Source organism: Metabacillus halosaccharovorans (genome assembly GCF_002019635.1).
In the GTDB taxonomy this organism is placed as follows: domain Bacteria; phylum Bacillota; class Bacilli; order Bacillales; family Bacillaceae; genus Metabacillus; species Metabacillus halosaccharovorans.
Genome location: NZ_KV917371.1, coordinates 1,931,107 through 1,988,777 on the forward strand (window position 1 = coordinate 1,931,107; position 57,671 = coordinate 1,988,777).

Genomic DNA, 57,671 nt, shown 5'->3' on the forward strand with positions numbered 1-57,671 from the left:
AAAAGATGAAGAAGTATCGCGATATGGAATTGTAGATGCAATGGAGATTGGGGAAAGATTTTATAATGTTAGCAATCTAGTGGAAAAACCAAAACAAGAGAAAGCACCTTCAAACTTAGCCATTATGGGCCGCTATATCCTTACTCCTAAAATATTTGAAATGTTAGAAAAACAACAGCCGGGTTCTGGTGGAGAAATTCAATTAACAGATGCAATCGCAACACTAAACCAGTTCGAAGCAATTTATGCATATAACTTTGAAGGCAAACGTTATGATGTTGGAGAAAAAATGGGCTTCATCCAAACAACAATTGAACTTGCTCTACAGCGTGAAGATCTCAAACATGATTTATTAGACTTTTTATGCAATGTCATAGAAAAAGAAGTAACAGAAATTTAACACCTTTACCATTGGGTGTTTTTTTTATGTTCAAAAAGGGTGAAAACAATGGTAAATAAAGTGTTATTCTGTGCTACTGTTGATTATCATTTTAAAGCCTTCCATCTCCCAATCTTAAAATGGTTCAAAGAAAAGGGCTGGGAGGTACACATTGCAGCAAGTGGAGAGATGGAACTACCGTATGTAGATCAAAAATATAATATTCCGATTCAGCGCTCGCCATTTCAAACTAAGAATATTGCTGCCTTTCAGGAACTAAAAGAAGTTATTAACAAGAATGATTATAAAATCATCCACTGTCATACCCCCATGGGTGGTGTTCTTACAAGACTAGCAGCAAAACAAGCAAGAAAAAATGGCACGAAAGTATTTTATACAGCACACGGTTTTCATTTTTGTAAGGGAAGCCCGGTTATGAATTGGCTGCTATACTATCCGATTGAGAAAGGCCTTGCTAGATTCACAGATTGCTTGATTACGATTAACGAGGAAGATTACAATCTAGCGATTTCGCACCGATTTCGTGCTAATGATATTGAGCATGTTCATGGTGTAGGAGTAGATACTTCACGATTTAAGCCTATTGATAAAGAGGATAGGCGTGAGAGAAGAGAAAGATTTGGGTATAAAGACGATGACTTTTTAATGTTTTACGCAGCTGAGTTTAACAAGAATAAAAATCAGCAATTTTTAATAAGGGCGTTGGCTAAAATAAAGGACTCAATTCCAAATGCTAAACTCTTGTTGGCAGGTGAAGGACTACTACATGATTCTTGTAAGAAATTAGCTGCTGAACTAGGTGTGAATCATATGGTGGATTTTTTAGGATATCGAAATGATATTGTAAACATCCTTCCGATGTGTGATGTTGCTGTAGCTTCGAGCTTACGGGAAGGGTTGCCTGTTAATATTATGGAAGCGATGGCTTGTGGGTTGCCAGTGGTTGCGACAGAGAATCGAGGACATAATGAACTGATTGTGAATCAATATAATGGTTGGACTATTGGACTAGAAAATACTCATGATTTGGCAGAGAAAATTGTACTTCTTGCAACTGAAAAACATCTTACTACAACATTAGGAAAGAATGGTCGAGACAAAATCGAAAAGACGTATAGCGTAAACACAATTGTAAATGAAATGAGTCATCTATATGAAAAATTCATGGAAGAAATGGAGGGGATAAGATGGGTAGCCCAATAAGAGTATTACATGTCGTTGTCAATATGAATCGTGGCGGAGCAGAAACACTTATTATGAATTTATATCGTAACATCGATCGCTCAAAGGTACAATTTGACTTTTTGACATGTAAAGAAGGAGTATTTGATCAAGAAATATTAGACCGGGGTGGAAAAATCCATCGTATCCCTTACATTACGGATGGTGGACATTTTCATTACATAAGGAATTTAAAGCAATTTTTTAAAGCGAATAATCATTATAAAATTGTTCACTCCCACATGGATAAAATGAGTGGTTTTGTTTTAAAGGCTGCTAAGAAAGCTGGAATTCCGGTTAGGATAGCTCATAGTCATAATACACAGAGTGAAGGTGGTTTTATTGCTAGGCTTTATAAAGAATATGCAGGTAGCAATATTGTGAAATCTGCGACCCACTATTTAGCATGTTCAAATTTAGCTGCAAAATGGCTATTTAAAAACAAAGCTGATTCATCGAAGTTGTTAAAAAACGGGATAGATACACAGAAATTTTCATTTTCGAAGAAAATTAGAGATAAAGTGCGAATGGAGCTTGGAGTAGAGGAAGACAGTTTAGTTCTAGGGCATGTAGGACGCTTTAATCACCAAAAAAATCATGAATTTTTAATTGAGGTTTTTAATGAGCTAAAAAAGGTTGATTCTAAAGCTTATTTAGTGTTAGTTGGTGATGGTACTCTACGATATGACATTGAAGAAAAAGTGAAAAGATTGGGATTAGAAGAAAAGGTAAAGTTTCTGGGGGTTCGAAGTGATATTAATAGCTTGTTACAAGCATTTGATTTATTTGTTTTTCCATCTCTTCATGAGGGCTTACCTGTAACTTTAATTGAAGCGCAGGGATCAGGATTACCGTGTTTAATTTCGGAATATATTACAGATGAAGTTGATATGAAGGTAGATCTCATAAAATTTTTACCGATAAATAGTGGAAATATATGGGTTGAAGAAATAAGGAAAATCTCAACTAAGGATCAAAACCGAAATTGTTCATATCAGGCTCTATATCAACAAGGATATGATGTGAAAAATACTGCTCATTGTATGAATGATTTCTACTTGGAAATGGTGAGGTGAATGTATTGAAGAAATTAACCGTATTCACTCCAACCTATAATCGAGCGTATTGTCTTCATTACTGCTATGAAAGTTTAAAGGCACAAACAAACAAAGAGTTTGTATGGCTAATTATAGATGATGGATCTTCTGATAACACAGAGGATTTAGTTAATCAGTGGAAACAAGAATGCGCTATTGAAATAAGGTATATAAAGCAAGAAAATCAGGGAATGCATGGTGCTCATAATACAGCATATGAACATATTGATACAGAATTAAATGTTTGTATTGATTCAGATGACTATATGCCAGTTGATGCAGTAGAAAAGATTCTCTCATTCTGGGGGAAGTATGGTAATGATCAAGTGAGCGGGATAATTGGTCTTGATGCATATAAGAATGGAGAAATTATAGGTACAAAAATGCCAGAAAATATTAGTCAATCAACTCTTTTTGATCTTTACAATAAATTTAGTATAACTGGAGACAAAAAACTAGTTTATAGGTCTGAGTTAACGAAAAAATACCCATACCCTATCTTTGAAAATGAGAAATATGTGGGGTTAGCATACAAATACCATAAGTTAGATGAAGAATATCCAATGCTATTAATAAATGAAGTCCTTTGTATTGTTGAATATTTACCTGATGGTTCATCGTTAAATATGCTAAAACAGTATCGAGTTAATCCAAAAGGTTTCGCATTCTATCGTAGAGAGTTAATGAAGTTACAATTTGGCAGTATGAAATTCAAATTTAGGCAGGCTATTCATTATGTGTCTAGTAGTTTGATTTCTAAGAATAAAAGTTTTATTAAAGAATCTCCTTTGAAGATTATAACGTTATTCGCAACTCCATTAGGGTTACTTTTATATTTATTAATAATGTCTAAAACGAAAGCTTACTTGAAGTAGTTAAATTAGAAAGGATTAAAAATGACGGTACTATGGGCTACGCTTCTAATTGTGTTTATTTTTACTTTTTTAGCCAGATATATTCCAGCTAACAGTGCTGGACTTGATTACACAAATTTAAGACCAAATAAGTTTATGATATTTATTGTTCTAACATGCTTGGTACTAGTATCTGGTTTAAGAAACACAATTGGAGATACATACTTTTATATGCATGCATATGAAACAATTGATTTTACATGGAAATACACACTAGAAAATAAAGATCCGGGTTTTAGTGTTTTGCAGATGTATTTAAAGAATATATCAAACGATCCACAAATTCTCTTATTTATAACAGCTTTGGTTACAAATTTATTAATTGTTATCACACTATATAAATATACAAAAATGGTTGAAATTGGGTTTTACGTATTCATTACATCTGGGTTATTTACAGTATCAATGAATGGTGTTCGTCAATTTCTTGCAGCTTCTTTCATCTTTTGGGCAACTAAATATTTGTTAACAGGTCAATTTAAACAGTATTTTTTTATTGTTCTTTTTGCTTCTACGTTTCACGGTAGTGCACTAATTCTATTGCCTATTTACTTTATTGTTAGAAGAGAAGCGTGGACAAGAGTTACATTTATATTATTAACGTTCGCAATCTTGGTTGTTTTGGGGTTTGAACAATTTTCTAAAATATTGTTTACTGTACTCGAAGATTCTCAATATGGAGATTATAGTAATTTCGAAGAGGGCGGAGCAAACATATTAAGGGTATTTGTAGATGCTGTCCCAATTGTAATAGCTTATTTTGGAAGAGATAAACTAAGAGAACTTTGGCTCAAAAGTGACATAATTGTAAATATGTCACTTATAGGGTTGCTATTTTCAATCATAGCTACTCAAAATTGGATATTTGCGAGATTCAATATTTATTTTAGTTTATACAACTTGATATTAATATCGTGGATCATTTATTTGTTTAAAGATAATAGCAGAAGGTTTGTTTACTTTGGTTTATTAGTTTGCTACTTATTATATTTTTATTATGAGCAAGTCATATCATTAAACATGTATTATCAAAGTGATTATATTAATTTATAAGAGGGAAGAGAATGAAATCTGAAGAGAAGTTAACCGAGCAACATTTACAAGAAATTTTAGTGAATGTATATAAAAAAGGGCAAGAATTAGAAAACATCAGTGTTTTGGAATTAATAGAAGACATTAAACAGCAATTTTTGTCATATATCACTAAGTGAAAAGGGGAGAAAAATGAAACGAATTTTTGATTTGTGTGCCTCTATTATTATTCTTATTTTGCTTTCCCCAATAATTCTTACAGTAGCGATATTAGTACGAATAAAACTAGGCTCACCAATCTTTTTCAAACAGGAAAGACCTGGCTTACATGGTAAGCCTTTTTATTTTTATAAATTTCGAACCATGACAAATGAAAAAGATGGAAATGGTGAGTTACTGATTGATGAATATAGATTAACTTCTTTCGGGGAATTTTTAAGAAAGACCAGTTTAGATGAGTTTCCACAATTAATTAATGTGATCAAGGGAGATATTAGTTTAGTTGGCCCTAGACCTTTGTTAATGGACTATTTAGCACTATATACAAAAGAGCAAGCAAGGCGCCATCTAGTAAGACCCGGCATAACTGGCTGGGCACAAATAAATGGACGTAATAGTCTATCCTGGGAAGAAAAATTTGAATTAGATTTGTGGTACGTAAAGAATCGGACTTTTTTATTAGATCTAAAAATCCTTTTTTATACTGTATATAAAGTTATAAGAGCAAAAGATATTAATCAACAAGGGAATGCGACAGTCGAGAGATTTAAAGGTTCAGACATAAGAGAGGGCCAAGGATGAATATTGTCATAATTGGGAATGGTGGTCATAGCAAAGTAGTAAAAGATATTATTCTTTCAAATGAGAAATTACATATTGTTGGTTATTTAGATGAAAAATTTGAAGGTTTTTTAAATGAAGAAGAAATATTTTACGGTCCAATATCAGCATATCAGTTTCTAATAGATATGTTTGATGAAATCAAATTTATCATTGCAATTGGACATAATCAAACAAGGAAGCAGATAGTTAATAAAATGGATCTTGAGGAGAATCTGTACATGACTCCTGTCCATCCTTCAGCAATTATAAGTCCTAGTGCTAAAATTGGAAAAGGTACAGTTGTTATGGCAAATGCTGTAATAAATGCAGATGCCTTTATTGGAGATCACGTTATCGTTAATACAGGTTCAATTATTGAACATGACAGTAGAGTAAATGATTTTGCTCATATATCCCCAAATGCAACGTTAACAGGCTGTGTTCAGTTAGGAGAAGGTGTACATATAGGAGCAGGTGCAACTCTTATTCCAAATGTAGAAGTCGGTGATTGGTCAACTATAGGAGCAGGCGCGACTGTCATTAATGCAGTTCCATCGAATGTAACTGCTGTTGGTATTCCAGCCAAATTAAAAATATAGGAGGAGGTGTATTCATGCTGACAGATAAACAACAAGAAAGAATTTTTCTTTCTGCCCCACATATGAGTGGAAATGAAATGAAATATATTAATGATGCATTTGAAACGAATTGGATCGCACCATTAGGACCCAATGTTGATGCCTTTGAAAAAGAAATAGCAAATTACGTAGGAGTCAGTGAAGCTGTTGCCGTTAGTTCCGGTACTGCAGCCATTCATCTGGCTCTTTCTATATTAGATGTAAAAAAGGGAGACAAAGTATTTTGTTCCACCTTGACTTTTGTCGCGAGTGCTAATCCAATTCTTTACCAGGGAGCAGAACCAGTTTTCATCGATTCAGAGCCAGAAACTTGGAATATGTCTCCGCAAGCTCTAGAGAAAGCATTAAAAGAGGCATCTTCAGATGGAAAACTACCTAAAGCTGTAATTGTTGTTAATTTATATGGACAGAGTGCCAAAATGGATGAAATTGTTTCGTTATGTAATCAGTACGATGTACCGATTATTGAGGATGCAGCAGAATCTCTCGGCTCTACTTATAAAGGTAAAGCGAGTGGAACTTTTGGCAAATTTGGTGTTTTTTCTTTTAATGGCAATAAAATAATCACAACCTCTAGCGGAGGAATGCTTGTTTCGAATGATGTTGAAGCTATAAAGAAAGCAAGGTTTTTGGCGACTCAGGCAAAGGACCCAGCTCCCCACTACCAACATAGTACAATGGGCTTTAATTATCGAATGAGCAATATACTTGCAGGCATTGGTAGAGCTCAATTGGAGGTATTGGAGCAAAGGGTGCAAGCTAGGAGGCAACTATTCAATCGGTATAACCAAGAGCTAAGTTCTATACCAGGGATTCACTTTATGCCGGAATTAAAACATACAAAATCAAATCGTTGGCTCACAGCATTAACAATTAGTGAGGAAGTTACAGGAATTTCAGTACGCTCTATTTTAAATGCATTAGAGGAAAAGAATATTGAAGCACGTCCTGTTTGGAAACCACTGCATATGCAACCGTTATTTGAAAGAGCAAACTACTATTCTCACAGTGAAAATATGAATGTATCAGAGAGTTTGTTCAATTCAGGTCTGTGTCTTCCTTCAGGATCAATTATAACGATAGAAGATCAAATAAGAGTCATAAAATGTATAGAAGAATTGCTGAAATTAAAGGTTTAATTTAGATGTTTATATAGTGATATATCCCATGCGAAGGGAGGTTATATATAAGATGAATGAAAATACAAATAAGATCCCTAAAATTATCCATTATTGTTGGTTCGGAGGAAAAGAAAAGCCTGATATTGTGAAAAAATGTATAGAGAGCTGGGAAAGTCATTTATCAGGTTACGAAATTAGAGAATGGAATGAATATAATTTTGATATAGAAAGCAATATATATGTAAAAGAGGCTTATGAAGCTGGTAAATTTGCCTTTGTAAGTGATTATGCGAGAGTATATGCTCTCTTTAACTTTGGTGGTATATATTTAGATACAGATGTAGAGGTATTTAAACCATTTGATGATCTATTACATAATGATTCGTTTTGGGGGTTTGAACAGGAAAACTATATTGCTACAAGTACGATAGGTACAAGGAAGGGAAATAAATTAATTCAGTTATTTTTAGATTCGTATAAAGAAAAGAATTTTATCAACGAAGATGGTAGTTACGATGATTTAACGAATGTAGCAATTGTTTCTGAGATATTAAAAAACAAGGGCCTAAAAATGAATGGTCAATATCAAGAAATAGAAGAGATAGGGACATTTTATCCCCAAACATACTTCTCTCCATATGATTATATAAACTGCAGAAAGTTTATTACTGATAATACGTATGCGATGCATCATTTCTATAAAAGTTGGTTATCACCAAAAACTAGGTTTAAAAGTAATGTAAAAACAATAGTAGCTAGGGTAATAGGTGGAGATAATATTGCTAAAATCAGAAAAATAGTTTCAAAAGTTTAGGAGAAAATATGAAAAAAATATTAATATCTTCTTTTGATATGGAAGTTGGCGGAGTAGAAAGAAGTCTAATTAGCATGCTTAACAATTTCGATTACGGAAACTACGCAGTTGATTTAATGTTATACAGACATCAAGGTGATTTTCTAGATTTAGTGTCTAATAAAGTGAATTTATTAGACGAAATTCCACAATACACAACGTATAGAAAATCAATAGGTGAAATTTTAAAAGAGAAACAGTATTGTATAGGAGTTTCACGAATATTTTCTAAGATACACGCTGATCTTTTAGGAAAAATAAAAAAAATTGAAGAGTCAGGCTATTATCAAATGCAGCTAATATGGAAGTATGCTTTACCTTTACTTCCTAAGGTCGAGAAACAATACGATGTTGCGATTAGTTATTTATGGCCACATTATTTTATTGCTGAAAAGGTTAATGCCAAGAAAAAAATTGCGTGGATTCATACAGATTTTTCAACTGTTGAGACAGACATTCAAATGGATTTAAAAATGTGGAGGAAGTTTGACTATATAGTTGCTGTGTCTGAGGCTTGCAAAATGGCATTCTTGAATAAATACGGTGAATTAGAAAATAAGGTAATTGTAATAGAAAATATTACATCTCCAGAATTCATTAGAGAGATGGCTAATGAAAAAATTGATAATCCAATGATCGAGGATAATAGGTTTAAAATTGTTACAGTTGCCAGACTTTCACACGCTAAAGGAATAGATCATGCAGTATGTGCTCTAAAAAAATTAAAAGAAAAAGGCTATCAGGATATTGCTTGGTATGTAGTGGGATATGGTGGAGATGAAGCTTTAATACAAGATTTAATAAAAAAATCAAATCTAGAAGATAGCTTTATTTTATTAGGAAAAAAAACAAATCCATATCCATATATGAAGGAAGCTGATATCTATGTGCAGCCATCTAGATATGAGGGAAAAGCGGTAACTGTAGGGGAAGCTCAGATACTATCGAAACCAGTTATGATTACAAATTATAGGACTGCAAAAAGCCAGGTAAAAGATGGAGTAGATGGATATATTACTGAGTTATCAATCGACGGAATAGTTAGCGGTATCGAAAAGTTATATAATACCCCGGTTATGAGACAAGAGTTAATTAGCAATTGTATAAAAACGAATTATAGTAACAGTGTAGAGCTTAATAAATTATACAAAATATTATAGTGAAAGAATAAGAGCTGCATCAGGTAAGGATGGATATTAAATGAGTACAAAAATAAGTGTCATTATCCCCGTTTATAATGCAGAGAAATACATTACTCAGTGCATCGAGTCACTTCTTAACCAGACACTTCAAGAATGCGAATTCATCTTTATAGACGATGGTTCCACAGATAAAAGTAAACAAATCGTTGAAAATTATCAAAAGCTAGACGATCGTATAAAACTCTTAAGCCAGGAAAACCAAGGTGTGAGTATTGCTAGAAATGAAGGCTTACGTGTTGCTGACGGTGAATATATCGGATTTGTTGATGCTGATGATTTTATTGAAAAGACAATGTATAAAACGCTTTATACTACAGCCAAAAGAAGTAATTATGATGTAATAATTTCAAATTACGAAAGTGAAATAGATGGACATAAGATTATTACGAAATATCCATTTCCTATTGATACTACATTAACCAGGGGTTATATTCATCAAGAAATCTTACCATATTTTCTTAAAGAAGAAAATTTAAACACAGGGTGCAACAAGATTTATAGAAATAAAATTATAAGAGAAAACAACCTAAATTTTCCAGAAAAAGTTCCTCTAGGAGAAGATGGCCTGTTTAATATCCTCTTTTTTAGTTACGCAAATACTTTGAAGTACATAGATTATACTGGATATTTCTATAGAGAAGTAGAGGGTAGCGCAACAAGAAACATAGCTGAAAGAGATTATTTTAAGAGGGCAATAGAAGTATACAAAATGGAGTTGCCAACCATTTATGAAGAGTTACTTGAGAAGGAGATGATTTATAAGTTAAGGTCAACAAAGCTAATAAAAAGTGTAATGGCTTATATACATATTTATTTTACACCTTCTAAAGAGCTTAGTTTTAGAACAAGATTTAGATATATAGGACGTATGATAAGTAATAAAGATGTTAGAAAAGCTTTGATAATCTGTTATGGAGAATTGAATAATACTACAGGAAGATATGACAAATGCATTTTAAATCTTATTAAACTAAAATCTACGATTGGTCTATATTGTGTTACTTCATATAGTAGGTTTAGAAATACATAATATTGGAGGATTAGCATGAAGGTCATGATGTTTGCACATGAAGGTAGTCTCAATAGAGGTTGTGAAGCAATCGTTCGTTCATCAACGGACATAATTAAAGAAAAAGTAAGTGGGGCAAAGGTATATTTAGCATCAGGAAGACCGGAAACTGATGAGATTATAACCAAATTAGATGGAATATTGGATGGTTCCAAAAGTGCGATGAAGAAGTATTCATATGATTGGTGGATATCTTCATTTAAAGTAAAGTTATTTAAAGATGAATCTTATTCGTTAGGAAAAATTCATCATAATATAATAAAGCACATAGATGATATGGATGTTTATTTATCCATTGGTGGAGATAACTATTGCTATGGAGAGCAACCGGGATGGTATGAAATTGATAGAAGAGTAAAGTCAAAAGGAAAGAAATTAGTTCTTTGGGGATGTTCTATTGGAAAAGAAGATATATCCGAAAGAAAGTTGGAAGACCTCAAATTATTTGATTTAATTTTAGCCCGAGAAACCCTTACATATCAAATGTTGATAAGCAAAGGGCTTACTAATGTTAAATTATGTGCAGATCCTGCATTTACGATGGAAAAGGAAGAGTTAGACCTACCAGAAGGCTGGCAAGAAGGGAATACAGTTGGTTTAAATTTTAGTCCTCTTGTATGGAAGAGAAACAAAAATTCTCAAACTGCAGTAAGCGACCTAATAAATCATATACTAGATACCACTACCATGACGATAGCTCTTACACCTCATGTAATTGATGAAGGAAATAATGATTATGAAATTCTTTATAAATATTATGAAGAATTTAAAAAAACGGGAAGAGTAGTCATATTACCAGATCATTTAAATGCAATGCAATATAAAGGCTATATAGCAAGGATGAGATTTTTTATCGGTGCTAGAACTCATGCAACCATTGCAGCTTATTCAAATTATATTCCAACGATGGTGTTAGGATATAGTGTGAAATCAAAAGGAATAGCAAAAGATCTTTTAGGAGAAGAAAAATTAGTGTTGGGTATTGAAGAAATTTCGAATAGTAATAAGCTAAAAAAATCATTTGATGAAATGATAGGAGAAGAAGAAGAAATAAAACAAAAGTTACAACAAACCATTCCTGCTATTAAAAAGATGTCATACAAGTCAGTTGAATATCTTAATGAGTTAGTGAAGTAGACTGAGAAATATGATGAAGAAAAAAAATATCTTATTTGTTATGCCTAGTCTATCCGCAGGCGGTGGAGAGAAAAGTTTAATAAATTTATTATCACAAATTAATTTTGATTTATATAATGTAGATTTGTTTCTATTTAGTAAAAGCGGAGAATTTTTCACTTTGCTGCCAAAAGAAGTAAATGTAATAGATCCTAAAGTAAATCATCTTATTTTTACTACAACCCTAATAAAATCTGTGAAGAGCTTTTTGAAAAATAAAAAATATCAACTAGCATATTCCAGGATTATGTTCACATTCAAAAATCGAACAATAAAGAATTCTGCTATTTCAGAACAATACTCTTGGAAGTATCTAAGTGCATCCTTTGATATTCTAGAGAAAGAGTATGATGTAGCAATAGGGTATCTTGAAAAGTCATCTATTTATTTTGTTGTAGATAGAGTAAAATCCAAAAAGAAGATTGGGTGGATCCATACTAACTATGCAAATTCTGGAATGGATAATAGATATGATACCCCCTACTTTAAACAGCTGGACAATATTGTTACAGTATCTCAAGAATGTGCCAATGCATTAAAAGATAATTTTCCAACCTTAACGAATAAAATTAAAGTGATATTTAATATTATATCACCCAAAGTAATAAAAACATTGTCAAAAGAAGATATACAAGATTCCTATTTATTTGAAGAAGGATATATTAATATTGTTACTGTTGCAAGATTAAGTGAAGAAAAAGGAATAGATCAAGCAATCAAATCGTGCAAAATACTAGTTAACAAAGGCTACAAAATAAAATGGTATGTAATAGGTGAAGGGAACCAGAGAGAAAAATTAGAACAACTAATCACTATAAATGACTTAAATAATCATTTTATATTATTAGGTATAAGAGAAAATCCCTATCCTTATATAAAAAGAGCTGATATATATGTCCAACCCTCAAAATATGAAGGGAAATCTATTGCGATTGATGAAGCCAAGATTCTTAAAAAGCCTATAATTGTTACAAATTTTAAGACAGCGAAGGACCAAATTGTTTGTGGGGTAAATGGCTTAATTGTGGAAATGAGTGAGGAATGTATATCACTAGGTATTGAAAAATTAATAAAGGAAGTAGAAATTAAAGAAAAACTAAAAAATAATTTAGCAAATGAAAATTTAGGAACTGAGGAAGAAATTGATAAGATATATACAATGTTATAGGAGGTGATAGGTAATGAAGAAAAATATATTATTTGTAATAAACAATTTAAATTGTGGCGGTGCAGAAAAAGCTCTTATTTCTTTGTTAGAAACTTTTGATTATTCTATGTATAATGTTGATTTGTTCTTATTTAAGCATGAAGGTTTATTTTTTAACAAAATACCTAAACAAGTAAACTTACTTGCAGAACCGTATGAGTATCAGTATTTTGATATGTCAATAAAAACAGCTATCAAAGACAGTATAAAAAAGGGAAGAACTGATATTGCTATTTCAAGAGTATGTGCTGGATATATATTTAATGTAGAAAAAAATAGAGCAAGATGTGAACAACGGGTATGGAAATATATATCTAGATCTTTAAAAACTATTAATAAGCGATACGACGTGGCAATTGGATATCTTGAAAAGAATCCAGTTTATTTTTGTATAGACAAAGTTAACGCTAATAAAAAGATAGGATTTATTCATAATGATTATGATAAATTGGGAATGGATCCTGAAGTTGATCTTCAATATTTTGAAAAACTAGATACAATTGTAACTGTTTCTGAAGAATGTTCTAAGGTTCTAAAACAAAGATTTCCGATATATAAGCAAAAGGTACATGTAATGCATAACATTGTATCTCCTAATGTAATCCATAAAATGTCTTTAGAACCATTTAATTTTAAAGAAAAAGGAATTAAGTTAGTTTCTGTTGGAAGATTGAATCATCAGAAAGGATTTGAAATGGCCATAGAAGCGTGTAAATACTTAATTGAAAGTGGATATGATGTAAAGTGGTATGTCATTGGAGAAGGACAAGATAGATTGAAATTAGAACAGAAGATAGAAGAAAATGATCTCCAAGAAATTTTTATCCTTCTAGGAATGAAAGAAAATCCATATCCATATATAAGAGAAGCAGATATTTATGTTCAGCCTTCAAGATTTGAAGGGAAATCCATAGCAATAGATGAGGCGAGAATACTTCATAAGCCAATCGTTGTAACAAACTTTAGCACAGCTACTGATCAAATTCAAAATGAAGAGAATGGATTAATTGTAGATATGGATGCTCAATCTATTTTTAAAGGTATTAAAAGATTAATCGATGATAAAGAACTAAGGAAAAACATGATAGAAAGTTTAACAAATGAAAGCCAAGGAACTGAGACAGAAATACAAAAATTATACGAATTAATGAGAGTAGTATAGATAAGAGGTGCAAATATTTGTATATTCAGATTGTTGGATTAATAGTAATCATATTATTCATTTTAATCATTTTGATTGATGTCGTACCTCTTTTGAAAGATTGGGTGAATCGGATTCATATTGGAAGGTATAATGATAAGCAATTGTGGAATCAATCAATCACCAATAAAGGTATAGAATGGTTAAACAAAACACCAAAGATTAAGGTTACCGATAATACAAGGCTAGTTATTATAGATATGTTAAAAGGGAATTATACGAAAAGTGCCATACAGCACTGGCAAGAAGCTGGATTATTACTAGGATTAACAGCGTATTTGAAAAATGACGATGACGAAAATGTGCAAAAAGAGATTATGAAATTTTTAAAATCAAAATTTGATCATAATGGACAATGGTTAAATAAGCCTCAACATGTAGATGGTGCTATATTAGCCTATGCAGTTATGAAGCTGGATTTCATAGAGAAAGATACATATAGAAAAGCACTTGATTATACATGGGAATTAATTAAAGAGCATATAGGTGAAGATGGAACAGTAGGATATAGAAAGTCTATGCAAAGCTACAGATATGTAGATACCATAGGTTTTATATGTCCTTTTTTAATTGCTTATGGAGTTAGATACAAAAATGATGAATGTATTGATTTAGCAGTTAAGCAAATAAAAATGTATGAACAATATGGTATGTTGGAAAATAAATTTATACCGAGCCATGCTTATAAAATAGAAAACAAGTTACCACTTGGTCTATATGGTTGGGGTAGAGGTCTTGGTTGGTACGCAATTGGTCTGATAGATTCATGGCGAGAACTTCCAAATAATCACAATTATAAAGCTGTTCTGGAAGAAAGCGTTAAGAACTTTGCTAAAGTTGCTAGAAGTTTTCAACAGGAGAATGGAAGTTGGAATTGGACTGTAACGAGAAAGGAATCACGACCCGACTCTTCTACAACAGCTACATTAGGTTGGTTTATGTTAAATTCTGCGAATATAGAAGAGATTTCGAAAGAGTGTTTAACTAGCGCAGAAAAAGCAATAAGTTACTTAATGAAAGTAACACGAAGAACTGGAACTGTAGATTTCTCTCAAGGTGATACAAAAGACATCGGGGTATATTCTATGTTGTTTAATATTTTGCCATTTACTCAGGGATTTTCAATAAGATTAATTAATTATGTAGCTCTTCTTGGAAAAGTAAACAAAAAGGTAGTGGAATAAGTGAGTAAATTAATATGTAAGGTACATATTTCAAGCAAAAAAGACTAAAAATTAAGATTTAAGATATCAACTGAAGGAATGCTATTTTACTATGATGAAAAAAGATTATAGGTGATTAAACATGATGAGAAGGATAATTACATCAATAAAGGCAAGAGTTAATAATAAATTAAATCCAAAATCAGAGTTGGATTTATTAAGAGAAAGAGGATTAATTCACGGGAGTAATTTCAATTTCTTCAACAGTCATATAGATTATGGTCATTGTTGGCTAGTTGAGATTGGAAATGATGTAACTATTACTAATAGTACTATTTTAGCACATGATGCAAGCACAAAATTGCATTTTGGTAAATCAAAAATAGGAAAAGTAAAGATTGGGGATAGAGTATTTATTGGGTACAATAGTATTATTTTATGCAATGTTAGAATTGGCAATGATGTCATAGTGGCCGCTGGTTCAATTGTCACTAAAGATATACCCGATGATAGTATAGTTGCAGGGAATCCCGCCAAGATAATTAGAAAGACATCAGATTACTTAAAAAAACACGAAGAATTTATGAAAGTTAAGCCTATATATGATACATACTGGCCTAATAAAACCCAAGGACAAATAGAAAAAATCAAAAAGGAACTAGAATATGATTTTGGATATGATGAATAAATAATAGTAAACAGTCATAGAAAATTCATTTTAAGATGATAATAGGTTAGAGTATCCCAAACTCTCACACTATGTAGTTCTAGCCTACAGACTTGGGAAAATGTATAAGAGGGGATTAGAGTGAGAGTAAAAAATTCTATTCTTAATATATCTGCTGGGATTGGAAGTCAAATCATTATTACAGCATTAAGTTTTGTTTCAAGAACAGTATTTATTAATAGTTTAGGTATTGAGTATCTAGGAATAAATGGACTGTTGACAAATATTCTTGCAATGTTGACATTGGCAGAAGCTGGTATAGGGACTAGTATCATGTACAGCCTTTATAAGCCAGTAGCAGAAAATAATCAACTAAAAATTAATGTACTTATTAAGTTCTATCGAAAAGCATATATGATTATAGCTCTAATCGTATTATTACTTGGATTAGCGCTTATGCCTTTTCTTGGATATTTTATTAAGGATTCAAGCGTTGAACATATTTATTTAATTTATAGCATCTTTTTATTTAATACAGTATTACCCTATTTATATGTACATAAAAACTCGTTTTTAAACGTTTGCCAAAAAGGCTACATTGTTACAGGTATATATTCTGTATCAGCAATTGTAACTACTATTCTTAAAATAGGAATCTTAAAGTATACAGGTAACTACATTTTATACCTAATAATAGATAGCACAATAACAATTATTACAACCATTATACTAACCACTATAGTTAATAAAATGTATCCATTTTTAAGAAATAAAGTGACAGAAAAATTAGATAGTGAAACAAAAAGTAATATTACTAAAAATGTAAAAGCTATTGTTTTGCAAAATATAGGAAATTACTTAGTGTTTGGTACTGATAATATTTTAATTTCTTCCTTTGTTAGTGTTGCTGCTGTAGGACTATATTCAAATTACAATATGTTAATTGAAATATGTAGAACGTTTATAAATCAAATATTTAATAATATCTACCATAGTGTAGGTAATTTAGTGGCAAATGAAAATGTTGATAAAGTTTATAGTGTTTATAAAGTATATATGTTACTTAACTTTTGGTTATATTCCATTTTTACAATTGTTTTATTAAATACGGTTGAACCATTTATTAAGTTATGGATTGGTTCAGAGTTTATTATGAGTAACGGTGTAACGATTGTGTTAATGATTATTTTTTATGAAAGAGGAATGAGAAATTCAATAAGTACAGTCAAAACTACATCTGGTATCTTCTATGAAGATCGATATGCACCTTTAATTCAGGCGGCTATAAATCTAATTATTTCAATTGTATTAGTTCAATATATTGGAATAGTGGGTGTTTTTATTGGAACCCTTATAAGTGCGTTGGCTGTTCCATTCTGGACGACTCCTTATTTAGTATATAAAAAAGTTTTCCATAAGTCTGTTTTAAATTATTTTATAAAATATGCGTATTACGTTGTTATTGGGGTAGCAACTTACTTACTTACAAGTATGGCTAGTAGCTTTATTGTAGCAGATAATTTTTTGAAATTAATATTAATTGGTTTTATTAGTTTTATTGTTCCAAATTTAATCTATGTAGGTATCTTCTTGAAAACAGATGAGTATAAATACATGTTTGGAATTGTAAGGATATTAATGGGGAAATTCACGAATAAATCTAAGCTAAATCAAACAAGTGCATGAAGGTTTGATAAAATGTATTTGAAATATGTTGCCAGTTAGAAATTCTGTTTTAATAAAATATTTAGATATTAATATTATTACAAAGAACTGGAGGGAGTAATGTCCGTGGAAATTTCAAATTATGATACGAAAATTCTAAAAGGGAGAGGTTATTATGAGTAAAGTTAGCGTCGTAGTACCTATATATAATGCAGAAAAAAAACTTAATAAATGCATAAAATCTATTCTTAATCAAACATTTAAAGATTTTGAATTGATCTTAGTAAATGATGGTTCAAGTGATAATAGTTTAAATGTTTGTAAAAAATATGAGAGCATAGATAAAAGAATAAAGATAATTGACAAGAAAAATGAAGGAAGTGGTGTAAGCCGAAGAAAAGGTGTGGAAGTAGCAAGTTCTACATATATTATGTTCGTAGATGCTGATGACTGGATTAATAGAAAGACTATTGAAGTATTATACAATGAAACAATCCAAAGTTGTGTCGATATAACGGTATGTAATATGTATAAAGTAATTGGAAAAAGCATGTTAATTAAAAAGAAAAATAAAAGCGCCTATTTTAATGAGGATAAACTTTATAATAAAGAGGAAATAAGAAGGGATTTAGTAGTAGCATACTTTTATGGACACCCGTTTCCTTCCTCATTATGTGCAAAGTTATATAAAAAAGAGCTACTAATCAATAGTGGGAAATACATAGAAAGAATACATTTCTTAGGAGATGACCTTTTTTATAATTTAGAGATATTTATAAAAGCAAACCATGTAAAAGTTATTGACAGAACTTTGTATTATTACAATAGGGGAGGTTTTACAAGTAAATATATGCCATATTTATTTGATGATATGATAAATGGTTATCTAATACAGAAAGAGGTAATCAATGAATATTATCTAAACACTCAACAAAAGCAATATAATGGTATCAGTATAATGCTACTTAATACATTTAAAACATGCCTGAATAATTTATTTAGTAGTAATTTAAGTGAATTAGAGATTAAAGACTCAATATCGGAATATGTTTCAAACGATGAGCTGATTGAATCAATTTTTAACGAGGGTTCAATTGAATATTTTCCTATGGAGTATTTGAATGCTATAAAAGATAAAGACATAGAATATCTATATAAATTAGGTAAAAATGCTCATAATAGGAATGCGCCTAAAAAAAAAATTATGAACTTTCTTTCAAAAGTTTTATAGGATTAGTGGAGATACCTAATTTGTTTGTTTTTCTGTCATCATAAATTGAAAGTAAAGTTACATTATTTTATTAATAGGAGTCATGATTATATCTAAAGTAAATATTATAGTCCCTGTTTAGTTTGGGCTATTGCTATGGGAGCCTCAACTTTTATAGTATTTAGTATTAATACAAAAACGGTAAGGAAAATTATATTATTCAAGCTTATAAACTTTATTGGAAAAATTTCATTCGTTATATGTGTTTCATAAACTTGTTATTTTTACAATAGTAATGTTTTCTACGATAGATTACCTATTTGTATAATCTTAGTAGGTTCATTTATTATTTCTTTTGTAGTAGCAGGTTTAGCATATTTTGTATAGAAAAACCATCTATCAAAAAAGGGGAGCTTCCTACGTAATATATTAACCAGTCAAAGCACGATGAGCAGACTATTCGTAATTATGCATAAGTTATTTAATCCTAGGATGTCTATTAAGCAGTGGCAAGGATAAACAGGCTACACTTAGATGGGAAGTTCATATAAGGTATTGCAATATCTCGTATTCAGGGGCCCTTGGATATTGAGCCCTATTGAATACAAATTTTACAAACCTTATAAAATTGTCTAGTTTAGTGCATACGATCCATAAATGGGTTAGTAGTAGAAAAAGATTGAAGTTAAACAACATAATTAAAAATATCATGAACTTTATAGTAAGCCCCAGCATGATTAATACCTGTAGAGTAACCTGCACCTTTAGTATAGATATTTCTAGATAATACAGAATCCCCTTGAGTTTTAAAGTCATTATTTTTAGAGCCTTTACCATCAAATAAATTATTGAAAATCCTATAATTCTGAGTTCTGTTCCAAACTGTCATGGTGGACTGATTAAAAGTATTATTAAATAAAGCTAAACTGCTCCCGGCACTGAAGGTAACGCCAAGTCTAGAATTAAAAGTATTTTCACTTATAATATCTCCAACCATATGCTCCCATCCATCTTCCCAGTCAATATCACACCCCGGCATTCTTCCTCCATTATTGGAAAATGTATTACCTTCAATAAGCCAATTTTGACCACCGCACATAGCAAGACCTGTACTAAAGTTACCTTCGAAAGTACAGTTTTTGATGTAACAGTTTCTCGGCATGCCAAATGTTCTTATAAAAGCAACAGCACCATTAAAGTCAGTGTCTCCTGACGAAGGAGGGGCTTCCTGGTAAATTACAATTTTAGCGTATTTAGCATTCGGAGGTTTTGGGTAATTATAGAATTGCAAATTATACATTTGTGACTCAATATGAGTAAAGTTTTCGTTATAAAAATGTATTGAATATAATCTCGATCTTAAATGAGGATATCCATGGTATCCCTGAGAATATCCTAGTAAATAGTATTCCCCTAACCCAGAAACGTCCATGTATTGATTGTATCTGAAAAAATTAGTAGTCTTACTATTGTCGATATTTCCATTTTCATCTATATTACCTGGTTCAAAGTTAAATCTGCTAACAGAAATACTTTTAGTGATTTTTCCTATATTCCTATTTGCAAGTGTTCCTGTAATCACATTAAACCCTGGTGATTTACTAAAAGTGCAGGACTCATATCCTGTATTCAAACAATCATCAATCAAAATGCTTATACAACCCTCTACAGAATCTTGAATGGTTGTTGAATCTCGCTCTCCATATATATGTGCTTTCATTAATTTTGTATTTTTAAGTTCAGTAAAATAGAACATTCTGTAACCTGAAGTAGTTAGTTTACTTGGTTCAATATTAAGAATGGAATCGCTGAAATCAATTATCATATCGGATGGTGGAAATATGGTCCTTACTGCGGGGCTAATTAAATATGTGCCATATGGAAATATAATTTTCTTATAACCATTAGCAGCTGCATAATCTAAAGCATTTTGAATACCATTAGTTGTAATAGTAGAATCCGTGTTATCCAATCTTATTGAAAAAAAATTTACATCAACATAATAGATTTCTTCTTCTGTCAAAGGAGTTTCAATCTTATCAACTACTGTAATATTGAAGCTTTCAGAATAAGTTCTTGTTGAATCAAATGCAGTAAGTGTCGCAGTTCCAGGAGAAACTCCCTCTACTACCCCATATTGCACTCTAGCTACACTTGGATTAGAGCTTTCCCAAAGCACGATATTATCATGGAAAATATCGTAAAGAAGATCTCTGGACAACGCTGTAGCCATGACAACGAAATTATCTCCTACTTGAAGAGTATCTGTTTTTCGATTAATTGACATCCCAACAATTTCTCTTGTAGAGGAAGGTGGGGAAACAATCTGTCCTCCCACTTTTACATGTACAAACTCTGTGAAGGTTTGATCTTCATACGTTGCAGTTACGGAAACATTTGTTTCTCCGTCAGATATACCAGTTAGTAATCCATTTGCGTCTACAGTTACATATCCTTCATTTCCGCTTTGAAATGTAATGTTTAATAGTTCTGTATATCGAGTTGGTAACCCTTGCACGGAAAGCCTTTGACTATCTCCAGAATTTAATTGTACATTAGCAGGATTCACTGAAATTCCTTCTAGCAACTCTTTATTTTGATAGTAATGAAAATTATTTCTTACCTCATTGTCACTAAGCTCACGATTGTATATAACGAAGGCAACCAATGTTTCAGGGGCTGTGTTATGTCCTACATAATTTCGCCTTAATTGTAGTGGTGATACTGCCATAGAATTAATATACGATACAAAGTCTTGTGGTACTGGAATACGTCCATTTGCGTTAATAGCATCATTTATAAAAATGCTTGCTGTATTATCTTCATTTATTCTTAAAGTGAAAACATTAACAGCCAAGGTCCCGATCGGATTTACCAACTCTTGGTAACTTTGCCTGTAACCAGTGCTGTCTTCAAACCAAAATGAATCAATCCCTCTAGTTCCTTCACTGCCATCTGTTTTTTTGTATTTAGTGAATGAACCAGATTTAGCGGAAAGAAACTTTAAATCCTCTGTTCTCCAGTGTGAGCCGTTCGTATCATAGCTAATCATTTGAATGGTTAAACCGTCATCTAAATCGATTAATTGATTTAATGGACTTGTATTCTTAGGAATCTGAACATAATCCTGAACTTGTAACAATAATCCTTTATTATCTACATACCCATCAGTTGCACCATCATGGGTAACTCCAACTAAAGTGGCTTCAATATTGTTAACTTTATCGGAAATTGTATTTGTGGTTACACCAGCTTTATTTGTAAAGTCATAGTGTAGAATGAGTCCATTAGTAACGATTCCGGTTTTTGTATAGGTGGCTGTTTGAATAGGACTTACATTACCAGTGGTATCTTGTGCAAAGGCTTTCACAGTGGTTGTTTCAGTAAGAGTTAACGGGGCTGAATAAACTAAGCTTGAAGTAGTGGGTTGATTACCATCAATAGTGTAATAAATGGTTGCAGAACCGTCTGTTGTCATTGTAATTGTTTTAGAGTTAGAAAAGGTTCCACCGGATGGTATTAATAAATTTGGAGGAGTTGTATCTTGTGCTTCAGTTGTAATAATTAGCTCTGTTTCTGGTGAATGATTTCCACCGCTGTCTCTTGCTACTATTCCAAAGCTATATTCCATTTGCGGAGTTAAGCCTGTTACTTCAATACTTGTACTTGTAACTGTAGCTAAGAAACTCCCATTTTGATAAACATCGTACTCCATTACATCATTAGATGAAGAGGCAGACCAAGATAAAGTTAATGAAGAAGCTGTTACATTCCTAGCTGATAAATTAGTGACTTCTTCTGGTGGAATATTTTCATGGTCGGTTTCATTATAGGACGCTGACACTGTAGCCCGATATGGGATATTAGATTGAATTAGTACAGTTTTAAAGGGAGAGAACTTCCCTTCAAATGTTTCCTTCGCTTTAACAGTAATGGTTATACCGTGGATTGTAAAAGTAAGACTAGTTGAAATATCATCATTTATAATTTTAAAACCCATCATTTCCTCTTGATACGTTTTAGTTACACTAGAAGAGCCAACGAAAAAATCTTTTACTACTAGTATCATTTTTTCATCATCCTAATTGAATGTAATTTTAAGATTATCTTTCCATACATTCGAATAACACTTCCTTTCTAAATTCTAAGTGCCATAATGTATCATATGATGCTAGTATCACGAACGGTTGGACACAGTAGAAAAATCCTAAATAAAAATTTCACAAGATGCGTAGAATAATATCACCTTTAGCGCTATTCAAGGTATTGTGTGCTTTATTAGAAATTTTTTAGGGGGTTCAAAAAGATATTGTATTCCTCTTTAAAATATAGTATTGTTCTTTATATAGAATAAAAAGTGTGAGTTAACTGTTGTGATACCTTTTGGATAGCTAGATGTGTAATTACATATTTTAATTTTGGTTTAACATAGGGTGTTGTTTTTAAATAGCACTTAATAATCGGTAATATTATCCAGTTGTTCGTTATAATGAAATTTGAGTTATACATAATACTAATCTAAGGGGATAGAACGATGTCTATATTAGTAACAGGTGGAACAGGATATATCGGTTCCCATACATGTGTACAGCTACTATCTGCAGGCTTTGATATTGTACTATTAGATAACTTTTCAAACAGTAAATCAGAAGTAATAGACCGAATAAAAGAAATAGCAGGTAGAGATTTTACATTCTATCAAGCAGATCTACTTAACAAAAAAGAAATAGTATCAATTTTTGAGAAAAACAAAATAGATACTGTCATCCATTTTGCTGGACTTAAAGCTGTAGGAGAATCTGTTTCAATACCTATAAACTACTATCATAATAATATTACTGGAACACTTAATCTATGTAGTGTCATGGAACAATTTGGTGTTTATAATTTAGTTTTTAGCTCATCGGCAACTGTTTATGGAACACAAGATCAAGTACCTTTACATGAAGATCTCCCTTTGTCAGCAACAAATCCTTATGGTAGGACTAAGTTAATGATAGAGAATATCCTTAATGATCTCTATGTTTCCAATACTAACTGGAGCATTGCTTTACTTAGGTATTTTAATCCAGTTGGTGCACATTCTAGTGGTCTTATAGGTGAAGATCCTAATGGAATACCAAACAATTTAGTACCGTATATCACACAAGTTGCTATCGGGAAGCTACCGGAACTAAAAGTCTATGGAAATAATTATCCCACTATAGATGGAACAGGAGTAAGGGATTATATTCATGTAGAAGATCTTTCTGAAGGACATATAAAAGCATTAGAGAAAGTTACAATTTCTACAGGAATAAATGCCTATAACCTAGGAACAGGCATCGGATATAGTGTGCTTGAGATGATTAATACATTTTCTAAGGCATCCGGAAGAGAAATTCCATATAAAATTACGAACAGAAGACCAGGAGATATCGGTGAAAGTTTTGCTGACCCATCAAAAGCGGAAAAAGAGTTAAATTGGAAAGCTAAGAAAGATCTATATGAAATGTGCATTGATTCATGGAGATGGCAAGTTAATAACCCGAATGGATATGAAAGTAAAGTTACTGTAGTTTGATTAATCTTAAATAAATAATAATCATAGATTACTTAAATAATAGCAGAAGTTAATTATAACAAGGTTATGTTCGCTATAATGAATATTTATTTTGTGCTTATATTCATTGTTTTGTAAAGTTCTTATTTGCTTAGAATAATTATTTAAATATTAATGGCAAGAGTTCTACGGTATTTATTAAGTAAGTTGATGTATATGTTGTTTAAAATTTTATTATATAGGTAGTTTTGATTGGATTAATAGTAATAAAATGGAATTGACATCCAAAATCAAACATGATACGTTCTTTATAAAGAATAAAATTAAGTGTTAAAGCCCTGGTTTCTTTCTTTTTTGTTTTGTTGTTCTTTAAAATGAACGTTAAGTAGGTGTTCACTTCAACCAATTCAATGGGTAACAAATCAGGAGGAAATAATGAGTGCAATTGCTGGTATTTTTCATTTAAATAAAGAACCTGTTTCCATGGAACATGCAAACAATATGATGGGGATTTTAAGGAAGTTTCCAGCTAATGATGTTCGAACATGGATAAAAGACAATATCTTTCTTGGATGTCATGCACAATGGATTACACCTGAATCTATAAATGAACAACTTCCTTATTTTGATCAAGAACGGCAAATTTCCATTACAGCAGATGCAATTATTGATAATAGAAAAGAGTTAATTAATCAGTTAAATATAGAAAAATCTTTAGGTTTAGTTATCCCAGATAGTCAACTCATACTATTAGCTTATGATAAATGGGGAGAAAACTGTCCTAAGTATTTAATAGGTGATTTTGCTTTTATAATTTGGGATGACAAAAATCAAAAACTATTTGGAGCAAGAGACCCATCAGGTTATCGAACTCTTTATTATTGGAATGACAATACGAAGTTCGCTTTTTGTACAACAATTAAACCATTGTTAGCTTTGCCTTGCGTAGAAAAGAAGTTAAATGAGAGCTGGCTTGCAGAATATATGGCGATTTCTGGAATGATTGATACAGTTGATGCTTCTACTACACCTTATCAAAATATCAACCAAATTCCACCCTTTCACTCGATTACAGTTTCTAGAACTAATATTAAGTTAAATAAGTATGGTCAGTTCAACCCTGAGAAAGTACTGAAGTTAAAATCCAATAGAGAATATATTGATGCTTTTCAGGATGTCTTTCAAAAAGCAGTAATATCTAGGTTACGTACATACCGCAATATTGGATCTCATTTAAGTGGTGGCTTAGATTCAGGATCTGTTGTTGGTTTTGCTGCAAGGGAATTAAAGCATCAAAATAAATTGGTACATACCTTTAGCTATATTCCGCCGAGTGACTTTAAAGATTACACATCAAATCACCTCATGCCTAATGAAAGCCCATTAATTAAGAAAACGGTAGATTATGTTGGAGGAGTTTCTGATCACTACTACAATTTTGATGGAGTTGATTCATATTCAGAACTTAATAGTATTCTCGATATGAATGAGATGCCATATAAATTTTTCGAAAACTCATTTTGGCTAAAGGGGATATTTGAAAAAGCACAATTAGAAGAAGTAGGTGTCTTACTAAATGGTGACAATGGGAACCTATCAATCTCTTGGGGAAATGCGTTTTATTACTATAGCGAGCTTCTAAAAAAAATCAAATGGTTTCGTCTAGCCAAAGAGTTAAATCAATATAGTAAAAATGTAGGTGGATCAAGATTTCGAAATTTACCTGTTATTTTAAAGATGGGATTTCCAGGAGTTCGAAAAACAAAGTCAAACATGTCGAAATCTTTAGTTATAAACCAAGAATTCGCAAAGCAAACAGGTGTTTTTGATAAGTTGCAACAATTTGGACTTAATGAAACTGGTTGGTTCAGTGGGAATAATTTAAACCAACAGAGAAGGATGGTTTATGATACTATCTGCCCCTGGAATGCCGGGAATACTTTCAATACAAAGCTATCACTACACTATTCTTTATGGAAACGTGACCCCACAAATGATATTAGAGTTGTGCAGTTCTGTCTATCGTTACCTGATGAACAATATGTTCAAGATGGAATGGATCGCGCTCTTATAAGAAGATCAACAGAAAATATCTTACCAAACGAGATTAGATTAAATCAAAGAATCCGGGGAATACAGGCAGCAGATTGGGTTCATAGAATTGCTCCACATTGGGATAGTTTAATAGAAGAAATGAAAGAATTAAACGCTGATGAAAGAATGTTAAAGTACTTTAATAAAGAGATTATAGATAGTGCATTAAGAAAAGCAGAAGAAGGGCCTCAAAGAGAGCAGATATCAAATCCTGATTACCGAAACTTAACTCAAAGTTTAATGGTCTATCGTTTTATAAAAAATAACTTCTAAAAGGAGGTGATAAATATGAAAAAGCAATGGACTAATCCTACTTTACAAGTTTTAGATGTAAAACAGACAATGTGGAATTTAAAAGGTACACACCATGATGGAGCTTGGACTGAGCACATTTCTAATCCACATGATAATGGAGATGGTACAACTACTGAATCTCAAATGAGTTAATTTGTTACAAGCTACATAACGATAGCCCTTAATATAAGGGCTATCGTTACATGATGTTTAAATGGAGTGAACATAATGATTGTTACTAAACGGAAAATGTCTTATATGGCATTCGGTGTTCATATTTTAAGCGAAATACCTTTACCAGAATTATCACCAATGGGACTAGAAGATCAAGGATTTGACGTTGAAGTTGTAATAGAAGATTTAAAAATGGAGTGGGAGCATTTAGCTAAGGATAAAACTGGCTATATTTTCAAAGAAAGTTACGTTTTATTTAGATTAGATGACATTGCAATCTTTTTAATAAAAGAAGGGAAAAAAATCTCTATATCTCCCCTTAAAGATTATAAGGAAGATATTGCAAAAATGATTGTATTAGGCACTTGTATTGGTGCCATATTGTTGCAAAGGAACATTCTGCCCTTACATGGAAGTACCATTGCTGTTAATGGAAAAGCCTATGCAATTGTTGGTGAATCTGGTGCAGGAAAGTCAACCCTTGCTTCTACATTTATACGGGATGGATACCCAATTTTGACTGATGATATTATAGCTGTTTCTATTTTAAACGAAAGAACACCTTTTGTTATTCCGTCTTATCCACAACAAAAATTATGGCAAGAAACTCTACATGAATTTGGAAAGACCACGTCTAATTTAAAGTCAGTTTATGGTAGACAAACCAAGTATTATGTACCGTTACTAGCTGAATTTTTAACAAATCCATTGCCGTTGGCAGGGATATTTGAACTGGTAAAAATAGATCAAGAAGAGGTTGAAGTAGTCACTAAAACTAGACTTGAGCAACTCTCTATTTTATACAATCATACATACCGTAATCTTATGATTTCAGGTCTAAGAAAATTAGAATGGCATTTTAAGGTATCTACTAACATTTTAAATAATATAAATGTTTACCAATTACAACGACCGATATCTCGATTTACATCTGATGAATTAGTATCAATTATTTTAGAAAAGATTAGATTAACTGAGGAGAATAATAAAAAATGAAAACTTACGAAATGATCACATTAGAAGATATAGTTACACAGGTTGAAGGTAATGTTTGTAGTGATATGGATGGAGAAAAAGTCATGTTAAGCATAAAAAACGGGAATTATTACAATCTTGGTGAAACAGGTGGAGTTATTTGGGATTTGATGGAAAAACCTATGAAAGTAAACGAAATAATTAAAAAAATGAAGGCAATATATGAAGTGAATGATCAAGATTGCGAACTTCAAGTCCGCTCCTTTTTAGAAAATTTAATAAGTGAAGGACTAATTGAAAAAAACTTATAAATTATTTTAAAAAAGTAGGTATGCAACGTGAATTCTTTAAGGAGAATAAAGATATTTCTATTCATGGGAAAAAAATCTCAATTCCTTTTTATAGAGGCGCTTTTTTATCTAGGTATTGCTAGAATTCTTAAAAGTTTACCTTTTCATAGAATAGTGCATTTATTAGGTGAAGAGAATAAGGAAACGATATATCAAACTACTATTTCACTGACTGATAGGAAAACATTAATTGAAATTTCCCAAGCGATAAATACGATGAGTCGCTATACATTATGGGAAAGTATGTGTCTTGTAAAAGCTATTGCTTGTATGAAAATGCTGGAGAGGCGTCAATTTAGTTGTACTCTTTATTTTGGAACGGCGAAGGATCATACAGGTAGAATGATTGCCCATGCTTGGTTACGAAGTGGACCCTATTATCTAACGGGGTATGAAGAAAAAGAAAAATTTACGGTAGTAAGTAAATTTGCAAATAACTTAGGGGAAAAGACATAAAAAGGAGAAAATTCGGAATGGGCAATTATACACTAAGAACCGATAACGTACCTAAAGAGCTACTGATTATACTGGATATTATAAAAGGAAATCAGATTACTACTGAATTGTTAAATGATACTGATTGGAAACTATTCACTCAGTTGTTAATCCACCATCGATTATATCCCTTAATTTATCCCAGATTAAAAGACTATGATCAAAGTTTTTTCCCCTCACATATTCTTCAAATAATATCCTATAAATATAGGATGAATACTATTGAAATGTTAAAGTTATCCGGAGAAATGATAGAATTAGACAGTTTGTTTACTAATAATGAAATTATGTCCATTTTTTTGAAAGGACCGGCTCTTGCCCTTGAAATATATGGTGATATAAGTTTAAGAACATCGGGTGATTTAGATATTCTTGTGTCTATTGATCAGTTAGAATCAGTTAATGTTCTATTATGTAAGGTTGGCTATAAAAAGGATGAATATTTTTCGACAACCTTAGATGACTGGAAATGGAGGCACCATCATCTTACTTACTATCATTCTGAAAAAGGAATAAAACTAGAGGTGCACTGGCGGTTAAATCCAGGTCCAAGTAAGGAACCTTCCTTTAGGGAACTATGGGAAAGAAGAAGTAGAGTTAGCTTTTCAGGGCATAGCATTCATTTATTAGGAAAAGAAGATTTATTTTTGTTTCTTGTTACCCATGGAGCAAGGCATGGTTGGTCAAGGTTACGTTGGTTAGTTGATATACATAAATTGATAAATAAAGACATGGATTGGCCATCTCTTATTAATAGACTGAAAAAATATGATTACATGAGAATTGGCGGACAATCAATTATTTTATCTAATCAATTATTAAATACTTCAATTGATAAGTATATGACAAATGAAATAATAAGCAATTGTTCAAAAAAACTTGCAAATGAGGCTGTTTTTTATTTAGAAAGAATGATTAATTTACATTCAGAGCCTCTTCCAGAAGACGTATCAAACTTTCATAAAAAACACATGTTTCATTTACTATCATTACGACAAAAACTACTATTAATTTTAAGTTTTCTTTATCCATACCCTGATGATGTAGATGTTTTACCATTGCCAAAGAGACTACACTTCTTATATTTTCCTTTACGTCCCTTTTTATGGTCTTGGAGAAGAGTTAAAGGATTAAGAAAACAAACTATATCAAGCTAGGAGGGTATATGATGAACGAACTTTTTTATTTTTTTAAACGATTATATACCTTATCAGGAAAGATACTTTATGTAAATGTTATAGGGATGGTGTTGATTGGAATTTTTGAAGGAGTGGGTATATTTTTACTGATTCCATTAATTGGGTTAACTGGAATAGTAGATGTAGGTTATGACTATTCCGGCATTAACTGGATACATAATATTTTTAAAGATATGCCCCAAATGCTTGGGTTGATCATTGTACTAGGAGCTTACGCCTTATTAATAATTGCGCAAAGTTATTTTCAACGAAATCAATCTATTTTAAATACAAAGATTCAACAACACTTTATCCGACACTTGAGAGAAGAAACATATAAATCAATCTTACAAGCAAAATGGAGTTTTTTTCTAAAAAAGAAAAAAACAGATTTAATTAATTTAATTTCAGTTGAATTAAATAGGGTAGCAGGAGGAACATCATTATTCCTGCAGTTTATATCCTCACTAATTTTTACCTTTATTCAACTATGCTTAGCTTTCTGGTTATCAGCATCAATGACGATTTCTCTTCTTATTTTAGGTGCATTATTACTCTTCTTCTCGAAAACGTTTGTCAAGAAGTCCAATATATATGGAGAAGAAACGATGGTTTTATCAAAAGAGTTTATAGGTGGAGTTACTGATCATTTCAATGGGATAAAAGAAATAAAAAGTAATAATCTGGAAGAAAACCATATAAAATGGTTTTATAATATCAGTGGAAAAATTGAAAGAAATATCATTAACATTGTGAAACTAAATACACTCTCTCAATTTGTGTATAAAATAATATCTGCATTTTTAATAATTACGTTTGTTTTTTTAGCAATAAAAGTTCTTAACACTCAACCTGCGCAATTAATGCTTATTATTGTCATTTTTTCAAGACTTTGGCCAAGATTAGCTGGTATTCAATCTAATTTAGAGCAACTAAGTTCCATTCTTCCTTCTTTTAAAGCATTTCAAGATCTACAATCTGAGTGTAAAAGAGCAAAAGAGCTGGATGATGAAAATTCTAAAATCATTGAACCAATTCGTATTACGAATGGAATTGAGTGTGTAAATGTCTCATTTAAATATCAAAATCAATCTTATCACGCTCTGAAAAATATTAACTTGTACATTCCGGCAAAATGTATGACAGCAATTGTAGGTCCATCTGGAGCGGGGAAAAGTACATTAATTGATATCCTAATGGGCTTAAATAAGCCAGTACAAGGTCATGTTCTTATTGATGGCAACCTTTTGTCAAATGATAATTTATTATCTTTAAGAAGTTCAATTAGTTATGTACCACAAGATCCTTTTTTATTTAATACCTCAATAAGAGAGAATATGCTGATCGTACAGACAAAAGCTACCGAATCACAAATATGGGAAGCTCTAGAATTTGCTGCAGCAGATTTTGTGAAGAATTTACCAAACGGGCTTGATACGATGATAGGAGACAGAGGGATAAGGCTTTCAGGAGGAGAACGTCAAAGAATTGTCTTGGCTCGTGCAATATTGCGTGAACCATCTGTACTAGTATTGGATGAAGCAACAAGCGCTTTGGATACCGAAAATGAAGTGAAAGTTCAAGAAGCCATTGAACGATTAAAAGGAAAAATGACGATTATCGTTATTGCCCATCGTTTATCAACGATCCGAAATGCAGATCAAGTAATAGTGTTGGAAGAAGGTAGGATAGTCCAACAGGGAGATTTTCATGAACTTGCAAAGGATAAGAAAGATGTTTTTGGAAAGTTGTTAGAAAAACAGGTAGAAGTGTTCGGATAATAGTATTTTTACTTTAAGGATTTAAGCTTAACACAAATGTTCACTATCACGAATTACTTAATTTCCATTGAAAGGACTGATAGCTGGGGAATGAGTACTAAGGGGGGGATACAAATTATTGGAGCAGCAAAGCAGACAATTAGAGAATACAAGTCTTCTAAAAATCCATTTATTAGGTGTAGTGTATCATCCTTGGCCTTTTGTTGGAATGCTTTATTGAATTTAAAGCGCTTATTTGTTGATACTGAATTTCGGTCCGTACTTTTATTGCAAATATTCGATTCTAAAAATGTCCATCAAACAACACCTCTCACATATATGGATCGATATCCTAAAATTTTTTCAGCATGTAGAGACTATTTTGGTGATAAAAAAGAATTAAAGATCCTTTCTTTTGGTTGTTCAACAGGTGAAGAAGTATTAACACTTCGTAAATATTTCCCATCTGCACATATTGTGGGCGCGGATATTAACAAGCGTAGCATCGCAATATGTAGAAGACTTCCAGTAGATGAAAAGATTACGTTTGTCCATTCTAGTGATAGTGAAATTCAAAAGCATGGACCTTTTGATGCTGTTTTCTGTATGGCAGTGTTGCAGAGAAAGCCACATTACATTGCTGCTAAAGGAATTAGTTCTATTAAAAAGATTTATCCATTTGAAAAGTTTGAAAAGCAGATCATTGAACTAGATGGGTTACTAAAGAAGCAAGGGATATTGACAGTTCATTTCACTCAATACTCCCTCAGTGATACATCTGTAGAATTTAAGTATGAGGCTTTGGGTAATTATAATCAAAATGATTATCGATCACCAGTGTTTGATAGAAATAGTCAAATAGTAAAAAATCCATCACTTCAGAATAGTATTTTTATTAAATCTGGGAAATAAATGGTTTTTAGGTTTATAGTTTATATGTTAAGGAGCTTTAAATTAGTAAATTATCGAAGAGATCGCAGTTAACTCAAACTGGAGAGGTAAAAATGAATAAGTTAAAACGAGTCCTCTTGTTTATAGTTATTGTTTTTATGATCTTAGTCATCTATACAATTTGGGACAATAACAGAGTGATAATTGTAGAAGAAGATATTTTAGTTGAAGACTTACCAGTTGAATTTGAAGAGTTTAAGATCCTGCAAGTGACAGATTTACATGAAAAAGAATTTGGCAAAAATCAAAAAGAGCTAATTAATAAAATTAATTCTGTTAGGTACGATGTATTGTCATTAACAGGTGATTATCTAAAAAGTCAGGACAGTGAGAATTACTCAGCTACATATAAGATTTTAGATGGTATACGTAATAAGGAGCATGTCTTATATGTCCCTGGAAACACAGATCCAGCTCCATATGTCATTAAAAATAAAACTGTTGTAAGAAATCCTTTTTTATTGGGACTTGAAAAAAGAGGTGTAAAGCTATTAGAGTCTGATTACAAGATTAACCATAACGGGGTTGCAGTCCAATTTGTAAATTTTGAGGAATCTATTTTAGAGAAAGATGAGGAAAATAACTCAAGTGTGTTAATTGCTTTAAATCATTATCCGATTGTAGATACTAGAATTGATCAAATTAGGGAAAATCCAAATCAACACATTCGAAATTATGATCTTATCATGGCAGGTCATTATCATGGTGGTCAAATACGACTCCCATTTGTTGGGGCCTTATTTGTTCCTGAAGCGTGGTATGAAAGAAGCGGTTTGTTTCCTCCACAAGATCGAGTTAAAGGGTTATGGCAATATAATCATACAAAACAATATGTAAGTGCTGGTTTAGGAAGTAGTAACGCCATCCCGTTCTTGAACTTTCGATTTTTAAACACACCAGAAATAAACGTTTTAACGTTAAGAAGGAAATAAAGAAATGCTAAAGAACTAGGAGAAATATCGATGAAAATGAATAATAATAAGAGAAATACGTTTGTAAAACGAATTTGCTATTATCTAGCATTTCTTAACTTAATAGACGGTATTCTCACGTATATAGGTCTCAAGTTAAATTTAATTGAAGAGGCCAATGTATTAATGAGAATCATTTATGAAGCAGAACCAGTTTATTTTCTAATAGTTAAGACTCTTTTATCGATATTGTTGTTTGCACTATGCATCCTTCAAAAAATACCAAACAATTTTAGAATGAAAACAATCTCATATATAGGAGCTTCTCTATATACATTCGTACTGTTTATCCATTTTTATTGGATAGTTGACATCATATAATTGAGGAAAAAATTTTAAAATATTGTTCTTTAAAAAGAATGAAATCTTGTTGTTCAATCTATTTTTTTATCTAAAAGTTCTCTATTGAGAATGATTTATGAAATTGAGAAAGGGGGAGCTTTATATGTACAAAAAACTTTGTAATCGCTGTTATCATTCCTCATACAGTAGTTGTAATGTAGGCAAGTGGTTTTGTCCAACCTGTAGCCAGGACTTAACAAATATGAAAGCAATCGTTGCTAGTAATCAAATTACTGTAAACCTAAAACATAACTATCAAAAGATAACCGATTTAAGGATGAACACAAACCAAAACATTTCCTATAAAATATAAAGAAATGAAGATGTATTCTATAAAAAAGGAAAGGTAACCACTACTAATCAGTAATGTTTACCTTTCCTTTTTTATTTCCCTTTAGTTGATATAGAAGAAAGTAACCCGTTTCCTCTCTGTTTATATAATTGTAAATAGCTTAATCGAGTATGCTTTAGTTCGGCTGTCAATTCAAATTTCGAAGGGACGAGCCATTCAAACAATGCAATACATCGATGATATAATGTATCATAGCTATTAAACTGGTAATCGATAAAGTCTATATATAGCTTTCTTTTATCTACTCTTTCCCCAAGAATTCCTTCATTCAGCCAACTGGTGGCATACTCTTTTCTAAAAGGTAGTTCTAATAAGTGGTTTGTATGTGGAAACATTTGATAAACAATAGATAAAGTACGTTTAACTCGTTTAAAAGTCTTATGCTTTCTAGCCGTTTGAAAAAGCCATTCAATATCTAATTCATCATGATGCTTATGGATTATTTGGATAATATCTAGAAAATGTTTCATAGAATCTAAATTGTGTCGCCAAGCATGAAGAATGATGAAATAGAATGTATAAAAAGTCGATAATTCTTTAACAAATTGATAATTTCCTAATGGTATTGCATGATTCCACAATTCATCCATGGAAAGATTCGATGTGTTTTCTTTTAGTAAATTCCAATGAATCTCAATAAGAATTGGAATATCCGAACCGGGTAGTGGCTTGCTAAAAGTCTTATGGAAGTGTCCTTCGTCATTTTTTTCTTCCGTTTTAAATCCCAGACTTTTAATACATTCAATTGCTTTATCAACTTGAACTTCCTTAACAAGGATATCAATATCAGAAGAGGATCTTGCTGCAAAATCATCGAAGTATTTTTCAGAAAAAAGTGGACCCTTAAGCGGAATAACAAAAATCCTTTTTTTCTCTAACAATGATAAAACTAAATCAGTTTGACTTTTTATTAATAAATTTTGAATGAGTTGACTTTGATATTGTGATGTAAGTGCATCTTTGAATTCAGTAGGGATCTTATCTAGATGCCTTTTTTGTTTTAAAAGAGAATATATATTTGGTCCAAGATTAAAATGGTTAAGTTCTGATTCTAGAGCTTTATATTCCTCTGCACTATAGTTTAATTGTATCGAAGATCTTTCTTTATATAATTCTTTAATAAACCTACATATCATCTGATACACCTCATAATGACAACAATTTTGCACTATTTTCCTCAAAGTTTTCTTGATTTAAAGATTGAGTAACTGTTAATTTTCTATATAAACCTGGTTGTCGCATTAATTCGTCATGATTACCTATTTGAACAATTCTACCTTCATCCAATACAACAATGACATCAGCATGTTGGATGGTCGATAATCGATGTGCAATAACTAAAGTTGTTTTTTTCTTCATTATCCGGTCTAATGCTGTTTTTACGAGGTGTTCTGACTCACTATCCAATGCGGAGGTAGCCTCATCTAACAAAAGAATAGGAGCATCCTTTAATATTGCCCTGGCAATAGCGATTCTTTGTTTTTGACCACCTGAAAGTCGAACACCTCGTTCACCAATTTCTGTGTCATATTGGTCGGGTAAAGACATGATAAATTCATGAATATTTGCATGGGTTGCTGCACTAATCATCTCTAATTCTGTTATATTAGGGCGCGCTAGTAATAAGTTATCTTTAATTGTACCTCCAAAAAGGAAAGTTTCTTGTGCTACTAGAGCAAACGTACTTCTTAATTCAGATAGTGTAAGTTGAGCAAGTGGTGTATCATCCATTAAAATTTGTCCTGATTGAGGTATATAAAATCCTTGTATAAGGTGAAATAATGTTGTTTTTCCGGCACCGCTAGGACCGACAAATGCGATTACCTTACCTGTTTGAATTGTAAGGTTTAAGGAATCAAAAATGATTGTTTCGGGTTCATAGGCAAATGAAACATTATGAAATTGGATCGATGTAAGTACTTTTACTGACTTTTTATATGTAGGAAGTTCATTATCCTTTAATGGGATATCTAGCACAGTTGATATTCTTTCAACGGCTGATGCCGAACTTTGAAAACTTCCCCAAATTCCAGCTAGCCCTGTTAATGGACTTATTAAATGCTGCATGAGAGTAACAAAAGTTAACAACGAACCTACTGTGATTTGTCCATTAGAAACAAAAAAAGCACCTAAACAAAGGCTTATAATGTAAGAAAGTGAAGATATTAGTCCTCCAACAACATAAAAGGTACCACGCAGTTTTGCATTTTTCATTTCTAAGGCAAAAAAGGAGTGGTTTTGTTGATTAAACTTTCTTATAAAAAATTGTTCAACGAGAAAAGTTCGTATGATTGAAAACCCTTGAAACGTGTCGTTCAATAGGCTATTCATATCACCAATCTTATTATAAATTTTCCTACTATTGTTTCTAATAAGAATACCGAAGATACCACCTGTGACTACTGCAATGGGTATGATTAGAAGGCTAAGTACTGATAATTGCCAATTTATTTGGAGCATATAAATAAAAACAGCTATAGAAATTAAAGGTAATTGAATAAGGTAAATAAGATTGCTGCCTATCACCCCATCAATGCAATTAATGTCATTTGTAAAATGAGTCATTAGATCACCAGTACGAAATTTTGAGAGCTTATCTGGTGGTAATAACATAATTTGCTTTAGAACGTGTTCCTTTAAATCCCTTTTTATTTTACTAGTTACATAAGATTCTAAATATGTGTTAAAGAAGGTAACTAATTGCCCGATCGCTACTAGTAATATGACAATAAGAAGTAATGATTTAATTTTTTCAAATTGTCCTGACACAGCAGCATCTGTAATTGTCCCGAAGAACCAGGCGAAGCCGATTGTTAAAAAGATATCAATGAATAAAATAAAAATTAGTCCTGTATATGACTTCCAGCTTGAAAGAATAAAAGGGCCTAGTAGTTGGAAGGTTTTCCGGATTCCTTTTAAGTCTATTTCTCTAATAACTGATAATAATTTTGCAGTTATCATAGTGAGGCTCCTGAACTTTTTTTATTTATGAGAACTATAGAAAGAAAGTATCTTAGTAGTTTGGAAACAATAGGGAATGAAAGCATAATATAGCTCCACATGATAGAGGAAAGATCACTTACATATCTCTTTCTTTTTGTATTTTCTATGGTGGCGAGCTTACCGATTATTTGAGTTTTGTTAATAGGATCATCTGTAATAAGGTTTGTATCACCTTTAAGGATAAATTGCTTTTGACAAGTGTCTGTTTTTTGGACAGCTAGTAAACGATGAGCTATTAATTGACCAGAGCTGGCATGATATAGTAAGACATCTCCTTTTTTTACATTCATTTCATCAAATTGAACAAATCGACATATGTTTCCCTTTTTTATGTAGGGGTACATACTAATTCCATATGAAGGAAGGTCCATCCACCCGTACTTGTTTATAGTTCGTATTAATAACTCAACTGTACCTTGATTAAACTGCATGTTGAATCAATCCAAAATCCATTAGTTCACGAAGAAAAACTTCTATATGATTAGAAAGATTTATATTATCTAAATTAAACTGTACTTTTACACTTTTGGTAAGTGCTTCAGTGGACTGAGGGCTTTCAAGTAGAGACCAGCAAAATCCGCCTATATCATTTAATTTCGTTACTGTAAATTGATTTGTGTTCATAATGATCCATTCTTGATCAAGCTGAACAGTTTCAAAATCATCTTTTTTTATATATTGTTGCATTAAGAAATCATCTCCCAAAAGGTGTTGTTTTTTTGAAAATAGAGGTCATATACAGGAACTTGATTAACTAACGAATGAAGAAGTTTAAATATTTTCCTGGCCTCTGATGAGGATTCTGTCCAGTAGAAAACTTTATCCATTAGTTGAAGCAAACTTTCACCTCTTGGTAATCTTTCTCTACTATTGGATACGGACTGATTTAATAGGTGAATACTTTTTAGTTTAAATGGACTTGGAAAGCAATCTCCATTTAATTCACTCCTAAACGGAGAATCGTATGTAACCACATCATTTGAAGTAATCTTAACAATTGTTGCTTCATCTGCCAGTAGTTCTCGGGGATAGGAAAGTCGTGCAACCGTTGATTTGCCAGCTCCCGAATGTCCGGTAAAAATATGGGCCATCCCATTATTTATTGCACAAGAAGAGTGAATTAGAAGTCCCCAATTTTGGTGGACAATGAAAGAACTGTATAGATTCATAAGTGCATGTTTAAGAGCTAGTTCATCATGAATAAAAAGATATGCATTCTTATATGAATGATCGAGTTTAATCAGGTAATCTGCACGTTTATAACTTATTTCATTATGGGTTTTAATAACTGAAACATCATAATCTACAAAGGGTAAACCGTATCCGTCTTCAATATAAATGGTTAAATCTGATGATGTTTTATTACGATTTTGTATTAAATAGTTATGACGAAAAAATTCTTTGATACCAATAGAGGGTGTGTTAATAAAGAAATGATGTTCTCCAATAGTCAAGTGTAGATTGTACATACAAGAAGTACTCCTTTTTGGAGAGGTCAAGATAGAAATTGACCTCGAGTAAAGTTATTATTTGTTTCCCTTTCCTTTGCCGTTTCCTCCGCCATTGTTATTACGTGGGCCTGTATAAGGATCATTAGGATAGTTAATCCCACCATTACCTTTACCTGGATGATCAAGGTTGCCTCGTCCCTTATTCCAACTCTGAGCAGTTTCAAACCGAATAGCCTGATGCTCTAAAACCAACGGACGATCGTTATCTGTTTTTGTAGTCATTTATTCACCTCTTTCATTCACTATAAAGAACAAAAGAGTTAAAAAAAGAAACTAATATAGTTCATTTCTCTCTTTATTGTTCTCAATAACATTATATATACCTAAAAAACAAAAGGAAAGTCTAAATTTTCGACAAAATTTTCTATTAAAAAAACAAAATATAAAGGAGAGGAGACTGATTGTTCAATATAAAGAATCCTATTAAAAACAAAAAGCACAACCAGCAGCCATCAAGCCGCCGATTATGCTTTATTTATCATTCTCGTTCTGTAATCTCCATTTATTAAATTCCAAAAACTCTTTAAACTGTTCCTTAGACACACCGGATTTCATTGCATCCTGTACCAGTTTTGTCCATTCTAAATCGAGCTCTTCTGGATCGGTTTCGTTTTGTTCATTTAGAAGAGTGTTTACTGATACACCAAGAACAGATGAGACCTTTTCTAAAAATTGCACAGAAGGATTTGACTGGAGATTTCGCTCAATCGAACTTAGGTAGGATTTTGCGACTCCTGCTCGTTCTGCTAGTTCAGACAGTGATAGATTTTTTTGTGTGCGATATTTTTTTATTCTCGGACCAATCACGTCAAGTCACCTTCCTTATTGAAGCTATTATAACATATAAAGAAGGGTTTGTTTTATATGCAGAACACGAAAACAAAAAAATTTACATTCACTTAATACTATAATGATGATTTTAAAACGGCATCTGACTTTTTGGATAAGAACTCTTTAATCTCTTCTACACTGATTCCTAGTTCGAGTGCCTCTAGTATAAGCTCAACCCATTCTTGATCAAGCTGCCCATCGTGTGTGATTTCTCCAATTATTCCCATTATCCTTTTCCTCCTAAAATACTAATCTGTATTTCAGGCAGCCCAGCCGTCTTAGTTGTCAACCTGAAGACCCGTGACTTTGCGTCCCTACTTTTCAATAGGTTTGCCTTTGTACTGATTAAGTTGGCATCAATTGTTAATAGTATATTTCTATTGTCCTTTATTTATGTATAACTATTTAACTATTGACAATGTCTATTATAAAAGAGAATTGTTATCATTGTTTGCAGAACTTTGTCGACGAAATAAATTTTTTTCATTTATCTGTAATTTTTACAATGAATTTACAAACGTAAGTGGGGAGTATAGTTTTTATAAGTTTTTCCTACATGAGATTTACAAAAAATTATTAAAGTTAAGAAATGATAAAAATAAAATTTGTCGAACGAAAATTCCATTTTCATCATTTGTGTTTCTCCTAAGTAATTTGTATCATTACTTAGGAGTTCAAAATTCCTTCAGGAGTCAAATAAAAGATGCCGCCATTTTGAATGGAAATATGGATTTGTGGTTCATACAACTCTTGTAATGCTTGTTTTTCAACTTCGTAGCATTCGGGTTTTTCTTCTAGATCTTCGTAAAAATGATTTAATAGTTCTAAATCTTTGTTCCATCTTTCTCGCGCTTTGTCTGCCCATGAATGATCATGATTGTGTATATCTTGTAAAATGAATTGTTCAATCCGTTTTAACCCGCTTTGCGGCTTTATGAGGGGTGTCATGGTAAAGCAAAGGTCTGGAATTTTTGGTGTTAACTCTAAATTTTCAAGTTTTTCTTGGAATTTTTCTACTATCACTCCACTTACTAAGTGTAACCCGATGGAATAGAGTTGATCTTTTTTCATATCACATTGATAGGAAACCATGATATTGACTCCGATCCAAGGGTGGAGGGGAACATTTCCTCCACGTGGTTTGACGTGCTCAAAAAGTCTGATATAGCTTCCTAACTCTTTTGTTGATTGAAAAATTTGGTGAAGACGAGGGGCTCCAAAATGCATAACCTCACCTTTTAGGTCTTTTGGTGCGCGATTCTGGTCTGTGATGAGCGTAAGCTTCATTGGGTTTGGGACCCCGTTTGTTTTTTCAAGGTAATGCCAGTAAAAAGGTCTGTTCATTAACAGCTTATCCATTTCAATAGTAAGTTGTACGGTTATATATCCTTCTTTGTTTTCAAGAACTTCACAGGAGTTGGATGTGAAAAAACTTTCTAAAAAGTGATGAATTTGCGCTTGTTGCATACTTCAGCCGCCTTTCTACTTATCTCCGCTTGCTGCTTTACGTTGTTCTTGTGAAGCTTGAGCATAATCAAGAATTGATGTTAAATTCTCCATTTTAATTTTCATTTCTCTGTCATTTTTTGAATGATACATAATGTCTTGTATATGTTCTTCAAAGTTTTTTATTTCTAATCGAGTGAGAATTTCATCAAGGTCACCTATGACTTTTTCAAATAAATGTATTTTGTCGTATAAAAGAGTTAATATATGTTCTTCAACCGTGTTTTTAGTTGCCATATTGTATATGTTAACGTCTTGTTCTTGTCCTAAACGGTGGATACGGCCAATTCGTTGTTCTAATCGCATTGGGTTCCATGGTAAATCATAATTGATAATATTATGACAAAATTGAAGGTTGATTCCTTCACCACCGGCTTCTGTTGCAATTAGTACCTGAACACGATTTTTAAAGAGTTCCTTCATCCAATCTTTTTTTCCTCTTTTAAAGCCTCCACGAAAAGGAACAGACGTAATGCCATGCTGCTGAAGAAACCATTGTAAATAAAATTGAGTTGCGCGGTATTCGGTGAAAATAATGACTTTATCATCCAGTTGCTTTATCAATTCTACTACCTTTAAAGCTTTCGAATTTTGAGTAACACCGTCAATGGCCATCATAATATCTTTGATCACATCATTAGAGAGTACTGTTTCCTCTTCTTCAGGCCGATCAAGCATTTTTTTTAGCGTCATATAGACAGCTTCACGACTACTGCAGGCTTCTCGCTGTAGGGTCATGATGGAGAAGGTGTTTGCAGCATATTGTGAAGATGACTTTAGAGCAGTGATAGTGTCATAAAGATGTTGTTCAGTTTCAGAAAATTCAATTGGCACTGTTTCAACATTACGCTTTGGCCAATCAATACCAGTGTCACCGCGTCGATTTCGAATCATAACCTTATTAATGAGCTCGCGTAATTGCTCGTGGTCTTCGATTGAACGTTCCTTCGCAGAAAAAACATCTGAAAAATAAGCTTCGTTTCCGAGATGACCCGGCTTTAATAAAGATACTAAGTTAAAAATTTCTTCTACTCTGTTCTGAACAGGTGTTGCTGTTAATAGTAAACAATATTTCTTCTTTAAATTTTGAACAAATTCATAGTTTTTTGTTTTATTATTTTTTAGCTTGTGTGCTTCATCAATAATGACTAAATCATAGTTCTGGTTATAGACAATGTCTCGGTGTGGGCTTCTTTTGGCTGTATCAATAGACGAAACAACCACATCACATGCTTCCCACACATAGCTTTTCTTTTGTTCTACAGCAGGTATAAAGAATTTTTCATTTAATTCACGGGCCCATTGTGAAACAAGTGATGCCGGGACGAGAATGAGTACTTTTTTGACCAGTCCTCGAATCATATATTCTTTTAAAATGAGGCCTGCTTCAATTGTTTTTCCTAATCCGACTTCATCAGCAAGGATTGCTTTTCCATTCATGTTTTCAACTACTCTTTGCGCTACCTCCAATTGATGAGGAAGAGGTGTGAAGTGTGGCAAGTGTTTTGGAGCTTGTAAGCCTTCAAATGAAGGTACTTGTGTGTTTTTTTGTACTTCATAGGCAAGCTTATATAGCTCCCAATTTGACCACGGACCATCATTATCTAATTTTTCCATAAACCCCTTCTGCCATGAAGAATCGAAGTTCGTCTTTATATTCATTGTAAAGACAGTCCTTTCGTGATAATTACTTTTTTAGAATGTTCACGATTTTTTCTTTAATGTGTGAAAAATAATATAAAAATAGAATTTAATTAATAAAAACCGAACGATTAACCACAAAAAACTTTTATTGTTAAGATAAAAAATGATTGTCGAAAGGCTGATCACATGGTAGGATGTTAGTAAGAAAGTTCATCATTTTCATATCTTTCAGTCAGCTTAACGCTTTCATTTCGATATGAAATGCAAATGTTTAAAATGTCAAATGTCATAATTCAGGTTTTAGTAGTATAACCAACACAAAAACAAAATATGTGCGGATGAGAATAAGGGGAGAGACTATAGCTAAGTATAGCGCCGAAGGAGCAAACAATTGTGAATCTCTCAGGCAAAAAGACTCTTATTTGACGCGACTCTGGAGAGTGTTTGCATGAGTTCATGTAAACTACCAAAGGGGAAAGCCATATGAGGTGGTAGATGTCTTTTTACAAGACATCTATCAGCATGCATAAGGTAAACTTTCAGGTGAAAAGGACAGAGACTTCCATTTGTAATTGGGAGTGCTATGTCCTTTTTTTGATGCCATTTTTTAAAAACGGAAGGAGTAGTCCACATGTCAGAACTACATCGAACACCTTTATTCGATCTTTATAAGGAGCATGGTGCCAAGATAATTGATTTTGGAGGCTGGGATTTACCTGTTCAATTTACTTCTATTAAGGATGAACATGAAGCAGTTCGAACAAAAGCAGGGTTATTCGACGTATCACATATGGGTGAGGTCGAGGTTCGAGGTGAAGATAGTTTAGCTTTTTTACAAAAGGTTGTCACAAATGATGTGTCACTACTTAAGTCTGGCGGCGCTCAATATACAGCTATGTGCTATGAAGATGGCGGAACAGTGGATGATTTACTTATCTATAAAAGAGCGGAAAATGATTATTTACTAGTGATTAATGCTTCGAACATCGAAAAAGATCTTGAGTGGCTACTATCCAATAAGAATGGAAATATCTCAATCGAAAACAAATCGGAAGAATATGCACTACTTGCTCTGCAAGGACCAGTGGCTGAAGATGTTCTCCAAATATTAACTGATACAGACCTATCTGAGATCAAGTTTTTTAAGTTTAAGAATGGCATAAAAATTGCTGGTGTTGATGTGCTAATTTCAAGAACGGGTTACACAGGTGAGGATGGGTTTGAGCTATATTGTGATTCAAATGATGCTGTGACGTTATGGAAAAACATCCTTGAGGCAGGCAAAAGTAAAGGAGTTATACCATGTGGACTTGGTGCTAGAGATACATTGCGATTTGAAGCAGCGTTACCATTATATGGACAAGAACTATCAAAAGACATAACTCCGATAGAAGCGGGTATTGGATTTGCGGTGAAAACGAACAAAGAAGCTGAGTTTAACGGAAAAGCAGCTTTAATGAAACAAAAGGAAAAGGGAACAGCTCGTAAGTTAGTTGGAATTGAGTTAGTGGAAAAAGGGATTCCACGCCATGGCTATGAGGTCTTTGCCGGTGAAGAATTAATAGGTGTTGTCACAACAGGAACTCAATCACCGACTTTAAAGAAGAATATTGGTTTAGCTCTACTAAAATCTGAATTTACACAACTAGGTACGGAGATCGAAGTTCAAATTAGAAAAAAACGCTTAAAGGCTAAAGTGATTGCCACACCTTTTTATAAAAGATCCAAATAATTACGCTTTATATATCCGAATGTAATCTGAGAGGAGATTTTTAGCTATGAATCATCGTTACCTACCAATGACAGATCAAGACAAGCAGGAAATGCTTCATGCAATTGGTGTTCAATCAGTTGATGAGCTGTTTCAGGATATTCCTGAGAGTGTTCGTTTTAAGGGAGAGTATAAGATTAAACAAGCAAAATCTGAAACAGAGCTCCTTAAAGAATTATCACAACTTGCAGCAAAAAATAAAGATTTACGCAAGAACGCTTCATTCCTAGGTGCAGGAGTTTACGATCATTACATGCCGATAATTGTTGACCATGTGATATCCCGCTCGGAATTTTACACGGCGTATACTCCTTATCAACCTGAGATATCTCAAGGTGAACTACAGGCAATCTTTGAATTTCAAACGATGATTTGTGAGCTAACCGGAATGGATGTGGCGAACTCATCCATGTATGATGGAGGAACAGCATTGGCTGAAGCAGCAATGCTTGCAGCAGGACAAACCAAAAAGAAGAAAGTCCTTATTTCGAAGGCTGTTAATCCGGAAACACGTGATGTGGTAAGGACATATGCGGCAGGACAATATATTGAAGTGATCGAAATACCTGTAAAAAACGGTGTAACAGATATAGATGCATTAAAGCAAGAAATGGATGAGGATGTAGCAGCGGTTTTAGTTCAATATCCAAACTTTTTTGGTTCTATTGAGCCATTAAAAGAGATTGAGCCGGTTGCACATACTGGCAAAAGTATGTTTATTGTTTCATCAAACCCTCTTGCTTTAGGTGCATTAACGCCTCCGGGAGCGTTTGGTGCTGATATTGTTGCAGGTGATGCGCAACCATTTGGAATTCCTACAGCATTTGGAGGACCACATTGCGGTTATTTTGCTGTAACAACTAAATTACTACGTAAAGTTCCAGGCAGACTTGTTGGTCAAACAACAGATGAAAACGGAAAACGCGGGTTTGTTTTAACACTTCAAGCACGTGAACAGCATATTCGACGAGATAAAGCGACTTCTAATATTTGCTCAAATCAAGCATTAAATGCTCTTGCTGCCTCTGTAGCTATGACAGCTTTAGGGAAAAAGGGTGTTAAGGAAATGGCGATTCAAAATATCCAAAAAGCCAACTATGCAAAAAGAGCTTGTATAAAGGCTGGTTTAGAAATTCCATTTGATCAACCTATATTTAATGAGTTTGTAGTTAAGCTGGCTAAACCTATTGTTGAGGTTAATAAGCACCTTTTGGAAAAAGGTATTATCGGTGGATTTGATTTAGGGAAAGTCGATCCTGAACTTGAAAATCATATGCTGATTGCGGTGACAGAGCTGAGAACAAAGGACGAAATCGACACACTTGTGAAGGAATTGGGGGATGACAATGAGTAATCAAGATCAAGCATTAATCTTTGAATTAAGCAAAGAAGGACGTATTGGGTATAGCTTACCAGAGCTTGAAGTCGATGAATTGTCGTTAGATGAACTAATTCCTGCTGATTATATTCGTACAGAAGAGGCATTGCTCCCTGAAGTGTCAGAGCTGGATATTATGAGACATTACACAGCTTTATCGAAGCGAAACCATGGAGTTGATTCCGGTTTTTACCCATTAGGTTCATGCACGATGAAGTATAACCCGAAAATCAATGAAAATGTTGCGCGAATTGCAGGTCTTGCACATATCCACCCTCTACAGGACGAGTCAACAGTACAGGGAGCAATGGAGTTGCTATTTGACCTGCAGGAGCATTTAAAAGAAATTACGGGAATGGACGAAGTTACTCTTCAACCTGCGGCAGGTGCACATGGGGAGTGGACTGGTCTTATGATGATCCGTGCCTTTCATGAAGCAAACAATGATACGAAAAGAACAAAGGTCATTGTTCCTGACTCAGCACATGGTACAAATCCAGCATCTGCTACGGTAGCTGGTTTTGAAACAATTACAGTTAAGTCAGATGAAAATGGATTAGTGGATTTGGAGGATTTACGTCGTGTAGTAGATGATCAGACGGCTGCATTAATGTTAACAAACCCAAATACGTTGGGATTATTTGAAGCACATATTTTAGAAATGGCTCAAATTGTTCATGATGCCGGCGGTAAGCTTTATTACGATGGAGCTAACTTAAATGCTGTTTTAAGTAAAGCAAGACCGGGAGATATGGGATTTGATGTTGTTCACCTTAATCTTCATAAAACATTTACTGGTCCTCACGGTGGCGGTGGTCCTGGTTCTGGTCCGGTTGGTGTAAAATCTGATTTAATCCCGTACTTACCGAAGCCGGTATTAATAAAGACAGAAGAAGGATATCATTTTGATTACAACCGACCTGATTCGATAGGTCGTGTGAAGCCATTCTACGGGAACTTCGGGATCAATGTCCGAGCATATACGTACATCCGTACAATGGGCCCTGACGGCTTAAAGGCTGTAACAGAATATGCTGTGTTAAATGCGAACTATATGATGCGCCGTCTAGCACCATATTATGACCTTCCATTTGATCAGCATTGTAAACATGAGTTTGTTTTATCAGGTAGACGTCAGAAGAAATTAGGTGTTCGTACACTTGATATTGCGAAGAGATTACTCGACTTTGGTTACCATCCTCCAACGATTTATTTCCCGTTAAATGTTGAGGAATGTATCATGATCGAACCAACCGAAACAGAATCAAAGGAAACACTTGATGCATTTGTTGATGCAATGATTCAGATCGCAAAAGAAGCAGAAGAAACACCAGAAGTTGTGCAAGAAGCACCACATACAACTGTCGTAAAAAGACTGGATGAAACAACAGCAGCAAGAAAGCCGATTTTAAAATTTCAGCGATAAATGTGAAAATGACCTACTTGTATGTAGGTCATTTTTCGTAATGTTTTTCAGGACATTATAATTTATGCGCATATTCATTCAGACGTTTCGAGAGTTGTTCAATCTCCATTACTGATTTGGAAATTTGCTGCATGGATGTTGCTTGATTACTTCCGATCTGATCCATTTCCTTAATTGAGTTTGCCATTTGCTTTGTAACTTTTTGAATTTGTCCGGTAATTTCATTGACCTTTTGGGTAGAAGAAACAGTTTCTCTGGAAAACTTTCTGATTTCATTTGCTACAACTTCAAATCCTTTTCCTTTTTCACCTGCACGTGCTGCTTCTATTGCTGCATTTAGCCCAAGCAGATTTGTTTGATCGGCAACCTTCTTAATCATGGCTAATACGACATCAGTTTCTTTTACATTATCTCCAGCTTGTGCGGATTGAATAATAAGCTCTTGTATATACTTCGCTAGTGTATGGGAACCTTCAGCAACAGTTTTAATTTGATCGTTCGCTTCAGAAAGTGCTTGTGCGATTTGTTCAGCTATATTCTTTAATTCTGTTTGCTTTCGAATTTGGACTGCAATTCCTCCAATAACGTTATTATTAACATCAAAAAGGGGGAGAGCTGTACCTGTAAATTCAAAACCATAGAACTCAGCAGGAACATCGGCTTGTAATCGCTTCTTTTCGCGGATAGCGATAGACAGTGGTTCTTCAGGATTTATTTTTTGTCCGCCCTTAATATTGAGGTTGATTTGTTCTCCTGGATGATAAGAAAGGAATTGCTCTAAATCACAAACTGCTATGGATAAATCAGCTGGAACGGCTGCTTTTATAACGGGGATTAATTTAATTAAGCTTTCTAAAGAATCTATTTTGTTGATCATTTGATATTACTCCATTCATTGTAATCTTCTACATCATACATAATACCCTATTTTATAGTAACTTTCTTCTTAAACAAAACTCACAGTTAGTTATTTGGCGGTCGTACATTGTCTTAAACATACAATTCATGCCGAAATAATGTTAATCTGCAAACATTATGACTACTTTTTAGAACCTTTGTCGAGAGGGAGGAATTGAGTACATGATTAGTAGAACTAGTAGTATTAAGAAAAATAGACAAAGGTTGGTGTTCAGATTGGCAGCAAAATATATAACGATTTCAAAAGCGGCCGCATTAATCGGCGAAAAAGTATTTGTGTTAAAGCAGTGGGAGGATGATTTTTGTGAGCTTATCACCATAAAAAGAGATGAAAGAAATATGCGGCTATTTACTGGAGAGAACATTGAATTTCTTCAAAAAATTAAAGCGTATAAAGATAGAAATTTAGATAATGAGACGATTAAACAACTTCTGCAGCAGCAATCCGTAAGTTCACCAGTTCAAGAAAGCCTGGATCAGGCAGAAGTTGCTGAGCTGAAAGCAACTCTGTCAAAAATTACTTCATTTATTGAATCCAAACAAGTTCAGTCTGCCTTCCAAATGGAGGAACGACTTGATTTGCTTGAGAAAAATGTGATTTCATCCGTTTCAGAGAAAATAAGTGAAACAGCTAAATTGCAAACAGAGGTAGCACGGATTGAGTTTTCAGATCTCCAAGACATGATTACAAGTTTAGAAGTGACAGCTGAGGCGGAAAGGGAGTCTTTTAAAGAAGAAGTTCATCAGGAAAGAGAAATAGCACAACGAAAAACAGATGAGCGTGAAGAGCGATTCTTGGCATTTGTAAGAGAGCATCAATACAAGCAAGAAAAAATGAAGCAAGATAAATCGGGATTTGGATTTTTAAAACAAATATTAAGCTTTGCCAGATAAATGAAAAGGGTCGCTTTAAATCGCGACCTTTTTTATGTATGTTCAGGCATTTCTATTTTTTCTCGATTTTAATTCGTTTTAGCTTATTGTCTTCAACATTCATGATAATAAAGTGCAGATTCTCGTAATCGTGGGATTCCCCTTCATCAGGGAAACGTCCTAATTCTTTCAGAAGAAATCCTGACACAATGTCCTCCTGCTCAGGGATCTTCGTTTTGAAAACTTCATTTAAACGTCTTAATGCCAGTTTTCCATTACATATAATATGATCTTCTGTTATTTCTTCAATTAGGATCTCTTCATCCTGATCTGTTTCATCTTTTATTTCTTGACCAATCATCGCCTCAATTATGTCCTCATGGCTTATAATCCCTTTTGTTCCTCCATATTCATCGAGAACAATGGCTAAGTGTCTTTGCTTTTTTAACATTAATTTGAATACGGTTTCGATTGAGTGAAATTCAAAAACAAAGAGCGGATCATCATCCATAAAATCTTCCAGTTTTTTATGTGGCTCTAAAGACCAGTTTAACAATGATTTAGCATGCAGAACGCCGATGATTTCATCCATGCTTTCCTTATATACCGGATAGCGTGTGTGACGACCTTCTAATACAATATCTCTCGTTTCTTCATAGGTAGAACCTGATGCAATCCCTTGAATTTCGGTTCTTGGTACTTTTAGTGCGTCACGAACATCCAGATCATAAAAATCGATTGCACCCTTAATCCGTTTCGTTTCATCTGTTTGCAGGATTCCTTCAGATGTAGCGATATTTACCATTGTAATCAGTTCTTCTCTTGAAATTGAAGCGGTTTTGCCTTCTTCTTTTGAGAGGATATTAATTACCATTCTTGTGAATCTTGATAGGAGAAAAATCAATGGTTTTAAAATGAAAATGATGATACGAATGACCGGGAAAACCATATATGCTATCTTGTCTGCAAAAGTGGCAGCGATAGACTTTGGTAAAACTTCAGCAAAAATAATCAGGACAACCGTTAAGATCCCTGTAGCAACACCTACACTAATACCATATTCAATTGCAATGACTGTAACAAGAGTTGGCAACATGATGTTGGCTATGTTGTTTCCAATTAAGATACCTGTGATAATTTCATCAGGTTTTGAGACAAAATTCAGTAATTTTTGTGATTTCTTATCATTGTTTTCCGCTTTTGATTTTAATTTCATTTTGTTTACAGCAGTAAGTGCTGTTTCACTGCCGGATAAGAAAAACGACATCAATAGAAAAAACACTATGGCAATAATCAAGACTTAATTCCTCCAACAACTAATTCATTTTTATTTCTATCTCTTATCTTACCTTATTTTTGGTTTTGAAGTCGATAAATGTGATACATGTTATAAATTTTGAACAGAAAAAAGAACTCATGAAAAGGAAAAAGCAACTCCCAATTTCACCCACATGTAAGAAGATGAGGTTGTAGTTGCTTCCTGTATAAATTATTTAGTTATTTTTTCTTTACTTTTCCTGTCCAGCCTTTAAAACCGCCTTTTAGACAATGGAGGTTATTATAGCCTTTTCGCTTTAACATTTGTGCAGCTCGGCCGCTTCGTACCGTATTTTGGCAATAGAAGTAAACCGGTTGGTCAGGACGGATTTCTTTGTAGCGTTGACGTAACTGAGAAAGCGGAATATTTCTAGCTCCTAAAATATGTCCACCTTCAAATTCATTCGGTTCACGAACATCGATTAATTGTGCTTTACGATAGCCAGCACGAAAATCTTCTTCTGTAAGTTGCTTCATAATTTTTCGTTGATAGAAAAAATTAAACGTAATGTAGGCAATCAGGGCAACTGCTACGATGATTAGTAAAATGGTTGATGTTGTCAATATTCTCGACCCCTTTTTTATAGGTTATTTCATTGTAAGCTCATAAGAACTCATATACAGACTTCTATTATTATATAAGAGCTTATGAAAATTGTCATCAGGTTGTATGCATTATTATTTTCTTCCAAATAAACTTCTGCTAGACTTAGGATGTAAAAAAAATAACAAAGAGGGTTACAACATGGCGAAAGAATTATGGAGATATATTGATTCTGGAAACTGCTCTCCAGCATTTAATATGGCATTGGATGAAGCACTTTTAGAATGGCATAGCGAAGGCAAGATTCCACCTACCATTCGATTTTATGGCTGGAATCCAGCAACACTTTCAATTGGTTACTTTCAAAAAGTTGAAAAAGAAATAGATTTAGAAGCGGTGAAAAGATATGGTTTAGGCTTCGTTAGGAGACCTACAGGGGGCAGAGGAGTTCTTCATGATCAAGAACTTACATACAGTGTCATTGTATCAGAGGAACACCCTGAAATGCCCAAGACAGTAACAGAGGCTTATCGGGTGATTTCAGAAGGAGTTTTAGAGGGGTTTAAAAATCTCGGTCTTGAAGCATACTTCGCTATTCCTCGTACTGATGAAGAAAAAGCAGGTCTTAAATCACCTAGGTCAGCTGTTTGCTTTGATGCTCCTTCCTGGTATGAGCTTGTTGTTGAAGGGCGTAAAGTTGCAGGTAGTGCACAAACCCGACAAAAAGGAGTTATCTTACAACACGGATCAATTTTACTAGATCTAGATGAGGATATGCTTTTTGATTTATTTAAATATCCAAACGATCGTGTAAAAGAAAGAATGCAAAGGGCATTTAAAAACAAGGCCGTTGCAACGAATAGTCTTAGAAAAGAGCCGGTTACAATTGATGAAGCAAAAAAAGCTTTTAAGGAAGGTTTTGAAAAAGGTCTAGATATTGACCTTGAGCCTTATAAGTTAACAGGTGAAGAACTAGAGTATGTAAATCAACTTGCGAAAAATAAATATGAAAGTGATGAATGGAATTTCAAAAGATAGAGACGTGATCTTAGGATTACGTCTATTTTCATCTAGCATGGTATATTTGTAGAAATTTGACGAAAGAAATTTTTTATCTATTTAATTTAAAAACGTTGATTTCAAAGGTTTTTAATACATTCAAATAGATGCAAGTGACAAAATTCTTCAAAATCCCCCTTTTACGAGTCAAAACCATCATAAATCTCTTTAAAGCTTCTTTTTTTAATAAGTTATCCATTTGACAAAAAGAGAAATAGTTGACCTTAAAACTATATATAGTATTATTCGTTAAAAAGTAAACACTATATATTGAATTGTGGGGTTGTATATGATAAATTAAATCAGGAGATTTACAAGAAAGATAGATAGAGGAGTTGTTACAATGACAGTTGTTACTGAGCAAAAGATGAGCGTTGATGTGGAGAAGCTTAACAAAGATATTTCTGCATTTCCGCAGGTTCATCCTATTACTAACGATATGAAATTAACACATAAGGGTGTTTCGAGACTTGTTATGCTTGATCGTTATACATTTAAAGACACAGAAAAAATTACGTTATCTGAAGGAGACTTTGTTGTTTTAACGATCAAGGAAGACCCTAAATTCCCGGCAAGAGGGCTAGGGTTTATCAAGAGTATTGATTGGGAAGCAAAAACAGCAAATGTCCTAGTTGATGAAGAATATAGACACTCATTAGATAAACCTGAGGAAGTGGAGACAGGGATCGTAAAACGCTCGTTAGATGTCATTGAAAAACCACTTGAAATCTTTTACGAACAAATCGCGAAACGTAATGCAACAGGATTAGCATCGGTTGAGAAAACAGAAGAAAAACGTCTAGAATGGTTCGAAAAGTTTTATCAAGAGCTTGTTAACTTAAACTTTATTCCGGCAGGACGTGTTTTATATGGTGCAGGTGCTGGAACAGAAGTAACTTATTTTAACTGCTATGTTATGCCATTTGTGAAGGATTCACGCGAAGGGATCTCTGAGCATCGTAAACAGGTAATGGAGATCATGAGTCGCGGTGGCGGTGTAGGAACGAACGGGTCAACATTACGCCCTCGTAATACATTAGCAAAAGGTGTAAACGGAAAATCATCAGGCTCTGTATCATGGTTGGATGATATTGCGAAGCTAACACATCTAGTTGAACAAGGTGGCTCAAGACGCGGAGCGCAAATGATCATGCTGGCCGACTGGCATCCGGATATTATTGAGTTCATTATTTCAAAAATGCAAAATCCTAGAATTCTACGTTTCCTTATTGAAAACACCAATGATGAAGCGATTAAAAAATATGCACAGGATAAATTAAAGTTCACACCACTTACACAACAGGAAATTGATATGTACCAAGGAATAGTTAACTACAAACAAATTCCAGGAACAGGTGGATTTAGTGAAAAAATTATAAAAGATGCTGAATTAAAGCTGCGTACTGGCGGTACTTACAGTGTTCACAACTCTGAGTTCTTAACAGGTGCGAATATTTCTGTTACGTTAACAAAAGACTTTATGGATGCAGTAGAAAAAGATGCTGAATATGAACTTCGTTTCCCTGATGTAGAAAGCTATAATGAAAAGGAAATGACTGAATACAATGAAAACTGGCACAAGGTTGGAGATGTACGTGAATGGAAGAAGCAAGGCTATAAAGTACGTACGTACCGTAAAATTAAAGCAAAAGAGCTTTGGAACCTGGTCAATATCTGTGCAACATATTCAGCAGAGCCGGGAATTTTCTTTATTGATAATGCAAACGACATGACAAATGCTAAAGCATATGGTCAACAGGTCGTAGCAACAAATCCGTGTGGTAAAGTGGCTTAGTTTGCCTCACGTAAAAAACTGCGGAATAAAGCGGGAAGGCTGAGATGCTAATCCGAACCGAAGGTATGGAGTAACGAACATACCAGGGGCAGAGCATAGGTAGTGAAACTGGATATCAGAATATAATCTACCCACGAGGCCGCAGCAGTATGAAGTACTGAAAATATATGCCGACCTTACACGAATGAGAAGTGTAAGAACTATTGGATAAAAAGCCAATAGGATAACAAACTACTGGAACAACCACTTGCACCATATTCTGTCTGTAACTTAGCAGCGGTAAACCTTGCAGAAATGGCAAATAAAGAAACAAAAACAGTTGACTTTGATAAGCTTCGTAAAACAGTTGAAGTTGGCGTGAGAATGCAGGATAACGTCATTGACGCAACTCCATATTTCTTACCTGAAAACAAACACCAAGCACTTGGCGAACGCCGTGTTGGGTTGGGTGTAATGGGCTTACATGATCTTCTTATTTACTGTGAAACGGAATATGGTTCTGAAGAAGGAAATGTATTAGTTGATAAGGTCTTTGAAACAATTGCTACTACAGCATACCGTGCATCAATTGAATTAGCGAAGGAAAAGGGAAGCTTCCCGTTCTTAGTTGGAGAAGAAGATGGTGAAACAAACCGCCTTCGTGAAGCATTTACACAAACAGGGTTTATGAAAAAAATGCCTGAAGATATTTTAGAAGGTGTAAAAGAGCACGGAATCCGTAACTCACATCTATTAACTGTTGCTCCTACGGGATCCACAGGGACGATGGTTGGTGTTGCAACAGGACTTGAACCTTACTTCTCATTCTCGTACTTCCGTAGTGGAAGACTCGGTAAATTTATCGAAGTAAAGGCAGATATTGTGCAGGAATATTTAGATTCACATCCAGAAGCAGATGCAAACAACCTACCGTCATGGTTTGTTTCGGCAATGGAATTAGCTCCTGAGGCACATGCAGATGTACAATGTGTCATCCAACGTTGGATTGATAGCTCAATTAGTAAAACAGTTAATGCTCCAAAGGGCTATACTGTTGATCAAGTAGAAAAAGTGTATGAGCGCCTGTACAAAGGGGGAGCAAAAGGCGGTACAGTCTATGTAGACGGTAGCCGTGATACGCAAGTATTGACACTTAAAGCTGAAGAAAATACTTTTGATGAAAATGAAGATGTAGTACCAAAAGAAAAAGGGAAAGTTGTTCTTGTTGATACAATCAATGATCTTCGTTCAACAGATGTAACGATTGGGAATGAAGTTGGTAATACTTGCCCGGTTTGTCGTGAAGGTACGGTTGAAGATTTGGGCGGCTGTAATACATGTACGAGCTGTGGTGCACAATTAAAGTGTGGACTGTAATCTAAAGCTTAAAGGATCTGACAATGTCAGGTCCTTTTCTTTGCTGCAATTCAACCAATACCTTGTCATGATCATCAAACTCATGTAAAATTGTAATGATTTCGTTTAAAAAGTTCGGCGAATATGGAGGGAACAACATGCCAACACCAAGTATGGAAGATTATATAGAACAGATATATTTACTTATTGAAGACAAAGGATATGCTCGAGTTTCCGATATAGCCGAAGCATTGGCCGTACATCCCTCCTCTGTTACAAAGATGGTTCAAAAACTTGATAAAGATGAATATCTCATATATGAAAAATATCGAGGTCTCGTTTTAACAAATAAAGGGAAGAAAACAGGTAAGCGTTTAGTTTACCGACATGAACTTTTGGAGCAATTTCTTCAAATAATCGGTGTTGATCAAGATAAGATTTATGATGATGTGGAAGGGATTGAACATCACTTAAGTTGGAATGCTATTGACCGAATTGGAGACTTAGTTCAGTACTTCGAAGAAAATGAAGAAAGAGTCAATACTCTGCGTAACATACAAAAGAATAATGAAGAATCATAAAAAGCGATGGGAAGTAGAACCACTACAACCCATCGCTTTTTTTATATAGTCGAAACGAAGAGGGAAATTATATCAATTATTATTTTAATAAAAAGTATACAGAAAAATATGCAAGTCTCATATTTCATACTAGAATGATAGAATTTAATCCTTTAATATGCATCAGCTTTAATGCGTTAAACAAGGAAGTGAAATCATTGTCGAACGAAACTTAAGTGTAAACGACCGATTATGACAATGAGCATAAACGTATTATGCAATAATATTCAGTACTTTCATTATATTTTAATAGTTTTTCGTTTTAATAAAATAATGGTGGTGAGAATATGAGTAAACAACCAATACTCCAAATAAGAAATTTAAGTGTATCTTTTAGATCTGAAAAAAAGATAGTGCCAGCCGTAAAAGATATTAGTTTTGATTTATACAAGGGAGAAATAGTAGGGATTGTGGGAGAGTCTGGTAGTGGAAAGAGTGTAACATCCTTAGCTGCAATGGGGTTAATTCCCAGTCCTCCAGGTTTGATCGAAAACGGTGAAATTTTGCTTGAAGGGAAAGATTTGATCAAACTAAATGAAAAAAACATGAGGAAAATTAGAGGGAATCAAATATCAATGATTTTCCAAGAACCAATGACCTCATTAAATCCACTGTTTTCAATAGGAAATCAATTAACAGAAGCACTACGATTACATACTGATATAACAAAAAAGGGCGCCAGGTTGAAGGCAATTGAATTGTTGAAATTAGTAGGAATTCCTAGAGTAGAAGAAATAATAAATGAGTATCCACACCAACTATCCGGCGGAATGCGACAAAGAGTTATGATCGCTATGGCGATGGCTTGTAATCCCCGTGTCTTAATAGCAGACGAGCCCACAACAGCTCTTGATGTGACGATTCAAGCGCAAATTTTAACACTTATGAAAGAACTAAATACAAACATGAATACCTCGATTATTTTCATCACACATGATTTGGGTGTAGTTGCAGAGATTTGTGATAGGGTACTTGTTATGTATTCAGGCCAAATTGTTGAACAAGGTAATGTTAAGACAATTTTAAAAGATCCTAAGCATCCATATACCAAGGGGTTAATAAAATCCATCCCTGATATAAGAGGGAAAATAGAGCGCTTATATAGTATACCCGGCCAAATTCAGAGTCATGGCAGTTCACATCAAGGATGCCGTTTTGCCCCGCGATGTGAGGATGCATTTGGTGAATGCCTAGAAGGAGTGCCAAATTTATATAAAATGATGAAGGAAGGACATGATGTTCGGTGCTTTTTACATAAAAAGAGTGGGGAGGTTGATAACAATGACAGAATTTCTTCTTCAAGTTGAGGGATTGAAAAAAAACTTCCCAATCAATAATGGATTACTAGGAAAACAAACGGGGGAAGTGAGGGCGGTTGATGATCTATCCTTCTATGTGAAAAAAGGAGAGACTTTAGGCATTGTTGGTGAAAGTGGCTGCGGAAAATCAACTACAGGTCGTCTCTTAATGAGATTAATAGAGGCAAGTGATGGAAAAATTGTATTTGAAGATAAAGAGATAACGAAAATGACAAAGAATGAATTAAGAAAGATACGGAGAGATATCCAAATGGTTTTTCAAGATCCCTATGCCTCCTTGAATCCAAGACACTCGATTGAAAAAATTTTGGAAGAGCCATTGATTGTCCATCGAATAGGGACAAAGGAGGAAAGAAAGAAAAGGGTAAATGAGATGTTGGAAATTGTCGGTTTGAGTAGTCACCATGCTAGAAGGTATCCACACCAGTTTAGTGGTGGGCAACGACAAAGAATTGGGATAGCAAGGGCCCTCATGACAAAACCAAAATTAATTATTGCGGATGAGCCTGTTTCAGCTCTGGATGTATCAATTCAGGCCCAAGTATTAAATCTGATGAAAGATATTCAGGTGGAATTCCAACTTACCTATATTTTTATCGCACATGACCTTGGTGTTGTTCGTCATATAAGTGACAGGGTAGGAGTGATGTATTTAGGTAGATTGATTGAATTAGCAGATAGTGAG

53 protein-coding genes, 2 pseudogenes and 2 riboswitches (2 of these 57 only partly in view) are annotated in these 57,671 nt (G+C 33.4%); of the genes and pseudogenes, 41 read left to right on the top strand and 14 right to left on the bottom strand.

The genetic code is table 11. The features are described from left to right. From galU to BK577_RS09110, 19 genes are all read left to right on the top strand, one after another. Positions 1–400: the 3' end of a UTP--glucose-1-phosphate uridylyltransferase GalU gene (galU, locus tag BK577_RS09025; RefSeq protein WP_078432582.1), read on the top strand. 482 nt of this gene lie to the left of the window's left edge; 400 of the gene's 882 nt are visible here — the last part of the coding sequence; the start codon falls outside the window, past its left edge; the stop codon is at positions 398–400. 48 nt (positions 401–448) lie between these two features. Beyond that, a complete protein-coding gene (locus tag BK577_RS09030) occupies positions 449–1,603 on the top strand; it encodes a glycosyltransferase family 4 protein (protein WP_078432583.1) in 1,155 nt (384 codons plus the stop codon). Then, positions 1,588–2,697, top strand: a complete 1,110-nt coding sequence (locus tag BK577_RS09035) for a glycosyltransferase family 1 protein (protein WP_078432584.1) — start codon at positions 1,588–1,590, stop codon at positions 2,695–2,697. The genes BK577_RS09030 and BK577_RS09035 overlap by 16 nt, the downstream gene beginning before the upstream one ends. Before the next feature lie 5 nt (positions 2,698–2,702). Beyond that, entirely contained in the window at positions 2,703–3,593 is an 891-nt protein-coding gene (locus BK577_RS09040; RefSeq protein WP_078432585.1) for a glycosyltransferase family 2 protein, read from the top strand. A gap of 21 nt (positions 3,594–3,614) precedes the next feature. Next, positions 3,615–4,685 carry an EpsG family protein gene (locus BK577_RS09045; protein ID WP_078432586.1) on the top strand — a complete coding sequence of 357 codons (1,071 nt, stop codon included), beginning with the start codon at positions 3,615–3,617 and terminating at the stop codon, positions 4,683–4,685. Between the two features lie 11 nt (positions 4,686–4,696). Further along, the gene (locus tag BK577_RS25955) at positions 4,697–4,843 is read left to right on the top strand and encodes a YwzD family small protein (protein WP_169908177.1); all 147 of its coding nucleotides are present in this window, start codon (positions 4,697–4,699) and stop codon (positions 4,841–4,843) included. A gap of 13 nt (positions 4,844–4,856) precedes the next feature. Further along, entirely contained in the window at positions 4,857–5,465 is a 609-nt protein-coding gene (locus BK577_RS09050) for a sugar transferase (protein ID WP_078432587.1), read from the top strand. Beyond that, positions 5,462–6,085 (top strand): acetyltransferase, encoded by a 624-nt coding sequence (locus tag BK577_RS09055; RefSeq protein WP_078432588.1) that lies wholly within the window; start codon positions 5,462–5,464, stop codon positions 6,083–6,085. Before BK577_RS09050 ends, BK577_RS09055 begins: the two co-directional genes overlap by 4 nt. 14 nt (positions 6,086–6,099) lie before the next feature. Further along, a complete protein-coding gene (locus BK577_RS09060; protein WP_078432589.1) occupies positions 6,100–7,263 on the top strand; it encodes a DegT/DnrJ/EryC1/StrS family aminotransferase in 1,164 nt (387 codons plus the stop codon). A gap of 52 nt (positions 7,264–7,315) precedes the next feature. Then, positions 7,316–8,059, top strand: a complete 744-nt coding sequence (locus BK577_RS09065) for a glycosyltransferase family 32 protein (RefSeq protein WP_078432590.1) — start codon at positions 7,316–7,318, stop codon at positions 8,057–8,059. Between the two features lie 8 nt (positions 8,060–8,067). Continuing rightward, on the top strand, positions 8,068–9,258 hold the full coding sequence (locus tag BK577_RS09070) for a glycosyltransferase (protein WP_078432591.1): 1,191 nt from the start codon (positions 8,068–8,070) through the stop codon (positions 9,256–9,258). A gap of 40 nt (positions 9,259–9,298) precedes the next feature. After that, positions 9,299–10,330 (top strand): glycosyltransferase, encoded by a 1,032-nt coding sequence (locus tag BK577_RS09075; protein WP_078432592.1) that lies wholly within the window; start codon positions 9,299–9,301, stop codon positions 10,328–10,330. A gap of 15 nt (positions 10,331–10,345) precedes the next feature. Then, positions 10,346–11,506, top strand: coding sequence for a polysaccharide pyruvyl transferase family protein (locus BK577_RS09080; RefSeq protein ID WP_078432593.1), 1,161 nt, complete (start codon positions 10,346–10,348; stop codon positions 11,504–11,506). A gap of 13 nt (positions 11,507–11,519) precedes the next feature. Then, a complete protein-coding gene (locus tag BK577_RS09085; RefSeq protein ID WP_078433515.1) occupies positions 11,520–12,713 on the top strand; it encodes a glycosyltransferase in 1,194 nt (397 codons plus the stop codon). A 13-nt stretch (positions 12,714–12,726) separates the two neighbouring features. Continuing rightward, positions 12,727–13,914 (top strand): glycosyltransferase, encoded by a 1,188-nt coding sequence (locus tag BK577_RS09090; protein WP_078432594.1) that lies wholly within the window; start codon positions 12,727–12,729, stop codon positions 13,912–13,914. 17 nt (positions 13,915–13,931) lie between these two features. Continuing rightward, on the top strand, positions 13,932–15,137 hold the full coding sequence (locus BK577_RS09095; protein ID WP_078432595.1) for a glycoside hydrolase family 88 protein: 1,206 nt from the start codon (positions 13,932–13,934) through the stop codon (positions 15,135–15,137). 124 nt (positions 15,138–15,261) lie between these two features. Next, the gene (locus BK577_RS09100; RefSeq protein WP_078433516.1) at positions 15,262–15,804 is read left to right on the top strand and encodes an acyltransferase; all 543 of its coding nucleotides are present in this window, start codon (positions 15,262–15,264) and stop codon (positions 15,802–15,804) included. Positions 15,805–15,924: 120 nt separating this feature from the next. Continuing rightward, the gene (locus BK577_RS09105; protein WP_078432596.1) at positions 15,925–17,469 is read left to right on the top strand and encodes a lipopolysaccharide biosynthesis protein; all 1,545 of its coding nucleotides are present in this window, start codon (positions 15,925–15,927) and stop codon (positions 17,467–17,469) included. Positions 17,470–17,623: 154 nt separating this feature from the next. Beyond that, positions 17,624–18,679 carry a glycosyltransferase family 2 protein gene (locus BK577_RS09110; RefSeq protein ID WP_078432597.1) on the top strand — a complete coding sequence of 352 codons (1,056 nt, stop codon included), beginning with the start codon at positions 17,624–17,626 and terminating at the stop codon, positions 18,677–18,679. A 664-nt stretch (positions 18,680–19,343) separates the two neighbouring features. Here the strand turns inward: BK577_RS09110 and BK577_RS09115 are convergent. Further along, a complete protein-coding gene (locus BK577_RS09115; RefSeq protein WP_078432598.1) occupies positions 19,344–22,727 on the bottom strand; it encodes a chitobiase/beta-hexosaminidase C-terminal domain-containing protein in 3,384 nt (1,127 codons plus the stop codon). 465 nt (positions 22,728–23,192) lie between these two features. Here BK577_RS09115 and galE point away from each other — a divergent pair, with 465 nt between their 5' ends. The 12 genes from galE (at position 23,193) to BK577_RS25715 (ending at position 34,097) form a co-directional block, all read left to right on the top strand. Then, the gene (gene galE, locus BK577_RS09120) at positions 23,193–24,221 is read left to right on the top strand and encodes a UDP-glucose 4-epimerase GalE (protein ID WP_078432599.1); all 1,029 of its coding nucleotides are present in this window, start codon (positions 23,193–23,195) and stop codon (positions 24,219–24,221) included. Between the two features lie 414 nt (positions 24,222–24,635). Next, positions 24,636–26,567: an asparagine synthase-related protein gene (locus BK577_RS09125; RefSeq protein ID WP_078432600.1), complete on the top strand. Its 1,932-nt coding sequence runs from the start codon at positions 24,636–24,638 to the stop codon at positions 26,565–26,567. A 15-nt stretch (positions 26,568–26,582) separates the two neighbouring features. Beyond that, positions 26,583–26,741, top strand: coding sequence for a paeninodin family lasso peptide (locus BK577_RS25710; RefSeq protein WP_139367290.1), 159 nt, complete (start codon positions 26,583–26,585; stop codon positions 26,739–26,741). 75 nt (positions 26,742–26,816) lie between these two features. Beyond that, entirely contained in the window at positions 26,817–27,758 is a 942-nt protein-coding gene (locus BK577_RS09130; RefSeq protein ID WP_078432601.1) for an ATP-binding cassette domain-containing protein, read from the top strand. Beyond that, positions 27,755–28,048 carry a lasso peptide biosynthesis PqqD family chaperone gene (locus BK577_RS09135; protein ID WP_078432602.1) on the top strand — a complete coding sequence of 98 codons (294 nt, stop codon included), beginning with the start codon at positions 27,755–27,757 and terminating at the stop codon, positions 28,046–28,048. Before BK577_RS09130 ends, BK577_RS09135 begins: the two co-directional genes overlap by 4 nt. 27 nt (positions 28,049–28,075) lie before the next feature. Continuing rightward, positions 28,076–28,543: a lasso peptide biosynthesis B2 protein gene (locus tag BK577_RS09140; protein WP_078432603.1), complete on the top strand. Its 468-nt coding sequence runs from the start codon at positions 28,076–28,078 to the stop codon at positions 28,541–28,543. A gap of 17 nt (positions 28,544–28,560) precedes the next feature. Beyond that, entirely contained in the window at positions 28,561–29,739 is a 1,179-nt protein-coding gene (locus BK577_RS09145) for a nucleotidyltransferase domain-containing protein (RefSeq protein ID WP_078432604.1), read from the top strand. A gap of 11 nt (positions 29,740–29,750) precedes the next feature. Continuing rightward, complete coding sequence (locus BK577_RS09150; protein ID WP_078432605.1) at positions 29,751–31,541, top strand: ABC transporter ATP-binding protein; 1,791 nt, start codon at positions 29,751–29,753, stop codon at positions 31,539–31,541. 90 nt (positions 31,542–31,631) lie between these two features. Beyond that, a complete protein-coding gene (locus tag BK577_RS09155) occupies positions 31,632–32,432 on the top strand; it encodes a class I SAM-dependent methyltransferase (RefSeq protein WP_169908179.1) in 801 nt (266 codons plus the stop codon). A gap of 92 nt (positions 32,433–32,524) precedes the next feature. Further along, positions 32,525–33,403 carry a metallophosphoesterase gene (locus BK577_RS09160; RefSeq protein ID WP_078432607.1) on the top strand — a complete coding sequence of 293 codons (879 nt, stop codon included), beginning with the start codon at positions 32,525–32,527 and terminating at the stop codon, positions 33,401–33,403. Between the two features lie 30 nt (positions 33,404–33,433). After that, positions 33,434–33,763, top strand: coding sequence for a DUF5658 family protein (locus BK577_RS09165; protein ID WP_078432608.1), 330 nt, complete (start codon positions 33,434–33,436; stop codon positions 33,761–33,763). Between the two features lie 124 nt (positions 33,764–33,887). After that, the gene (locus BK577_RS25715) at positions 33,888–34,097 is read left to right on the top strand and encodes a hypothetical protein (protein WP_139367291.1); all 210 of its coding nucleotides are present in this window, start codon (positions 33,888–33,890) and stop codon (positions 34,095–34,097) included. A 71-nt stretch (positions 34,098–34,168) separates the two neighbouring features. On the opposite strand, the gene BK577_RS09170 is transcribed toward BK577_RS25715, so the two are convergent. From BK577_RS09170 to BK577_RS09215, 10 genes are all read right to left on the bottom strand, one after another. Further along, complete coding sequence (locus BK577_RS09170; protein WP_078432609.1) at positions 34,169–35,272, bottom strand: nucleotidyltransferase family protein; 1,104 nt, start codon at positions 35,270–35,272, stop codon at positions 34,169–34,171. Between the two features lie 10 nt (positions 35,273–35,282). After that, complete coding sequence (locus BK577_RS09175; RefSeq protein ID WP_078432610.1) at positions 35,283–37,097, bottom strand: ABC transporter ATP-binding protein; 1,815 nt, start codon at positions 37,095–37,097, stop codon at positions 35,283–35,285. Beyond that, entirely contained in the window at positions 37,094–37,570 is a 477-nt protein-coding gene (locus BK577_RS09180) for a signal peptidase I (protein WP_078432611.1), read from the bottom strand. Before BK577_RS09180 ends, BK577_RS09175 begins: the two co-directional genes overlap by 4 nt. Then, a complete protein-coding gene (locus BK577_RS09185; protein WP_078432612.1) occupies positions 37,560–37,826 on the bottom strand; it encodes a PqqD family protein in 267 nt (88 codons plus the stop codon). The genes BK577_RS09180 and BK577_RS09185 overlap by 11 nt, the downstream gene beginning before the upstream one ends. Next, a complete protein-coding gene (locus tag BK577_RS09190) occupies positions 37,826–38,608 on the bottom strand; it encodes a hypothetical protein (protein WP_078432613.1) in 783 nt (260 codons plus the stop codon). Before BK577_RS09190 ends, BK577_RS09185 begins: the two co-directional genes overlap by 1 nt. Before the next feature lie 57 nt (positions 38,609–38,665). After that, entirely contained in the window at positions 38,666–38,872 is a 207-nt protein-coding gene (locus tag BK577_RS09195) for a hypothetical protein (protein ID WP_078432614.1), read from the bottom strand. 249 nt (positions 38,873–39,121) lie between these two features. Further along, positions 39,122–39,457, bottom strand: a complete 336-nt coding sequence (locus tag BK577_RS09200) for a helix-turn-helix domain-containing protein (protein WP_026558808.1) — start codon at positions 39,455–39,457, stop codon at positions 39,122–39,124. A 98-nt stretch (positions 39,458–39,555) separates the two neighbouring features. Further along, entirely contained in the window at positions 39,556–39,708 is a 153-nt protein-coding gene (locus BK577_RS09205) for an anti-repressor SinI family protein (protein ID WP_078432615.1), read from the bottom strand. Positions 39,709–39,741: 33 nt separating this feature from the next. Beyond that, a riboswitch (cyclic di-GMP riboswitch) is annotated at positions 39,742–39,826 on the bottom strand. Positions 39,827–40,147: 321 nt separating this feature from the next. After that, on the bottom strand, positions 40,148–40,948 hold the full coding sequence (locus BK577_RS09210; RefSeq protein ID WP_078432616.1) for a YqhG family protein: 801 nt from the start codon (positions 40,946–40,948) through the stop codon (positions 40,148–40,150). A gap of 15 nt (positions 40,949–40,963) precedes the next feature. Then, entirely contained in the window at positions 40,964–42,649 is a 1,686-nt protein-coding gene (locus BK577_RS09215) for a DEAD/DEAH box helicase (protein ID WP_078432617.1), read from the bottom strand. 320 nt (positions 42,650–42,969) lie between these two features. Then, a riboswitch (glycine riboswitch) is annotated at positions 42,970–43,059 on the top strand. Positions 43,060–43,262: 203 nt separating this feature from the next. On the opposite strand from BK577_RS09215, the gene gcvT reads away from it, so the two are divergent. Genes gcvT through gcvPB form a run of 3 tightly spaced genes read left to right on the top strand, consistent with a single transcriptional unit; the run spans position 43,263 to position 47,206 of the window. After that, positions 43,263–44,363 (top strand): glycine cleavage system aminomethyltransferase GcvT, encoded by a 1,101-nt coding sequence (gcvT, locus tag BK577_RS09220; protein WP_078432618.1) that lies wholly within the window; start codon positions 43,263–43,265, stop codon positions 44,361–44,363. A 46-nt stretch (positions 44,364–44,409) separates the two neighbouring features. Further along, positions 44,410–45,756: an aminomethyl-transferring glycine dehydrogenase subunit GcvPA gene (gene gcvPA, locus BK577_RS09225; protein ID WP_078432619.1), complete on the top strand. Its 1,347-nt coding sequence runs from the start codon at positions 44,410–44,412 to the stop codon at positions 45,754–45,756. Continuing rightward, positions 45,749–47,206 (top strand): aminomethyl-transferring glycine dehydrogenase subunit GcvPB, encoded by a 1,458-nt coding sequence (gene gcvPB / locus BK577_RS09230; RefSeq protein WP_078432620.1) that lies wholly within the window; start codon positions 45,749–45,751, stop codon positions 47,204–47,206. Before gcvPA ends, gcvPB begins: the two co-directional genes overlap by 8 nt. Before the next feature lie 55 nt (positions 47,207–47,261). On the opposite strand, the gene BK577_RS09235 is transcribed toward gcvPB, so the two are convergent. Continuing rightward, positions 47,262–48,083, bottom strand: coding sequence for a methyl-accepting chemotaxis protein (locus BK577_RS09235; protein WP_078432621.1), 822 nt, complete (start codon positions 48,081–48,083; stop codon positions 47,262–47,264). 203 nt (positions 48,084–48,286) lie between these two features. On the opposite strand from BK577_RS09235, the gene BK577_RS09240 reads away from it, so the two are divergent. Further along, a complete protein-coding gene (locus tag BK577_RS09240; RefSeq protein ID WP_078432622.1) occupies positions 48,287–49,018 on the top strand; it encodes a MerR family transcriptional regulator in 732 nt (243 codons plus the stop codon). 52 nt (positions 49,019–49,070) lie between these two features. On the opposite strand, the gene BK577_RS09245 is transcribed toward BK577_RS09240, so the two are convergent. Both BK577_RS09245 and BK577_RS09250 read right to left on the bottom strand, forming a co-directional pair. Next, positions 49,071–50,294: a CNNM domain-containing protein gene (locus BK577_RS09245; RefSeq protein WP_078432623.1), complete on the bottom strand. Its 1,224-nt coding sequence runs from the start codon at positions 50,292–50,294 to the stop codon at positions 49,071–49,073. Positions 50,295–50,494: 200 nt separating this feature from the next. After that, the gene (locus BK577_RS09250; protein ID WP_245823457.1) at positions 50,495–50,878 is read right to left on the bottom strand and encodes a rhodanese-like domain-containing protein; all 384 of its coding nucleotides are present in this window, start codon (positions 50,876–50,878) and stop codon (positions 50,495–50,497) included. A gap of 181 nt (positions 50,879–51,059) precedes the next feature. Between BK577_RS09250 and BK577_RS09255 the strand changes: the two genes are divergently transcribed. From BK577_RS09255 to BK577_RS09280, 6 genes and pseudogenes are all read left to right on the top strand, one after another. Further along, a complete protein-coding gene (locus tag BK577_RS09255; protein ID WP_078432624.1) occupies positions 51,060–51,896 on the top strand; it encodes a lipoate--protein ligase family protein in 837 nt (278 codons plus the stop codon). A 364-nt stretch (positions 51,897–52,260) separates the two neighbouring features. After that, positions 52,261–53,700: pseudogene (locus BK577_RS09260) on the top strand (vitamin B12-dependent ribonucleotide reductase); the annotation flags it as partial. Between the two features lie 249 nt (positions 53,701–53,949). Next, positions 53,950–55,068 (top strand): annotated as a pseudogene (locus tag BK577_RS09265) (hypothetical protein); the annotation flags it as partial. A 137-nt stretch (positions 55,069–55,205) separates the two neighbouring features. After that, positions 55,206–55,628, top strand: coding sequence for a transcriptional regulator MntR (mntR, locus tag BK577_RS09270; RefSeq protein WP_078432627.1), 423 nt, complete (start codon positions 55,206–55,208; stop codon positions 55,626–55,628). Positions 55,629–55,954: 326 nt separating this feature from the next. Continuing rightward, positions 55,955–56,974 (top strand): ABC transporter ATP-binding protein, encoded by a 1,020-nt coding sequence (locus tag BK577_RS09275; RefSeq protein ID WP_078432628.1) that lies wholly within the window; start codon positions 55,955–55,957, stop codon positions 56,972–56,974. Next, a protein-coding gene (locus BK577_RS09280) for an ABC transporter ATP-binding protein (protein ID WP_078432629.1) crosses the window boundary here: on the top strand, positions 56,949–57,671 show its 5' portion. 246 nt of this gene lie beyond the right edge of the window; only the first 723 of its 969 coding nucleotides appear in the window; it begins with the start codon at positions 56,949–56,951; its stop codon lies beyond the right edge, outside the window. The genes BK577_RS09275 and BK577_RS09280 overlap by 26 nt, the downstream gene beginning before the upstream one ends.

Bases quoted from the DNA above. Each gene is read 5' to 3' on its own strand.
- BK577_RS09030 (WP_078432583.1), top strand. From the start codon at position 449: ATGGTAAATAAAGTGTTATTCTGTGCTACTGTTGATTATCATTTTAAA.
- BK577_RS09035 (WP_078432584.1), top strand. From the start codon at position 1,588: ATGGGTAGCCCAATAAGAGTATTACATGTCGTTGTCAATATGAATCGT.
- BK577_RS09045 (WP_078432586.1), top strand. From the start codon at position 3,615: ATGACGGTACTATGGGCTACGCTTCTAATTGTGTTTATTTTTACTTTT.
- BK577_RS25955 (WP_169908177.1), top strand. From the start codon at position 4,697: ATGAAATCTGAAGAGAAGTTAACCGAGCAACATTTACAAGAAATTTTA.
- BK577_RS09050 (WP_078432587.1), top strand. From the start codon at position 4,857: ATGAAACGAATTTTTGATTTGTGTGCCTCTATTATTATTCTTATTTTG.
- BK577_RS09055 (WP_078432588.1), top strand. From the start codon at position 5,462: ATGAATATTGTCATAATTGGGAATGGTGGTCATAGCAAAGTAGTAAAA.
- BK577_RS09060 (WP_078432589.1), top strand. From the start codon at position 6,100: ATGCTGACAGATAAACAACAAGAAAGAATTTTTCTTTCTGCCCCACAT.
- BK577_RS09065 (WP_078432590.1), top strand. From the start codon at position 7,316: ATGAATGAAAATACAAATAAGATCCCTAAAATTATCCATTATTGTTGG.
- BK577_RS09070 (WP_078432591.1), top strand. From the start codon at position 8,068: ATGAAAAAAATATTAATATCTTCTTTTGATATGGAAGTTGGCGGAGTA.
- BK577_RS09075 (WP_078432592.1), top strand. From the start codon at position 9,299: ATGAGTACAAAAATAAGTGTCATTATCCCCGTTTATAATGCAGAGAAA.
- BK577_RS09080 (WP_078432593.1), top strand. From the start codon at position 10,346: ATGAAGGTCATGATGTTTGCACATGAAGGTAGTCTCAATAGAGGTTGT.
- BK577_RS09085 (WP_078433515.1), top strand. From the start codon at position 11,520: ATGAAGAAAAAAAATATCTTATTTGTTATGCCTAGTCTATCCGCAGGC.
- BK577_RS09090 (WP_078432594.1), top strand. From the start codon at position 12,727: ATGAAGAAAAATATATTATTTGTAATAAACAATTTAAATTGTGGCGGT.
- BK577_RS09100 (WP_078433516.1), top strand. From the start codon at position 15,262: ATGAGAAGGATAATTACATCAATAAAGGCAAGAGTTAATAATAAATTA.
- BK577_RS09110 (WP_078432597.1), top strand. From the start codon at position 17,624: ATGAGTAAAGTTAGCGTCGTAGTACCTATATATAATGCAGAAAAAAAA.
- BK577_RS09115 (WP_078432598.1), bottom strand. From the start codon at position 22,727: ATGATACTAGTAGTAAAAGATTTTTTCGTTGGCTCTTCTAGTGTAACT.
- galE (WP_078432599.1), top strand. From the start codon at position 23,193: ATGTCTATATTAGTAACAGGTGGAACAGGATATATCGGTTCCCATACA.
- BK577_RS09125 (WP_078432600.1), top strand. From the start codon at position 24,636: ATGAGTGCAATTGCTGGTATTTTTCATTTAAATAAAGAACCTGTTTCC.
- BK577_RS25710 (WP_139367290.1), top strand. From the start codon at position 26,583: ATGAAAAAGCAATGGACTAATCCTACTTTACAAGTTTTAGATGTAAAA.
- BK577_RS09130 (WP_078432601.1), top strand. From the start codon at position 26,817: ATGATTGTTACTAAACGGAAAATGTCTTATATGGCATTCGGTGTTCAT.
- BK577_RS09135 (WP_078432602.1), top strand. From the start codon at position 27,755: ATGAAAACTTACGAAATGATCACATTAGAAGATATAGTTACACAGGTT.
- BK577_RS09145 (WP_078432604.1), top strand. From the start codon at position 28,561: ATGGGCAATTATACACTAAGAACCGATAACGTACCTAAAGAGCTACTG.
- BK577_RS09150 (WP_078432605.1), top strand. From the start codon at position 29,751: ATGAACGAACTTTTTTATTTTTTTAAACGATTATATACCTTATCAGGA.
- BK577_RS09155 (WP_169908179.1), top strand. From the start codon at position 31,632: ATGAGTACTAAGGGGGGGATACAAATTATTGGAGCAGCAAAGCAGACA.
- BK577_RS09160 (WP_078432607.1), top strand. From the start codon at position 32,525: ATGAATAAGTTAAAACGAGTCCTCTTGTTTATAGTTATTGTTTTTATG.
- BK577_RS09165 (WP_078432608.1), top strand. From the start codon at position 33,434: ATGAAAATGAATAATAATAAGAGAAATACGTTTGTAAAACGAATTTGC.
- BK577_RS25715 (WP_139367291.1), top strand. From the start codon at position 33,888: ATGTACAAAAAACTTTGTAATCGCTGTTATCATTCCTCATACAGTAGT.
- BK577_RS09170 (WP_078432609.1), bottom strand. From the start codon at position 35,272: ATGATATGTAGGTTTATTAAAGAATTATATAAAGAAAGATCTTCGATA.
- BK577_RS09175 (WP_078432610.1), bottom strand. From the start codon at position 37,097: ATGATAACTGCAAAATTATTATCAGTTATTAGAGAAATAGACTTAAAA.
- BK577_RS09180 (WP_078432611.1), bottom strand. From the start codon at position 37,570: ATGCAGTTTAATCAAGGTACAGTTGAGTTATTAATACGAACTATAAAC.
- BK577_RS09185 (WP_078432612.1), bottom strand. From the start codon at position 37,826: ATGCAACAATATATAAAAAAAGATGATTTTGAAACTGTTCAGCTTGAT.
- BK577_RS09190 (WP_078432613.1), bottom strand. From the start codon at position 38,608: ATGTACAATCTACACTTGACTATTGGAGAACATCATTTCTTTATTAAC.
- BK577_RS09195 (WP_078432614.1), bottom strand. From the start codon at position 38,872: ATGACTACAAAAACAGATAACGATCGTCCGTTGGTTTTAGAGCATCAG.
- BK577_RS09205 (WP_078432615.1), bottom strand. From the start codon at position 39,708: ATGGGAATAATTGGAGAAATCACACACGATGGGCAGCTTGATCAAGAA.
- BK577_RS09210 (WP_078432616.1), bottom strand. From the start codon at position 40,948: ATGCAACAAGCGCAAATTCATCACTTTTTAGAAAGTTTTTTCACATCC.
- BK577_RS09215 (WP_078432617.1), bottom strand. From the start codon at position 42,649: ATGAATATAAAGACGAACTTCGATTCTTCATGGCAGAAGGGGTTTATG.
- gcvT (WP_078432618.1), top strand. From the start codon at position 43,263: ATGTCAGAACTACATCGAACACCTTTATTCGATCTTTATAAGGAGCAT.
- gcvPA (WP_078432619.1), top strand. From the start codon at position 44,410: ATGAATCATCGTTACCTACCAATGACAGATCAAGACAAGCAGGAAATG.
- gcvPB (WP_078432620.1), top strand. From the start codon at position 45,749: ATGAGTAATCAAGATCAAGCATTAATCTTTGAATTAAGCAAAGAAGGA.
- BK577_RS09235 (WP_078432621.1), bottom strand. From the start codon at position 48,083: ATGATCAACAAAATAGATTCTTTAGAAAGCTTAATTAAATTAATCCCC.
- BK577_RS09240 (WP_078432622.1), top strand. From the start codon at position 48,287: ATGATTAGTAGAACTAGTAGTATTAAGAAAAATAGACAAAGGTTGGTG.
- BK577_RS09255 (WP_078432624.1), top strand. From the start codon at position 51,060: ATGGCGAAAGAATTATGGAGATATATTGATTCTGGAAACTGCTCTCCA.
- mntR (WP_078432627.1), top strand. From the start codon at position 55,206: ATGCCAACACCAAGTATGGAAGATTATATAGAACAGATATATTTACTT.
- BK577_RS09275 (WP_078432628.1), top strand. From the start codon at position 55,955: ATGAGTAAACAACCAATACTCCAAATAAGAAATTTAAGTGTATCTTTT.